Source organism: Streptomyces sp. NPDC058741 (assembly GCF_042746715.1).
Lineage (GTDB): Bacteria > Actinomycetota > Actinomycetes > Streptomycetales > Streptomycetaceae > Streptomyces.
In genome coordinates this window covers 1-56,293 of record NZ_JBHYQH010000007.1, presented here as the reverse complement: position 1 = coordinate 56,293, position 56,293 = coordinate 1, and the positions used below count along the sequence as shown (strand labels likewise).

Here is a 56,293-nt window from a genome sequence, read left to right as displayed (position 1 = left end):
TGCCTCGCCAAGGGATTCAAGCGCCTGGTCATCGACTGCGCGCGCCTGGAGTTCTGCGACTCCACGGGGCTGAACGTGCTCCTCGGGGCGCGGCTCAAGGCGGAGGCCGCCGGTGGCGGCGTCGCGCTCGCCGGCATGCAGCCGGTGGTGGCACGCGTGTTCGAGATCACCGGGGCCGATGCGGTCTTCAGTGTCCATGACACTGTCGAGGCGGCCCTGGCCGACGAGCCGGGCTGACCGGCGTGCGTCGGCGCGCCGTGCCCCGGACGCCCCTCTGTGACCGGCGTCCTACCCCTGTCACGGCTTTCATGGCCAATACAGGGGTGTTCCCCCGGTCCGCCCGGGCAGGAGACATCCTGAGCCCGTCGGCTGCCAGGGTGACGGGGGCGCAGTGAAACCGACGTGCCGCGCGCTGCGTGACAGATGTGTGTATCGGGTTTTCTCATGGTGAAACGGTGAATCGGTGAGGTGAAGCGCTGATGAGCACCACCCGGCCTTACTCGCCGGGCGACCGCGGGCCGGAGCCCAGCGGCGCTTCCGGGGCGTCCGGGGACGGCGTGCCGGCGGCCGGCCCGCCCGGCGAGGGTGTGGTCGCGTCGTCCGGGGCCACGGCGCCTCCGGGGGGCCGGCAGGTGCGCCGGCTGAGCTTCGAGGACGAGAGCGGGGTCGTCCCGCTCGCGCGCGACTTCACCCGCCAGGCGCTGTACGCGTGGGGCTGGCTGCCCGCGGACTCCGCCGACCGGCGGGCCGCGGCGGAGGACGTGCTGCTGGTCGTCTCCGAACTGGTCACCAACGCCTGCCTGCACGCCGAGGGGCCTGAGCAGCTGAACATCACCTGCGACAACAAGGTGATCCGGATCGAGGTCTCCGACCGCGGCACGGGCCAGCCCGCACCGCGCACGCCCCACCGGGCGGGCCGTCCGGGCGGCCACGGCATGTTCATCGTCCAGCGCCTGTGCCTGGACTGGGGTGTCGTACGCAGCCCCGGGGTCTCGGGCAAGACGGTCTGGGCCGAACTCGGGGCACCGGCCTGACGCGCACCCGCCGGGCGGGTGCGCGTGTGCGTGTGTGACGTCGGACGGGCCGCCGTGACCGCCCGGCACCGCCGGCCGCTGTACGCCGCCCGGCCGTGCACGCCGTCCGTCCAGGTCTCCCTGCCGCCGGGTCCGCGCGCCGCGCTGTCCTGAGCGCACCCGTCCGACCTTCCGTCCTGCGGCTTGACGAAGCGACCGCCGGTACGCCCGAACGGGTGGCGCCACGCGCTCAGATGCATCGCCCGTGCCCTCCCTCCGGCGACCCGGGCCCCGTCCCTCGCCCCGGCCCCCACGGCGCCGGACGGAGGTGGCACGACCCGCTCCGCGTGAACCCGCGGCACAGGCTCCGGTGCGGGCTCCCGCCCCCGGCGCCGAACCCCCGCACAGCGGCGGCCCCGAACCTGCGGGCATCGCCCTCGATCCGGGACCGGCACGGTCGCGTCACCCGCCCGAACCCGACGACGCTCAGGTCGCGCGGCTCCTTCAGGGCGACGCTCCGCCGCCCTCCGGCGTCTCGTCCAGCGCGCGGACGCGGTGGGCGCGTTGCGGCTGACACGACGTCACCCCTGGTGCTCGCGCGAGCCGCTGAGGGCCGTTCCGCGCCGTATCCGCCCGCTCCCGCCCCGCCGGGCTCCGCCCCGACCGGAAGGGGCGGGGAGGGGAAAGGGCCGCCGCACCCACGGGTGCGGCAACCCTCACCGGTGACGGCCGGCGTCAGCGGACGTCGCCCATCATCGCCCTGACCTTCTTGCGGTACACGAACACCGCGAACCCGGCGACCACGGCCAGCGCCGCCTCCAGCGCCACGAAGCCCGTCCGGTCGAGGTTCACCCCGCCGACCGCCGGGTTGGACAGCAGCGCGGTGACGGAGTCGCCCGCGGTGACCGCGAGGAACCAGACGCCCATCATCCGGGAGGCGTACTTCGCCGGTGCCATCTTCGTCGTCACGGACAGGCCCACCGGCGACAGCGTCAGCTCACCGACGGTCTGCACGAAGTAGATCGCGACCAGCCACATCGCGGCGGCCTTGTGACCGCCCTCCGCGATCGACAGCGGAGCGAGGAACAGGAAGAAGGACGCACCCACCAGCACCAGGCCGGAGGCGAACTTCACGATCGTGCTCGGCTCCTGGCCGCGCCGGTTCAGCCACAGCCACAGCCAGGCGAAGACGGGCGCCAGCGCCATGATCAGGACCGGGTTGACCGACTGGTACCAGGAGACCGGGAACTCCCAGCCGAAGACCGTGTTGTCGGCGCTCTTCTCGGCGAACAGCGACAGGGTCGAGCCGCCCTGGTCGTAGATCATCCAGAAGACGGCGGCCGCGACGAAGAACCAGATGTACGCCGAGACCTTCGCGCGCTCGCCGGAGTCCAGGTCCTTGTCGCGCAGGATGCTGGTGATGACCAGGATCGGCACGATCAGGCCGAGCAGCGTGAGGGGGATCAGCGCCCAGTTCAGGGTGAAGTGGCCGGTGCCGCCGACCAGGCCGTAGAAGACCACGGCGACGGCCAGCCAGATCAGGCCCTTGCGCAGGGTGCGGGCCTTCTCGGCGGGCGTCAGCGGGGTCGGGACCTCGCTGCTGCGGGCGCTCAGGTGGCGGCCGCCGAGCAGGAACTGCACCAGGCCCAGCGCCATGCCGACCGCGGCCAGCGCGAAGCCCAGGTGCCAGTTGACGTTCTCACCGACGGTGCCGATCACCAGCGGGGCCACGAAGGCGCCGAGGTTGATGCCGATGTAGAAGACGGTGAAGCCGCCGTCGCGGCGCGGGTCGTCCGGTCCGTCGTAGAGGTGGCCGACCATCGTGGAGATGTTGGCCTTCAGCAGGCCGGAGCCGATGGCGACCAGTCCCAGGCCGGCGTAGAAGCTCGCGGCGGCGGGCAGCGCTAGGCACAGGTGGCCGAGCATGATGACGACGCCGGCGGCGGCGACCGTCTTGCGGGGGCCGAGCACGCGGTCGGCGAACCAGCCGCCGGGCAGCGTGAGCAGGTACACCAGCGACAGGTACACGGCGTAGATGGCCGTGGCGGTGCCCGCGCTCAGGTGCAGGCCACCCGGGGCCACCAGGTACAGCGGGAGCAGGGCCCTCATGCCGTAGTAGGAGAAACGCTCCCACATCTCGGTCATGAACAAAGTGGCCAAGCCGCGGGGGTGGCCGAAGAAGGTCTTCTCGGAACCGGGGGTGCCCGGGCGGGCCGAGTCCTTCGTCAGGCTGGACGCCATGGTCGTTCCTTGCTGCTCGGGACGCGCCCCCGCGACAGCGGTGGTGCGCCCGGTGGGGGGCTGCCGGCACCGGTGGGTGCCCGGCCGCCCGCCCGACGCCTACGGGGGTCCGCTCCGGATCACGAAGCGGTGGTCGCTCGCCACCGGGATCCACGCCTCTACGCGCGTCGCCGCACGAGGAGGCCCGGCCACAGGTCGTTTCACGGTCGGGGCCGGCGGGGGACCGGCCCGCACACAAAGAAGACCTTCAGGGCACACCGCCTCCGAAGGTCGCCGTGGTGCAACAGGCGTTGTTTCACCATACGGCAGGACACCGTCGCATATGGAAGGACTTGAGACACGGATCACAGGTGTCGGGGGAACCGCACGCCCTCTTTCCAAGGTCCCTACCAGGATCCCACCCCACAGGCAGAGGTCCGTCAGGATGCCCCACAGGCGTAGGACACGGGTGTGCCCCCGATGAGAAGCCGTGCTTCCGGTCACACCCCGGCTCGGGGCCGTGCAGGTCTACCATCACCTCATGACCCGAGTACTGCTCGCCGAGGACGACGCGTCCATCTCGGAGCCGCTGGCCCGTGCCCTGCGCCGGGAAGGCTACGAGGTGGAGGTGCGCGAGGACGGCCCCACCGCTCTCGACGCCGGAATGCAGGGCGGCGTCGACCTGGTCGTGCTCGACCTGGGTCTGCCCGGCATGGACGGTCTGGAGGTGGCCCGCCGCCTGCGTGGCGAAGGCCACACCATCCCGATCCTGATCCTCACCGCGCGCGCGGACGAGGTCGACACGGTCGTCGGGCTGGACGCGGGCGCCGACGACTACGTCACCAAGCCGTTCCGGCTGGCCGAGCTGCTCGCCCGGGTCCGGGCCCTGCTCCGGCGCGGTGTCGCCGAGCCGCAGCAGCCGCCCGCCACCCACGGCGTGCGCATCGACGTCGAGTCGCACCGCGCCTGGATGGGCGAGGAGGAGCTCCAGCTCACCGCCAAGGAGTTCGACCTGCTGCGGGTGCTGGTGCGCGACGCGGGCCGGGTCGTCACCCGCGACCAGCTGATGCGCGAGGTCTGGGACACCACCTGGTGGTCCTCGACCAAGACCCTCGACATGCACATCTCCTGGCTGCGCAAGAAGCTCGGGGACGACGCCGCCAATCCCCGCTACATCGCCACCGTGCGCGGTGTCGGGTTCCGTTTCGAGAAGAGCTGAGCCGATTGGGCAGGTTCGGGTAACAGGACATGCGCCGCCGACTGATCCAGTCCACGCTCGCCGTGGTGCTCGTGGTGATCGCCGTCTTCGGCGTCTCCCTCGTCATCGTCGAGACCCGCACGATCAGCAACAGCGCCCAGGAGCGGGTGGAGTCGGAGGCGGTGCGGCTGGCCAGCATCGTCGACAGCCGGCTCTTCGGCTCCCAGCAGGTCGACGCCGGGGTGCTGCGCGAGCAGGTCACCCAGGACCACTACTACGCCGTCATCCGGATCCCCGGTAAGGCGCCCATCGAGGTCGGCGACCAGCCGGACGGCGACGTCATCAGCGCCACCGCCCCCGGCGAGGAGGGCGAGACGGTCACCGTCCAGGAGCCGCGCTCCTCGGTGACCCGGGAGGTCGGCCGCACCCTGCTGATCATCGCGCTGGTCGCCCTGCTCGCGGTCGTGGCCGCGGTCCTGCTCGCGGTCCGCCAGGCCAACCGGCTGGCCTCGCCGCTGACCGACCTCGCGGAGACGGCCGAGCGGCTCGGCTCCGGCGACCCCCGCCCCCGCCACAAGCGCTACGGCGTCCCCGAGCTCGACCGCGTCGCCGACGTGCTGGACAGCTCCGCCGAGCGCATCGCCCGGATGCTCACCGCCGAGCGGCGCCTGGCCGCCGACGCCTCCCACCAGCTGCGGACGCCCCTGACGGCCCTGTCCATGCGGCTCGAGGAGATCACCCTGACCGACGACCCGGACACGGTGAAGGAGGAGGCGACCATCGCCCTCACCCAGGTCGAGCGGCTCACCGACGTCGTGGAACGGCTGCTGACCAACTCCCGCGACCCGCGCACCGGCTCCGCCGTCTCCTTCGAGCTCGACGAGGTCATCCAGCAGCAGCTCGCCGAGTGGCGGCCGGCCTACCGCAGCGCTGGCCGGGCGATCGTCAGCTCCGGCAAGCGGCATCTGCGGGCGGTGGGCACGCCCGGCGCGGTCGCGCAGGTCCTGGCCGCGCTGATCGAGAACTCCCTCATGCACGGCGGCGGCACCGTCGCGCTGCGCACCCGCGTCACCGGCAACCAGGCCGTCATCGAGGTCACGGACGAGGGCCCAGGCGTCCCCGCCGACCTGGGCGCCCGCATCTTCGAGCGCACCATCAGCGGCCGCAACTCCACGGGCATCGGCCTGGCCGTCGCCCGCGACCTGGCGGAGGCCGACGGAGGCCGTCTGGAGATGCTCCAGACCAAGCCGCCCGTCTTCGCCCTGTTCCTGTCCCGCACGGCCCTGCAGAAGCCGGGCGACGGTGAGGACGCGCCGACGATCCGCTGACCGGCTACGGCACCCGCTGCCCGGCCGGCGCCTGCCGCTCCCGGAGCTCCGCCTGCGCCGCCGCGTCCCGGGCGGGCAGCGCGCGGAACACCCACGAGCGGTACGACCAGAAGCGGAAGAGGGTGGCCACGCCGATGCCGATGAACTTGAAGACGTTGTTCTGCAGCGGGGTGTTCCAGCCGAAGCCGTAGGTCGCCGCGTAGAGCACGCCGTTCTCGATGACCAGTCCCGCCGCGCTGAACAGCAGGAACAGGGTCATCTCACGCCCGCGGCCGGTCTTGTCGCGGTCGCGGTAGGTGAAGTAGCGGAAGCCGACGTAGTTGAAGACGATCGCGACGACGGTCGCGATGACGCCCGCGCGCACCACCTGCAGGTCGGTGACGTGCCGCACCAGGTTGAACACGAGGAGGTTGACCAGCACGCCGGCGCCGCCCACCGCGCCGAACTTGGCGGCTTCGTGGACGAGCCGTCTCAGCCGCGAGGCACCATGTCCCATGGTCGTACAGGCCCCCGTCCGTCGGCGTCAACCCAGCCATGCTAACCACCCTCCCGCGCGATCTTCCTGTCCATGCCGGTGGGGAGCCGGAGAGGGGCCGGGCGGGGCCCGGGAGGGGCAGGAATCCGGCCACCGCGGCGCGGCCGATACCCTGGGGGCGTGACGTTCCCGGTAGTCGGCATGGTCGGCGGTGGCCAGCTCGCTCGTATGACACACGAGGCGGGCATCCCGCTCGGCATCAGGTTCAAGCTTCTCAGTGACACCCCGCAGGACTCCGCTGCGCAGGTCGTGAGCGATGTCGTCGTCGGCGACTATCGCGATCTGGACACGCTGCGCGAGTTCGCGCGCGGGTGCGATGTGATCACCTTCGATCACGAACACGTACCCACCGAGCACCTCAGGGCCCTGGAGGCGGACGGCATCCCCGTGCGCCCCGGCCCGGACGCGCTGCAGCACGCCCAGGACAAGGGTGTGATGCGGGCGAAGCTCGAGGCGATCGGCGTGCCCTGCCCCCGGCACCGGATCGTCTCCGATCCCGAGGACGTGGCCGCCTTCGCGGCCGAGCTCGAGAGGGGCGGGCCCGAAGGGTCCTCCGGCAAGGGCGGTGGTGGGCGACGGGCGGGCGGCTTCCCCGTCGTCCTCAAGACCGTCCGCGGCGGATACGACGGCAAGGGCGTGTGGGTCGTCGGCTCCGCCGAGGAGGCCGCCGAGCCGTTCAAGGCGGGGGTCGCCGTCCTCGCCGAGGAGAAGGTCGACTTCGTCCGCGAGCTGGCCGCCAACGTCGTCCGCTCGCCGCACGGCCAGGCCGTCGCCTACCCGGTCGTGGAGTCGCGGCAGGTCGACGGCGTCTGCGACACGGTCATCGCGCCCGCCCCCGGCCTCGACGAGGAGCTGGCGCTGCGGGCCGAGGAGATGGCCCTGAATATCGCGAAGGAGCTGGGCGTCGTCGGGCACCTCGCCGTCGAGCTGTTCCAGACCCGCGACGGCCGCATCCTCGTCAACGAGCTGGCGATGCGCCCGCACAACTCCGGCCACTGGTCGATGGACGGCGCCGTCACCAGCCAGTTCGCCAACCACGTCCGCGCGGTGCTGGACCTGCCCCTGGGCGACCCGCGCCCGCGTGCGCAGTGGACCGTCATGGTCAACATCCTGGGCGGGGACTACCCGGACATGTACTCCGCGTACCTGCACTGCATGGCCCGCGACCCCCAGCTCAAGATCCACATGTACGGCAAGGACGTGAAGCCCGGCCGCAAGGTCGGTCACGTCAACACCTACGGCGACGACCTGGACGACGTGCTGGAGCGCGCCCGTCACGCTGCCGGCTACCTGAGAGGCACCATCACCGAATGAGCCCTGTTGTTGGCATCGTCATGGGGTCGGACTCCGACTGGCCCGTCATGGAGGCCGCCGCCAAGGCCCTCGACGAGTTCGAGATCCCGTACGAGGTGGACGTCGTCTCCGCCCACCGCATGCCGCGCGAGATGGTCGCCTACGGCGAGCAGGCCGACGGCCGCGGGCTCAAGGTGATCATCGCCGGGGCGGGCGGCGCCGCCCACCTGCCCGGCATGCTCGCCTCCGTGACCCCGCTGCCGGTCATCGGCGTCCCCGTGCCGCTGAAGTACCTCGACGGCATGGACAGCCTGCTGTCGATCGTGCAGATGCCGGCCGGCGTCCCGGTCGCCACGGTCTCGGTCGCCGGTGCCCGCAACGCAGGTCTGCTGGCCGCCCGCGTCCTCGCCGCGCACGACGAGGAACTGCGCGGCCGGATGCGCGAGTTCCAGCAGGAGCTCAACGACCAGGCCACGGAGAAGGGCAAGCGTCTGCGCTCCAAGGTCGAGGGCTCGGTCGGCGGCTTCGGCTTCGGGAAGTGACCCCGTGACGTACCTCGACGACGCCCGCGCGCTCCTCGCCGAGTTCCCCGTCGTCGACGGGCACAACGACCTGCCCTGGGCGCTGCGCGAGCAGGTGCGCTACGACCTCGACGCGCGGGACGTCGGCGTGGACCAGAGCGCCCATCTGCACACCGACATCCCGCGGCTGCGGGCCGGCGGGGTCGGTGCGCAGTACTGGTCGGTGTACGTCCGCACGGACGCGCCCGACCCGGTCGCGGCGACGCTCGAGCAGATCGACTGCGTCCGGCAGCTGCTGGAGCGCCACCCGCGGGACCTGCGCCCCGCGCTCACCGCGGCCGACGTGGAGGCCGCGCGCGAGGAGGGCCGGATCGCGTCGCTGATGGGCGCCGAGGGCGGGCACTCCATCGCCAACTCCCTGGGCACCCTGCGCGGCTTGTACGGGCTGGGCGTGCGCTACCTGACGCTCACCCACAACGACAACGTCGACTGGGCGGACTCCGCGACCGACGTGCCGAAGGCCGGCGGCCTGACCGCGTTCGGTCGCGAGGTCGTCCGGGAGATGAACCGCCTCGGCATGCTCGTCGACCTCTCCCACGTGGCGGCGACCACCATGCGGGACGCGCTCGACACGAGCTCCGCCCCGGTGATCTTCTCCCACTCCTCCGCCCGGGCCGTCTGCGACCACCCGCGCAACATCCCCGACGACGTCCTGGAGCGGCTGCCCGCCAACGGCGGCATGGCGATGGTGACGTTCGTGCCGAAGTTCGTCCTCCAGGCGGCCGTCGACTGGACCGCCGCCGCCGACGAGCACCTGCGTGCCCACGGCCTGCACCACCTCGACACCACCCCCGAGGCCATGAAGGTGCACCGCGCCTTCGAGGAGCGCCACCCGCGCCCGGTCGCCACGGTCGCCACGGTCGCCGACCACCTCGACCACATGCGCGAGGCGGCCGGCGTCGACCACCTCGGCATCGGCGGCGACTACGACGGCACGGCCTTCACCCCCGACGGCCTGAACGACGTCTCCGGCTACCCGAACCTCGTCGCGGAACTCCTGGACCGCGGCTGGTCGAGGGCCGACCTGGCCAAGCTGACCTGGAAGAACGCGGTACGGGTGCTGGACGCGGCACAAGAGGTGGCACGCGGGCTGCGCACGACGCGGCCGCCGTCGAACGCCACGATCGCATCGCTGGACGCGCCCGCCGGCTGAGCCCCGCGCGCGGGACGGCCGGCCACCCCCTTCCGCGACCGGCAGGGCCCTCGGCCACCCCCGTCCGCGACCGGCCGGACGGGGGGCCGCCCCGGCCGGCTCCCGGCCTCCCGCGGACCGTGTGGGCGAGGCCGCCCGGCGGTCCCGGGGGAGCACCCCGCGGCAGGCCGTCCCGGGTACTCCGAACGCCCCGCCCATCAGGAACCGCCCCGCGCCCCGTGGGACGGTGGCCGTACTGCACGACGACGTACGGAGCCGCCATGGCAGACCTCCAGGACGAGCTGCGTTCCACCACCGAGGCCGGCGAGTTCGACGATCTGGCCGACCCGTACCCCGAGGGGGCCGTCGTCCCGGCGGAGTCCTACGAGCCCGTCTCCGACCCCGACGACGAACCGCTGACCCGGGCGCACGCCATCCTCGCCGCGCACCCCGTCGCCGACGGCTACAACGGACTGCCCTGGGCGCTCAAGCGCCTGTCCTACTACGACCTGGAACTCGGGGAGAGCACCGTCGCCACCGACGTGCCCCGGCTGCGCGCCGGCCATGTGGGCGCCCTGTTCTGGTCGCTGCACCTGCCGGAGGGCCTCGACGGCGACCGGGCCGTCAGCGCCACCCTGGAGCAGCTGGACCTGGCCGAGACGGTCGTGAGGTCGTGCGGCGAGGGACTCCGCCCGGCCTCCACGGCGGGGCAGGTGGCGGACGCCCGCAACTGCGGCCGGGTCGCGGTGCTCCTCGGACCCGCCGGGGCGTCGGCCCTCGGCGACTCGCTCGGCATCCTGCGCCGGATGCACGTGCTCGGCCTGCGCGTGCTGACCCTCGCGGGGGTGTCCTGGGCGAGCGAGGCGGGACTCACCCGCTTCGGTGAGGAGGTCCTGCGCGAGATGAACCGGCTCGGCGTGATCCCGGACCTCTCCGGCACCTCGCCACAGACCCTGCGCCGCGCCCTGGGCCTGTCCCGGGCGCCCGTGCTGTGCAGCCGCTCCGCCGCCCGGGCCGTCCGCCCGCACCCCGTGAACCTCCCCGACGACCTGCTGGCCGAGCTGGGCGCCGCCGAGGGCCTGTGCATGGTGCCGCTCAGTGCCGAGCAGACCGGCTCGACCGTCCGCGACGTCGCCGACCACCTCGACCACATCCGTGCCGTGGCCGGGGCCCGGTGCGTCGGGCTGTCCGGTACGTACGACACCGGAGCCGCCCACCCGCAGGAGCTCGGCGACAGCTCCTGCTATCCGCGCGTGGTCGCCGAACTGCTGCGCCGCGGCTGGGAGGAGGCCGACGTGGCCATGCTGACCTGGGGCAACGTCCAGCGCGTGCTGCGCGGCGCCGACTTCACGGCCCGCGCCGCCCAGCAGCGGCGCGAGCCGTCCACCGCGACGATCTCGGAGCTGGACGGCTGATCCGGCCGGGCCCGCCCCACCCCGCGAGCGGGACGGGCCCCGCGCTCACCCGTGCTTCAGCCGGCAGAGGCAGAACGGGTGCCCCACCGGGTCGGCGTACACCCGGAAGCCCTTCTTCTCGTCGTCCTCCCGGTCCAGCACCCGCGCGCCCGGCTCAAGCACCCGCTGCTCCGCCGCGTCGATCCCCTCCCAGGTCGGCCCGCCGTCGACGTCGGGGTGGAACTGCTGGGCGTTGCGGTCGGCCCGCGGCCGCTCCGGCGCGGTGTGGCCGGGGGAGCGCTGGAAGGCCGGCCGGGGCCCGCCGGGGACGCGCAGCACCACCCGGTCGGGGTCGTCGTCCTCCGGTGTGCCACCGACGACCTGCGCGTGGAAGCGGGCCAGTTCGCGCGGGTCGGGACAGTCGAGGACCGCGGAACGGAAACGTGCGGCAGCGGCGATGAGGTCTCCCGGTGTCAGCAGGCGCAGAGGCAGAACGGGTGCCCGGCCGGATCGGCGTAGACCCGGAAGCTCCGCTCGCGGTCCTCGGCGTCCAGCACGGTGGCGCCGAGCGCCAGCACGCCCTGCTCGGCCGCGTCCAGGTCCTCCACCTCCAGGTCGAGGTGGAACTGCTGCGAGTGCTCGGGGGACGGCCACCGCGGCGGCACGTATCCGGGGGCGGCCTGGAAGGCGAGCGGTGTGCCGCCCGGCACCTTCAGGTCGACCCACTCGTCCTCCCCGTCGTTCTGCACCGTGGGCGTGCCGCCCAGCACCCCGGCGTAGAACGCGGCCAGCGCGCGCGGATCGTGGCAGTCCAGAACGACGACACCCGGCTTGGCGAGAGCCATGACTTCCTCCTCGAAGTCGCTGTGACCTTGTCACTGGTTACGGGCCACTGGTTACCGCCAAAGTCGGGTAACCAGTAACTGTTACTGCATGCTGCCCCATAGGCGGTAACCTCGCAAGGGAAATGGCGAGAGGTACGGTCCAGCCATGACGGAGAGATCGCCCGCGCCCGGCGGCCTGGCCCTGGTCGAGGCCCTGGTGAACACGCTGGACCTGGAATCGGGCGCCGACGCGCTGGACACGCCCCAGGGCCGCGAGCGCTTCGGGATCACCGGCGACCACGAGGCCGAGCGGGCCCGCGCCCTGCGCGAGTCCCTGCGCGTGGTGCTGCTCGCCCACGCCGGCCACCCGCCGCACCGCGACGCACCCTCGCTGGAGGACCTTCTGGCCTCGGCGCCGCTGCGCGTCACGGTCGACCCGGCCGACGGCTCGGCCGCCCTCGCCCCCGCCGGCGACCGGACCCTGCACGCGCGCGTGGCCGCCGCCGTCGCCGAGTCCCTGGTCGCCGGCACCTGGAGCCGCCTCAAGGCGTGCGAGGCCGCCGACTGCCACTGGGCCTACTACGACCGCAGCCCGGCCGGCCGCGGCCGCTGGTGCTCGATGCAGGTGTGCGGGGCCCGGGCGAAGATGCGCCGCTACCGGGCCAAGGGCGGATAGGCACCCCGAGCCACGGCCCGGTGGTGCAGAATGCACGAAGACGCCGGTTCGGCCGACTGAGCCTCGGCCGAACCGGCGTCACCCGTCAGTCCGTTCTCAGGCGCGGGGCCGTCCCATCGCCCGGTACGTCCAGCCGGCCTTGCGCCAGCGCTCCGGGTCCAGGGCGTTGCGGCCGTCCAGGACGACCTTCGCCGCCGCCACCTCGCCGAGCGCCTCCGCGTCCAGCTCCCGGAACTCCCGCCACTCCGTCAGGTGCAGCACGATGTCGGCGCCCCGCACCGCCTCCAGCGCCGAGTCGGCGTAGCCCAGGGTCGGGAAGACCCGGCGGGCGTTGTCCATGCCCTTGGGGTCGTAGACCGTGACCTGGCCGCCCTGGAGGTGGATCTGCCCGGCGACGTTCAGCGCGGGGGAGTCGCGCACGTCGTCCGAGTCGGGCTTGAAGGTCGCGCCCAGCACCGCCACCCGCTTGCCGAGGAACGGCCCGCCGCCCAGCGCCTGCCGGGCCAGCTCCACCATCTGCCCGCGCTGGCGCATGTTGATCGAGTCGATCTCCCGCAGGAACGTCAGCGCCTGGTCCGCGCCCAGTTCACCGGCGCGCGCCATGAACGCCCGGATGTCCTTCGGCAGGCAGCCGCCGCCGAAGCCGATCCCGGCCCGCAGGAACTTCCGGCCGATGCGGTCGTCGTGGCCGATGGCCTCCGCCAGCTTCGCCACGTCACCGCCCGCGGCCTCGCACACCTCCGCCATCGCGTTGATGAAGGAGATCTTCGTCGCGAGGAAGGAGTTCGCGGACGTCTTCACCAGCTCGGCGGTCGGGAAGTCCGTCACCACGAACGGCGAACCCTCGGCGATCGGCGTCGCGTACACCTCCCGCAGCAGCCTCTCGGCCCGCTCGCTGCGCACGCCCACCACGATCCGGTCGGGGTGCAGCGTGTCGTCCACGGCGAAACCCTCGCGCAGGAACTCGGGGTTCCAGGCCAGCTCGGCCTCCTGCCCGGCGGGCGCGTGAGCGGCCAGATAGGCCGCGAGGCGGTCCGCGGACCCCACCGGCACCGTCGACTTGCCCACGACCAGGGCGGGTCCGTGCAGGTGCGGGGCGAGGGAGGCGATCGCGGAGTCGACGTACGACATGTCGCAGGCGTACTCGCCGTGCCGCTGCGGGGTGTTCACACAGACGAAGTGCACATCGCCGAACGCGCCGATCTCGGCCCAGTCCCGAGTGAAGCGCAGCCGGCCGCTGGAGCCCTCGATGCCCGCGACGTGCTGCCGCAGCAACTCGTCCAGGCCCGGCTCGTACATGGGGGCCTCGGCGCGCTCCAGCTTCTCGATCTTCTCGGGCACGACGTCGAGCGCGAGCACCTCGAAGCCCAGCTGGGCCATGGCCGCCGCGTGTGTCGCGCCCAGATAACCGGTGCCGATCACGGTGATCTTCAGGGCCATGGATGCTCCAGGGGTCTACGGCATGCGGTGCGCGCCCGAGCATATCCGGGGCATGGCGGCGCGCTTCACCGGGCAACTTCTCCGCTGTCGCCTAGCTCACGTACCCCTCCGCCGGGCGACGCCATAAACTTTTGATTACTTAACGGTAGTTAGCGTCACCATCGCAGCGTTTTGGAGCGTGAGAGACCTTGGCCGGATCGGCTGACTTCGACCTGTACCGCCCGTCCGAGGAGCACGACATGCTCCGTGACGCCGTCCGCTCGCTGGCCGAGGCGAAGATCGCGCCGTACGCCGCCGCGGTGGACGAGGAGGCCCGCTTCCCGCGCGAGGCCCTCCAGGCACTGGTCGCCAACGACCTGCACGCCGTGCACGTACCCGAGGAGTACGGCGGCGCCGGCGCGGACGCGCTCGCGACCGTCATAGTCATCGAGGAGGTCGCCCGCGTCTGCGGCTCCTCCTCCCTGATCCCGGCCGTGAACAAGCTCGGCTCCCTGCCGGTGATCCTCTCCGGCTCCGAGGACCTGAAGAAGCGGTACATGACCCCGCTCGCCAAGGGCGAGGGCATGTTCTCCTACTGCCTCTCCGAGCCGGACGCCGGCTCGGACGCCGCCGGCATGAAGACCAAGGCCGTCCGCGACGGCGACCACTACGTGCTCAACGGCGTCAAGCGCTGGATCACCAACGCCGGCGAGTCCGAGTTCTACACGGTGATGGCCGTCACCGACCCGGAGAAGCGCTCCAAGGGCATCTCCGCCTTCGTGGTGGAGAAGTCCGACGAGGGCGTCTCCTTCGGCGCCCCCGAGAAGAAGCTCGGCATCAAGGGCTCCCCGACCCGCGAGGTCTACCTCGACAACGTCCGCATCCCCGCCGAGCGGATGATCGGCGAGGAGGGCACCGGCTTCGCCACGGCGATGAAGACGCTCGACCACACCCGCATCACCATCGCCGCCCAGGCCCTCGGCATCGCCCAGGGCGCCCTCGACTACGCCAAGGGCTACGTCAAGGAGCGCAAGCAGTTCGGCAAGCCGATCGCCGACTTCCAGGGCATCCAGTTCATGCTCGCGGACATGTCCATGAAGATCTCGGCCGCCCGCGCCCTGACCTACCAGGCCGCCGCCGCCTCCCAGCGCGTCGACGCCGACCTCACCTACCTGGGCGCCGCCGCCAAGTGCTTCGCCTCGGACGTGGCGATGGAGGTCACCACGGACGCCGTCCAGCTCCTGGGCGGCTACGGCTACACCCGCGACTACCCGGTGGAGCGCATGATGCGCGACGCCAAGATCACCCAGATCTACGAGGGCACCAACCAGGTCCAGCGCATCGTCATCGCGCGCAACCTGCCGTAGTCCCGCCTTCACGTGACATGCCTCGGCCCCGGCGATCGCCGGGGCCGAGGCATGTCGGAGGATCCCGGGCGCCCTCTCACAGGAAGCGCCGGATCGGCGTCACCGCGGCCTCGGCCAGCCGCGCGGGAAGGGGCCGCCGCCGCCAGCGCGCGGCGTCGATCGGCTCGCTCAGCTTCCGGTCGGCGTCGAAGTCGGCGTCGAGCGCCGCCGTGAAGTCCTCGTCGAGGACGGCCAGGACGACCTCCTCGTCGTGCTCCATGGACCGGCGGTTGAAGTTCGTCGAACCGATCAGCGAGCAGACCCCGTCCACGGTCAGGATCTTCGTGTGGAGCATCGTCTGCTGGTACTCCCGCACCTCCACCCCGGCGTCCACGAGGGTCTGGTAGTGCTGCCGCCCGGCCAGCAGGCACGCCCGCTGGTCGGTGTGCGGCCCCGGCAGCAGGATCTCGACCCGCACCCCGCGCCGGGCCGCGGCGGCCAGCAGGTCGATGAAGTAGGTGTCGGGGGCGAAGTAGGCCGTGGCCAGCCGCAACCGCTCCTGCGCCGAGGTGATCAGCACCCGCAGGACCGTCTGCATGTCCTGCCAGCCGAAGGAGGCCGAACCCCGCACGACCTGGACCGTGGACCGGCCCGGCTGGGGCTGCGGAGTGAAGCGGTCCTCGTCGTCGTAGAGGTCGTCGTGGCACTCGGCCCAGTTCTGGGCGAAGGCCGCGGCGATGCCGTCCACGGCGGGGCCGCGCACCTGGACGTGGGTGTCGCGCCACTCGTCCGGGTTCCGGGCGTCACCGCACCACTCCTCGGCGATGCCGACGCCCCCGGTGAACGCGGTGTGCTCGTCGGTGACCAGCACCTTGCGGTGGCAGCGGTGGTTCTGCCGCATCGGCGACAGCCGCGTGGGCTTGCGGAACCAGGCCACCTGCACCCCGGCCTCGTCCATGGCGTCCAGCAGGTCCCGCTCGATCTCCTTGGCGCCGAAGCCGTCCAGCAGCAGCCGCACCCGGACGCCCGCGCGGGCCCGCTCGGCCAGGGCGTCGGCGAACTCGTGCGCGATGTCGCCGCGCCAGTACACGAACGTCATCATGTCGACCGTGTGCTCGGCGGCCCGGATGGCGGCCAGCATCGCGGGGAAGATCTCGTCGCCGTTGCGCAGCGGCACCAGCTCGTTGCCCTCGGTCGCGGCGATTCCGATCAGGCGCTCAAGACGCCTGCGCAGCCGCTGCTTCTGCGCCTCGGATCTGCTGTGTCCCGGCTCCGGTTGGGGTTCCGGTGCCGTCCGTTCGTCGTAGGTCTGCTGTGTCATGGGTGGGTCTCCCCCTCGCCGCGGAACTGCCCTGCCGGTGCCTTCACGACGCCGCCCCCCGGGGCGTCTGCATCCCCTCCTTGCCGCTGTCGGCCGTTTCACGCAGCCCCGGCTGAGTCGTGCCTCACAGGCGGCGAGAAGCGGAACGCGTGCGGTCCGCCCTGTGGTGCTCATGGGGCGGGAGGCGTAGGACGAGAGGAGGCGGGCGCCGAGCCGCGGCTCCCGCCGGCCCCGGGAGGAAGCCATGACCCAGCAGCCCACCACCGCCACCCCGCTCAGCAAGGAGATGCAGGACTGCGTCCAGGCCTGCATGACCTGTCACGGCGTCTGCGAGGAGACCATGAGCTCCTGCCTGCAGACGGGCGGCCAGACCCAGATGCAGATCATGCGCGCCGTCATCGACTGCGCCGAGACGACGCGGCTGTGCGCCGACATGATGATGCGGCGCTCGCCGCTGTCGGCCGAGATGTGCGCGATGTGCGCCCGCGCCTGTGACATGTGCGCGGAGGCGTGTATGGCCATGCCGGAGGACGCACAGATGACGCGGTGCGCCGAGGCGTGCCGCACCTGCGCCGAGATGTGCCGCTCGATGTCGGCCCACATGAGGTGAGCACCACCGGACGGCGAAGGGGGGCGCCCCGCCGGGCGCCGCCCTTTTTTCCACCGCGGAGCTCGCGCCGCCGTCCGCTCAGTTGCCGGAGACGGTGACCTTCTCGTCGTTCTTGAGCTCCTCCACCAGCTTCTTCACCTTCGCGGTGTCCCACTGGAGGTTGCCGTTGGCGGAGTTGCCCGCGATGGGCATGTTCATCGACGTGCCCTCGCCGCCGCTGACGCCCTTCATCGCCCAGAACATCGACGCCAGGTCGAACAGGCCCATGTCCTCGTCGACCACGAGCGAGTCCAGGCCCGCGCCCATGGTGGGGTACAGCTTGAACGGGTTGAGCACCGTGCTCGGAGTGGCGACCTGGTTGGCCAGCGCGGAGAGGAACTTCTGCTGGTTCTTCGTACGGTCCAGGTCGGAGCCCGCGAGCGCGTAGCGGGTGCGGACGAAGGCGAGGGCCTGCTCGCCGTTGAGGGTCTGCCGGCCCTTCTTCAGGTCCGCGCCGGACTTGGTGTCCTTGATGTCCTGCGGGATGTCCATCTCGACGCCGCCGACCGCGTCCACGATGTTCGCGAAGCCGCCGAAGCCGATCTCCACGTAGTGGTCGATGTGCAGGCCCGTGTTGGCCTCGACGGTACGGACCAGCAGCTCCGGGCCGTCCTCCGCGTACGCGGCGTTCAGCTTCGTCTGCCGGCCCCGGGCGGGGTAGAGCTTGCCGGAGTCGGAGCCCTTGTACGAGGGGATGGTGACGTTCGAGTCACGCGGCAGCGAGATCAGCGTCGGGCCGTTGCCGCCGGTGTGCAGGATCATCATCGAGTCCGTGCGCTTGCCCTCGGCGGAGCCGGTGTGCAGCTTCTTCTTGTCCTCGGCGGACATGCCCGCGCGGCTGTCGGAGCCGACGATCAGGTAGTTGGTGCCCTCGCCCGCCTCCGGCCGGTCGATGACCTTCGACAGGTCGACCTCGCGGTTGAGCTTGGAGTCGGCCCAGAAGTAGGTGGCGACGCTCGTCACCACCAGCACCGTCACCACCGTGACGGCCGTCACCTTGATGCGGCGGCGCCAGTCCGGCGCGGGCCGCGGCCCGTACACGCCGTCGTCCGGTCCGCCGGGGCCGCGGCCACCGGGGGAGCCGTAGACCTGGCCGGTGTTGTAGCCGCTGTCGTAACCGGGCGGCTCGCCGTAGCCCTGGCCGTCCACGTAGGACGGCTGCTGCGGGACGCCGCCGGCGTACTGCGGGGCGCCGTGGGCGCCCTGGCCGGGCGATGCCGCCGGACCACGGCGGACCTGGCGCATGACACGGGCGCTCTCGGGCTGCGCGCTCGAGCTGCCACGTCCGAACCGGCTGCCGCGGTCGCCGCCGGACCATCCCTGGGGCCAATCATTCATGGGCCCCAGTGTGCAGGTCCACGCGGTACGCCATACAAGAGTCGTCGGAAAATCAGAGCACGGCTGTGGCGAAGCTGACACAAAACCCCTCATGCGCGGTCGGCATAAGGTGGGGGCCGTGACAGACCAGGCCCCAGCTGCGGATTCCGGCACTGCGGATATCCCGGGCAAGCCGACTGCGGCGTCCCGCACCACCCTCAGCCACATCATGACCCACAACGACACGAACCTTCTGGGGACCGTGCACGGCGGGGTGATCATGAAGCTGGTCGACGACGCCGCGGGGGCTGTGGCCGGGCGGCACTCCGGCGGGCCGGCGGTGACCGCGTCGATGGACGAGATGGTGTTCCTGGAGCCCGTCCGCGTCGGTGACCTGGTGCACGTCAAGGCCCAGGTGAACTGGACCGGCCGGACGTCCATGGAGGTCGGCGTCCGGGTCCTGGCCGAGCGCTGGAACGAGTCGACGCCGCCCACGCAGGTCGGCTCCGCCTACCTCGTCTTCGCCGCCGTCGACGCCGACGGCACACCCCGCCGGGTCCCGCAGGTCCTGCCCGAGACGGAACGCGACAAGCGCCGCTACCAGGAGGCCCAGATCCGCCGCACCCACCGCCTGGCCCGCCGCCGCGCGATCATGGAACTGCGGGAGAAGCGGGCCGCGGAGGGCTTCGAGGACTGAGCCGGGCCTGCTACGAGCACGCCACCTCGTCGCCCCGCACCACCCCGAACTCGCCCTGCCCCGGGTCCTCGGCCCGCACCTTCCGCACACGCTCGAAGTCCGCTCCCGCGATCACCTTCAGGGTCGCGCCCAAGCCCTTGACGGGGCGGAGTTCGCTGCCCGGGAGGGCGGTCGAGAGGGACTTGGCCGAGCGGTCCCAGCGCGGGTCGTACGCGACGACCGTGCGCCTGACGTCCCGGGTGCGGGAGTTCACCGGGGCCTTGGTCGTGCGGAAGCCCGTGGAGGACAGGGCCGCGTCCACCCGGCGGCCGAGACCGGGCGTGCGCGTGCCGTTCTCCACCTGCACGCGGATCTGCTGAGGGGCGACCGCGACGATCCTGGCGACGCCGCGCGACCGGTGCACCGACAGCGGCTGGTCCTGGCGCAGGGCCTGGAAGAGGCGCTCGGACTTCACGGGGTCCCACTTCAGCGTCGAGCCCACGCCCTTGACGGCGTATCCCGTCTTCCCGATGGGCACGGTCGTGAACTCGGAGGAGGAGGGGGAGAAGTTCCGCATGGCCCGGCCGAGGTCCAGCATCTCCTCCGTGCCGAATCCCTTGTCGGCCCGCACCGAGCCGAGCACGGCCCGGGTCACGTCCCGCAACTTCATCGGGTTGAGGAGGATCCCGGAGGACGTGAGGCGTTCCACGAGCGCCGCCATGAAGCGCTGCTGCCGCTTCATGCGGCCCAGGTCGGAGGCCCCGTCGATGTGCCGGGCGCGCACGTACTGCAGCGCCTGCCCGCCGGCGAGCGTGTGCCGGCCGGGCGGCAGGTTCAGGCCGGTGTAACTGTCCTTCAGCGGCTCCGTCGTGCAGATCCGCACACCGCCGACCACGTCCACGGTCTTCATGAAGCTGGTGAAGTCGACCTCCAGGTAGTGGTCGATCTTCACCTTGGTCATGCTCTCGACCGTGCGCACGGTCAGCTGCGGCCCGCCCTCGGCGTAGGCGGCGTTCAGTTTGAGGGGGTGCCCGTGGTGGCGTTCGCCCGAGGTGCGGTCGCGGTGCGCGGGGGTCATCGCGTAGGAGTCCCGCGGCAGGCTCACCACGCTCGCCCGCTGCCGGTCCTCCGAGATGTGCACGATCATCATCGTGTCCGTGCAGTGGCAGGGCGCCCCGCCCAGACGGTACTTGCGCCGCTCCTCCTTGCTGATCCTCTCGCGGCCGTCGGTGCCGACCAGCAGGACGTTCATGCCGTGGCCGGACCGGGGGCGGTTCTTCATGTCCTTGAAGGCGTCGACCCGCGTGATGTCGGCGTCGAGGCCGGTCACCACGGCGTGCCCGATGCCGGCCGAGGCGAGGACCACCACCGAGAACGTGGTGACCACCCGCATCCCCCAGCGCGGCCTGCGGCGCCGCGCGGGCGGCGCGGGACGGCGCGGGGCCTTGCGGCGGGAGGGCGGCTGCGGGCGGCGCTGCGGGCCGGCGGTGGACCGGGAGGATCGCGGCGGCGTGGGCATGGGGACACCTCCGGACGACGGCCGTACGTGGGATCCGTGAAACCGTAGGCCGATACGATCTGCTGCCCGCGTTTGTGCCCCGGCGGCGCGCACCGCTGTCCCCCGTTCGCGGTAACGTGAGGCTCCTATGAACGCCAATCCCGACGTGCGGCTCCCCGCCGTTTCCGTGATCATGCCCGTCCTCAACGAGGAGCGGCACCTGCGGGGAGCAGTCCAAGCGATCCTCGCGCAGGAGTACGCCGGCGAGATGGAGGTCGTGATCGCCCTCGGTCCGTCCACGGACCGCACGGACGAGATCGCCGCCGAGCTCGTGGCCGAAGACCCGCGCGTGCACACCGTCCCGAACCCCACCGGCCGTACGCCCGCCGCGCTGAACGCCGCGATCAACGCCTCCCGGCACCCGATCGTGGTGCGGGTCGACGGGCACGGCATGCTCTCCCCGGACTACATCGCCACCGCCGTGCGGCTGCTGGAGGAGACCGGCGCGCAGAACGTCGGCGGCATCATGCACGCCGAGGGCGAGAACGACTGGGAGCACGCCGTCGCCGCGGCGATGACCTCGAAGATCGGGGTGGGCAACGCCGCCTTCCACACCGGTGGTCAGGCGGGTCCGGCCGAGACGGTCTACCTGGGCGTCTTCCGGCGCGAGGCGCTGGAGCGGCAGGGCGGCTACAACGTGGAGTTCATCCGCGCCCAGGACTGGGAGCTGAACTTCCGCATCCGTGAGGCCGGCGGGCTGATCTGGTTCTCGCCGGAGCTGAAGGTCTCGTACCGGCCGCGGCCGAGCGTGAAGGCCCTCGCCAAGCAGTACAAGGACTACGGCCGTTGGCGGCACGTCGTCGCCCGCTTCCACGAGGGCTCCATCAACCTGCGCTACCTCGCCCCGCCGACCGCCGTGTGCGCGATCGCGGCCGGTCTCGTGGTGGGCGCGCTGCTGACGCCGTGGGGGCTCGTGGTGCCCGGCGGCTATCTCGCGGCGATCGTGCTCGGCTCGGTCCCGGCGGGCAAGGGGCTGCCGCTGAAGGCCCGGCTGCGGATCCCCGTGGCGCTCGCCACGATGCACATGTCGTGGGGCTGGGGCTTCCTGACGAGCCCTCGCTCCCTGGCGAGGAAGGTGATCGCCTCCCGCCGCCCGCCGGTCCGGGCGGACGCGACCACGAGCTGACCGCTCACGCACGCGGGCCCCTTCCCGGTCGTTGGGTTCGAGCGGTCCTCGCAGCACCCGCGATCCGTGGGAGTTGCGAGGACCGTGGTCGTTGGACGGGAGGGGGCCCCGCGTGTGCCTGGGTTACGGGCGCGAGGCCGAGCGGCCGGCGCCACCCGTTCTCCAGGGCAGGGGGCCGCCGCGCGCGCCCAGCCGTCCCCCGGCGTGCGAAGGGTTCCCGGCCGTGCTCACCACCGGTAGGGCGCGTACACGTCCATGCACTCCTTCTCGTCCGCGGTCAGCGCGTCCGCGCTCTCGGGCAGGTCGCCCGCCTCGGGGGCCTTCTGCTCGGGGTAGGCCGTGCCCTCCCGCCAGTCGCTGCCGACGGTCAGGGTCGTCGTGACGGTGTCCGCGGCCCGCACCCGGCTGCTCGGCACACCGACCGCCTCGGCCACCGCCAGCGCGTTGGCGCGGCCCTGCTCCCCGGTGCTCTCCGGGTACGTCACCTGGGTCCGCGCCTGCGGTTCCTGCACGCCGCCGGCGACGGCCCGGGTGAACCCCTCCTGCTGCAGCGCGGCGGCGATCGCCGCGGCCCGGTGCGGAACGGCGGCCCGTTCCTCGCTCGCCGTGCCGTTGACGACCGTGACCGACAGCCCGGCGGCCGGAGCGGCGGCGGGCAGGGCGGACTTCTCCGGCGACGGCGACGGCGACGAGGACGGGGCCGTGGCCGTGGCCGCGCGGCTCTCGCCGTTCTTGTCGAAGGAGACGTCGTCGCGGAGCATCGCCCACATCCTGTCCGCGTCCCCCGGCTTGGGCAGCAGGTGGTTGCGGTCCAGGTTGTCCTCGATCCACGGCATCGTCGTCATGGTGATGCGGCTCGTCGGGACCGACTTCAGCTGCATGCCGAGGTTGTACAACTCCTTGACCGTGCCGATCTCCTCGGACACCTTCAGCGCCTTCGTGCCGGCCTCGGCCAGGCCCATCAGCCGGCCCGTGTCCGTGAAGACGTTCTGCTCCTTCAGCGTGCGGATCATCGCGTTCATGTACATGTGCTGCGCCTTGGCGCGCAGCGGGTCACTGCCCCAGGCGTGCCGGGTGCGCAGCCACTGCAGCGCCTGCTTGCCCTGCACCTTGTGCGTGCCGGCCTTCAGCTTGAGCCCGGAGCCGCCGCGCTGGCCGGACAGCGGCCGGTCCCACACGTTCTGGTTGACGCAGACCGGGACACCACCGACGGCGTCCGCCATGTCGACCACACCGGCGAAGTCGACCATCATCCAGTGGTCGATGTACACACCGGTGAGGTTCTGCCAGGTCGCCAGTGTGCAGCCCGGTCCGCCGCGCTGGAGCGACTCGTTGATGATGGTGTTCTTCGCCGGGTAGGTCTCGCCGGTGTCGGGGTCGGTGCACTCGGGGATGTCCACCCGGGTGTCGCGCGGGATGCTCACCACGGACGCGCTCTCGCGGTCCGCCGAGACGTGCAGCAGCATCTGGACGTCGGCCAGGGGCTTGCTGCCGACGTTGTCCCGGCTGCCGCCGAGTTTGACGTTCTCCGCGGAGTTCCGGCTGTCGGAGCCGATCAGCAGGATGTTGAGGGGGCTCTGGCCGGCCGAGTTGGGCTCGGTCTTGCGGACGTCGGAGTCGCCGCTGTTGCGCTTGCCCTTGTCGAGGTTGCCGTTGAGGTGGCGGTAGTAGAGGTAACCGGCGGCGGCCGTCCCGAGTATCAGCACCGACAGCACGAGGGCGAACCAGCGCAGTATCCGGCGCCCCCCGCCAGGCCGCCCGCCCCGGCCGCTCCCGTCGCCGTCGCCCGTGGCGGACGAACCCGTGCCCGGACGCTCCTGCTGGACCAGGCCGCCCGCCGCACGCCGAGCGCTGCCTGAGCGCACGTCACTCTGCGCCATACCCTGCCTCCCCACCCCTACGGCCGACCCACGGGTCGCCCCGCGTCGTGTTCGGATCCCCAGCGACCCGCGTCCGTCCGGACACGGATGCCCCGCTTCCCGCCGGGCACGGTCGTCCCCGTCACTGTTTGGACACCTGACACGCCCGGTCGGATGTACACCCGGTCAACTGTCCGAAATCTCCGTCCGCCGGTAAGACGCAGACCGGGACGGTCAGGTCACTTCGCGCACCGCACCTTGTCGGCGGTGGACTTCTGCACGTCCTCCGGTGCCTTGGTCGGCGTGGTGAGCGGAACGCCCGCGCCCTTGTAGTCCCTGCCCAGGGTCAGCGTCATCGCGGGCTGCCCCTGGGAGTTGGTCACGCTCTCGCCCGGCTTCATCGCTGCCCCGGACAGGCCCAGGACGGCGGCGAGCCGGCGTGCCTGGTCCGCCTGCCCGGGCGCGTACTCCAGCGTCGTCCTCGCCAGCTGCTCCCCGGCGTTGCCCGCGTTCTCGGACTTGGTGACGCCCTCCTCGACCTGCAGCCAGCTGAGGGTCTCCTGGGCGCTGCCGGCGACGGCGCCGCCGTTGAGGATGCGCACGCGCACCTCGGAGGCCGGGGCCTTGGTGCCCTTCAGCCGGGCGGCCTCCGCGGCCTTCTCCTGCTTCTTCTTCTGCTTCACCTCGGTCAGCGACACGTCGTCCCGGACCATCGCGAAGAGCTGCTGGGCCTGGGGCTGCTTCAGCACCACCGTGGCCTTGACCGCCTCCTCGGGGTTGTCGTCGACCGGCACGGTGGCGAACGTGAGGTTCCTGGTGTCGAACTTGCCCAGCTCGGCGCCGAGGTCGGCCAGCTTCTTGATCGTGCTGATCTGGGAGTCGACGGTGAGGGCCTTGGTGCCCGCCTCCGCCAGCTTGATCATCTTGGACGGGCTGGTGAGGGTGTCGTTGGACTTCAGCTTGCGCATCAGCGAGCCCAGGAACTGCTGTTGCAGCTCGATCCGGCTCAGGTCGCCGCCGAAGCCCACGGAGTGCCGGGTGCGCACGAACGCCAGCGCGTCCTCGCCCTCGATCGTGTGCTCGCCCTTGGGCAGGTCGAGCTTGGAGTCCTTGTCCTTGATGTCCTTGGCCAGGCACACGTCGACGCCGCCGACCGCGCTGGTCAGCGTCTTGACCGCGTTGAAGTCGGCCACCATGAAGTGGTCCATCGTCAGCCCGGTGAGCTCGGTGACCGTGCGCATGGTGCAGCTCGGCGTCCGGTCCTCCTGGCCGAGACTCTGGTTGAAGCGGGTGTTCGGCGTGCCCGGGATGATCTTCTCCGAGCCGTCCTCCTGCGTCGTCGGGCAGTCCGGGATGTCGGTGACCAGGTCGCGCGGGATGCTCAGCACCGTGGCGTTCGTGCGGTCCTTGGAGACGTGCAGCACCAGCGTGGTGTCCGCGTGCCCGGAGCTGCCCTTGTCGCCGTAGCCCTCGTTGCCCTCGCCGGTGCGCTTGTCGGTGCCGATGAGCAGGATGTTGATGGCGCGGTCCTTGCTGAACCCGCCGGTGCCCGCGCCGTCGTCCGACACGGAGGTGATGTTGTCGTTGAGGTGCTCGTAGTACAGGTACGCGGCCGCGCTCGTGGCCAGGAGCACGAAGGCCAGCGTGCCTCCGGTCCACAGCAGGGCCTTCCCGCCCTTGGGCTTCTGCGCCGGACGGCGCCCGCGCCGGCCAGCCGCCGCTTCGGCGGGGGCGGCGCCGCGTCGGCGCCCGGCCGGGGCCTCGTCGCCGGAGGCCGCCGCGCCGGACCGCCGCGCGGGGGCACCCTCGGCCGGACGGCGGGGGGCGGCTGTGCGGGGACGTGCCGAGCCACCCGCCCTGGAAGGGCCGCGTGCGCCGGAACGGGGCCCGGGGACCGGTGACTGCGGTGCGGAAGCGGGCGGTCGCAGTTCGTATTCGCCGGTGTCCGGGTTGAGTACCCACTGGTCTGCGGGGTCGATGTCGTCCGCCCGCCCACGGCTTTGCGCGTCCACGGTTGCCTGATTCCTCCGTCGAGCCACGCGGCGCCCTCCCCCGGAAGGCGCACGGCGCTGGTCAAGCAGCACCCACCCCCAGGACGGACCTCGTGGGGGAGAGCTCTCGATCGCACACCCTATCCGCACACTTCGGCGTCAAGCGACGTGGGTGACGAACCCCCCGCTCTGACAACTGGGCAATCCGACGCAATTGTTTGCCGGACGTCAGGCGAGCACCCGCCCACAGCAAGCTACTTGGCGCACTCCACCTTGTCGGCGGTGGACTTCTGCACGTCGTCCGGGGCCTGCGTCGGCGTGCTGAGGGGAACGCCCGCGCCCTTGTAGTCCTTGCCGAGCGTCAGGGTCATCGCGGGCTGCCCCTGGGAGTTGGTCACGCTCTCGCCCGGCTTCATCGCCGAGCCGGACAACCCCATCAGGTCGGCGAGCCGGCGGGCCTGGTCGGCCTGGTCGGGGGAGTACTCCAGGGTCGTCTTCGCCAGCTCGGCGGGCGCGTTGCCGGCGTTCTCCGACTTGGTGACGCCCTCCTCGTTCTGCAGCCAGTTCAACGTCTCCTGGGCGCTGCCGGCGACGGCGCCGCCGTTGAGGACGCGCACCCGCACCTCGGAGGCCGGGGCCTTGGCGCCCTTCAGCCGGGCGGCCTCGGCGGCCTTCTCCTTCTTCTTCTGCTGCTTCACCGCGGTGAAGGACACGTCGTCCCGGATCATCCGGAAGACCCGCTGGGCCGACGACTCGTTGAGCACGACCGTCGACCTGACCTTCTCCGCCGGGTTGTCGATCACCGGTGTGGTGGTGAACGTCAGGTTCTTGGTGTCGAGCTTGCCCAGCTCCAGTCCCAGGTCCTTGAGCTTGCCGATGCTGTCCAGCTGCGAGTCGACGGTCAGCGCCTTGGTGCCCGCCTCCGCGAGGTCGAGCATCTTGGAGGGGCTGGTGAGGGTGTCGTTGGACTTCAGCTTGCGCATCAGCGCGCTCAGGAACTGCTGCTGGAGCCCGATGCGGCTCAGGTCGCCGCCGAAGCCGACGGCGTGCCGGGTGCGGACGAACGCCAGCGCCTGCTCGCCCTCGATGGTGTGCGTGCCCTTGGACAGCTTCAGGTGCGAGTCCGGGTCGTCGATGTCCTTGCCCAGGCAGACCTCGACGCCGCCGACCGCGCTGGTCAGCGTCTTGACGGCGTTGAAGTCGGCGACCATGAAGTTGTCGGGTTTGATCCCGGTCAGCTCGGTCACGGTCCGCATGGTGCAGCTGGGGGTGCGGCCGTCCTGGCCGAGGCTGGTGTTGAAGCGGGCCTGCCGGGTGCCGGGGATGACCTTCTGCGTCCCGTCCTCCTGCGTGGTCGGGCAGTCCGGCACGTCCACGAGCAGGTCGCGCGGGATGCTCAGCGCGGTCGCGTTCGAACGGTCCTTGGAGACGTGCAGCAGGATCGTGGTGTCGGCGTGCCCCACGCTGCCGGCGTCGCCGTAGCTCTCGTTGCCCTTGCCGGTGCGCTTGTCGGTGCCGATCAGCAGGATGTTGATCGCCTTGTCCTTCTGGAAGCCGCCGGTGCTGGCACCGTCGTCGGAGACGGAGGCGATGTTGTCGTTCAGGTGCTCGATGTAGAGGTACGCGGCTCCCGCCCCCGCGAGCACCACGAACGCCATCGTCCCGCCGGTCCACATCAGGGCCTTCTTGCCCTTGGAGGTCTTCCTGACCGGCCGCCGCCCGCGCCGCCCCGGCAGCGGCTCCTCCGGTGCCCCGCGGCGCCGGCGCGGCGGCGGCACCGCGCGGCCGGGTGTCTCGGGCTGTGCGCGGCCGGACGTCTCGGGCTGCGAGCGGCCCGGTGCCCGGGTGCGGCCGCGCGCCGCCCGGCCGGTCGCGGAGGAGGGCGGCCAGCGCGGTGAGGGAACGCCCGGCTGCGGTGCGGAAGCGGGCGGTCGCAGTTCGTATTCGCCGGTGTCCGGGTTGAGCACCCACTGGTCTGCGGGGTCGATGTCGTCCGCCCGCCCACGGCTTTGCGCGTCCACGGTTGCCTGATTCCTCCGTCGGGGCACGCGGCGCCCTCCCCCTCCAGGGCGCCCGGAACTCGGTCACACAGTGCGCGACCTCAGGACGGGCCTCAGAGCCGGTCGCACCGGATCGCTCACATTAACCGCCCCGTTGTGTCCGGGGCGACGGCGGTGACGCATTCCACGTCCCTACACCTGGGCAATTCGCCCCTTTTCCGGGCGGTGGTCCATCGCCTTGGAGGTGCCTTGGTTCCCGCTTTACTCACAGGTGTCCTCGGCCGCCGTGTTCCCTCGGAACGTCGGTGGGGGAGAAACCGCGACGGAGGGCGGCGCGAAGGGCCCCGCATGCGCGTCCCCGGCCGGCCCGCGCTGGGCCGAATCGCGCGGCGCACCCTTGGCGACCACCACCGGCGCGTCCGTCCGCAGCCGCTGGAACAGCCGGTCCGCCTCCGGCTCCACGAGTTGGTCGCGATTGGAGTCGTGCGCGTACGACTCCCGGGGAACGGTCAGGAATTGCACCTTTTCTATGGGAATGTCGCGCAGCCCGCGCACGAGTTCGTACAGACCGCGCAGACTCGCCAGATCCGGGTCGGTGGTGAGAGAGGACGTGGCGGCGTCCAGCACCGGATACAGCTTCGCGGGATTCAGCAGGACGTCGTTGCTGCGCACCTTGTTGACGAGCGCCCCGAGGAACCGCTGCTGCCGCTCCATGCGTTCGGTGTCGCTGCCGTCGCCCAGGGACTTGCGCACCCGCACGTAGCCGAGGGCCTGCTCCCCGTCGAGCGTCACGCGCCCGGCGGGCAGCCGCAGCTTGGCGGCCCGGTCGTCGATCGGCTCGCGCAGGCACACCTCGACGCCGTCGATGGCGTCGACCATCTCCTTGAAGCCGTGGAAGTCGACCACGACGTGGTGGTCCACACGGATGCCGGTGAGCTTCTCGACGGTCCGGATGGTGCAGGCCGACCCGCCCACCTGGAACGCCTGGTTGAACATGGCCGTCCGCGGCGCGCTGCGGGAGCCGTCCGGCCGCCGGCAGCCCGGCAGGCTCACCATCAGGTCCCGGGGCAGGGAGACGGCGGTGGCGCTCTTCCGCCCCGCCGACAGGTGCAGCAGGATCGTCGTGTCCGACCGCTCGGTGCCCGAGTCGCGCCCGTAGCGGGCGTTGTCCTCGCCCCGGCGCGAGTCGGAGCCGATCAGCAGGATGTTGCGGGCGCCCCTGACCAGCGAGGTGGGCCGCTCCTTCTCGTACCGCCTGAGCTCGGCCGCGGCCGCCTCGTCGGGGGTGATGTTCCCGCTGAGCTTCGCGTACACGGCCCAGCCGGCCCCCACCCCGACCACGAGCAGACCGGCCGCGCCGAACCCCGTGATCCGCGCCCAGCGCCGCCGGCGCCGCCGCACCAGCCCCCGCCCACTGGCCGAGGCACCGACTGCAGGACCGACCCTGTCGCCCACGGCAGCAACCACCCCTCGTGACGGACACACCCGCGCGCACTGCTCCTTCGACCATGGCGCGCATGACGGGCGGGGGCGGGGTGGGGATGGGCCGAACGGGTGAGCCGGTCCACGGGCCCGGCGGCACCGGGCCCGAGCCCGTCCTACCGGGCGATCACCGTGACCCTCTCGCTCTCCACCCTCTTGTCCACCGCCCCGTCCCCGGCCTGCTCCAGGTGCCGGCACAGCACCACGGAGCCGCCGGTCGCCAGGGGCCCGTACAGCCCCGCGTTCAGCCCCTCCCAGGTGTCGTACGGCAGCCCCGACAGGATCCGGGAGCCCGGTCCGGTCAGGCCCAGCGCCGTCGCCTCGGCCCGGGCCCGCTCGACGACCTCGGCCCCGGTGAACTCCCGCCCGGCCACGACCAGCGCGGGCGCGTCCGGGTCCACCGGCGCGTACGGCACGAAGCGGTCGCCCTGGCCGGGCACCTCCACCGCGTAGTCGGCGAACCCCGCGGGCGGCTGCGGGAACCGTCCGCCGAGCGGCCGCAGCGCCATCGCGATCCGCGCCCCGGAGCAGGCCCGCGCCGCCTCCAGCGCGTCCGGCCCGCTCACCACCACGTCGGCGGTGCGCGGATCCCCGGCCACCTCGGCGACGACACCGACCGACGCGCAGGCCAGCAGCCACACCGCCGTCTGCCAGTGCGCCGGCAGCAGCAGTGCCACCCGGTCCCCGGGCTCCACGGACAGCTCGTCCTGCAGCAGATTCGAGGTCTTGGCCACCCAGTTGGTGAAGGTGGCCACGGACAGTTCGACCCGTTCCCCCGTGGCGTCGTCGTAGAAGGTCACCAGGGGGCGGCCCGGATCCGCGGCGAGCGTGGAACCCAGCAGGTCGGCAGGGGTGCGATCGGTGGCGTTCACCCGCGCAAGCGTACGCGGCGCGCCACCACGCGCCCAACGGCCCGGCCACCTCCCCGCCCCGGATCACCCACCGGTTCGGCCGAACCGCGACCGACGACCCGTCAACTCCCAAATAGACAGACTTGTACGACTATGTCCAAGATCAGGGGCATGCGTGGATTCCTTGCCTCCTCGATCGGTGTCACCTGTGCGGCCGCTCTGGCCCTCCCCCTCACCCCGCCCGCCGTCGCGGCGACCGCGAGACCGGCGGCGGCGACGGAAGCCGCCACGGCGGCCGGATGGTCGCGTCACGCGGAGACGCCGGCCACCGTCGGGACCCTCCGGCGCGCGGCCGGGCCGTCCGTGGCCGGCAGCACCCAGTCGCTGCCCCTCGAACCCCTCACCCGCAACCGCGCCACCCCCTCCGCCCCCGCCACCGAACAGGGTCTGTCCCCCCGGGCGGTCCGCCACTTCTCCCTCCTCGGCGTCGTCTGGGACGACCCCGACGCCGAACTCCACGGCCGCGTCCAGGTCCGCACCCGCGCCGCCGCCACCGGCGCCTGGTCGGGCTGGCAGGACGTCGAGACGCACAACGCCGACCACGCCGCCGACCCGGACACCGCCGAGCGCGCCTCGGGCCGGGTACGCGGCGCCACCGCCCCGCTGTGGGTGGGGGAATCCGACGGCGTCGAACTGCGCGTCCGCTCGGCGACGGAGACGGAGGCCGCGGCCGGGCACCACCACCGCACGACCGCCCGCGGCCTGCCCCTGCCCGCCGGGCTCCGCCTCGAACTCGTCGACCCGGGCGAGGACGACGCCCCGCCCCACCCCCTCACGGCCGGCGCCGCCCGCACCGGCGCCGTCACCGCGGAGAGCTCCGCGGCCACCGAGGTGACCGCCGCCGAGGCCTCAGCCGCCGACGCCGGCCTCGCGCCCCTCGGAGCCACCGAGATCGCGGCCCTCGGCCGCACGGAGACCGAGCGGGAGCTCCTCACCCTGCGCGGCGCCGAGGTGGCGGCGCAGCAGAAGGCGGGGCCCTACGTCGGCCCGCGCCCCGCCATCGTCACGCGCCGTGGCTGGGGCGCGAACGAGAGCCTGCGCGAGAGCGGCTTCCGGTACACGAAGAAGGTCAAGGCGGCCTTCGTGCACCACACCGCCAGCGGCAACAACTACAGCTGCTCGCAGGCGCCGTCACTCATCCGCAGTATCTACCGCTACCACGTCAGGAGCATGGGCTGGCGGGACATCGGCTACAACTTCCTCGTCGACAAGTGCGGAAGGATCTACGAGGGCAGGGCCGGAGGCGTGGCGAAGCCCGTCCTCGGCGCGCACACCCTCGGTTTCAACAGCAACAGCATGGGGATCGCCGTCATCGGGTCCTACGGGGTCACGAAGCCCTCGAAGCGCGCGGTCAAGGCCGTCGCGCGGCTGACGGCGTGGAAGCTCGGGCTGTACGGCATGAACCCGAAGGGAAAGACGTACCTGACGTCGGCCGGCAGCAATCTCCACGCCAAGGGCAAAAAGGTTCGACTGAACGTGATCTCGGGGCACAAGGACGGCTTCGTGACGGAGTGTCCCGGCCGCAAGCTCTACGGCAAGCTCGGCTCGGCCCGCTCCACGGCGGCCCGCTACCAGGGCCGCTGAGCACACGTTCACCGCGGCCGGGGGGCATGCGGGGGCACGGAGGTGGAATGCCGCACGGCCAGCGAAGGCGCCACGGAACGGTCTGCATACACTGACCGGCCGAAAGACAGTTCGGCCGGTCCCGGCAGGAAGCAGAGACGACACGTGACAGAAGCGATCCTCCTGGTCGGCGGCAAGGGCACCCGGCTGCGCCCGCTCACGGTGCACACGCCCAAGCCCATGGTCCCGGCGGCCGGGGTGCCCTTCCTCACGCACCAGCTCGCGCGAGCGAGAGCGGCGGGCGTCGAGCACATCGTCCTGGCGACGTCCTACCTGGCCGAGGTCTTCGAGCCGTACTTCGGCGACGGATCCGCGCTCGGCCTCCACCTGGAGTACGTGACGGAGGAGGAGCCCCTCGGCACGGGCGGCGCCATCCGCAACGTGGCGTCCCGGCTGCACTCGGGCCCCGACGAACCGGTCCTCGTCTTCAACGGCGACATCCTGACGGGGCTGGACATCCGGGCCCTGGTCGACACCCACGAGACGACGGGCGCGGACGTCTCCCTGCACCTGACCAAGGTCACGGACCCGCGCGCCTACGGCCTGGTCCCCACGGACGACACCGGCAGGGTGCTGGCGTTCCTGGAGAAGCCGCAGACACCCGAGGAGATCGTCACCGACCAGATCAACGCGGGCGCGTACGTCTTCCGCCGTTCGGTCATCGACACGATCCCCCTCGGCAGGCCGGTGTCGGTGGAGCGGGAGACCTTCCCCGGCCTGCTGTCCGCCGGCGCCCACCTCCAGGGCATGGTCGACTCCACCTACTGGCTGGACCTGGGCACCCCGGCGGCCTTCGTGCGCGGCTCGGCCGACCTGGTGCTGGGCCGGGCCCCGTCACCCGCCGTCCCGGGCCGCTGCGGCGACCGCCTGGTCCTGCCGACGGCCCGGGTCGCCCCGGACGCGAAGCTGTCGGGCGGCACGGTGGTGGGCGAGGGCGCGTTCGTCGCCGAGGGCGCGCGGGTCTCCGGCAGTACGATCCTGCCCGGCGCGGTGATCGAACCGCGCGCGGTGATCACCGACTCCCTCATCGGCACCCGGGCCCGCGTCGGCGAACGCTCGGTCCTCACGGGCACGGTCATCGGCGACGGCGCGGTCATAGGCGCCGACAACGAACTCCTTCAGGGCGCCCGCATCTGGTGCGACGCCCGCATCCCGGCGAGAGCGGTGCGCTTCTCATCGGACCAGTAGGTTCCGACGGCCGCAGAGCTGCGGCCGGCCACGCCGCCCAGCTGCGGGCACTCGCCCCGCCCAGCTGCGGGCAGTCGTGCCGCAGGGGCGGCACGGGTGGGCGCAGCGGCACCCCGCTCCGCTGGGCTGCGCAACGCCCGGCCCCGGCTCCTGCGCCGAGCCCTGTCCGACGGCCGGCGCCGGAGAGCTACCGGCTCCTGCGCCGAGCCCCGGCCGAGGGGCGGGGCCGCAGAGCTACGGGCTCCGGCTCCGGCGCCGAGCCCCCTCCGACGGCCGGCGCCGGAGAGCCACTCGCCCTCGACGCCGAGCCGCGGCCGACCGGCCGACCGGCAGCGCCTCAGAGCCGCCCGATGTCCCACCGCGGCATCTTCGGCATCCTGCGCGCCGGCACCCTCCCGCTCAGCAGGATCAGCCGGACAGCCCGGTGTCGCTGCCCCGCGTACGGCTCCAGCAGCTCCAGCATCGCGGAGTCGTCCGCGTCCCGGTCCGCGGCGAGCGCCCACCCCACCATCCCCGGCAGGTGCAGATCCCCCACCGTGACCTCGTCCGCCGCCCCGTGACTGCGCTGTACCGTCTCCGCGGAGGTCCACGGCCCGATCCCCGGCACGACCTCCAGCCGCGCCCGGGCCGCCCCCGGCTCCATCCGCCCGGTCTCCTCCAGCCGCGCGGCGACCCGCACGGCGCGCAGGATCGTAGACGCCCGCTTGTCGTCGACCCCGGCCCGGTGCCACTCCCAGGACGGGATCAGCGCCCAGGTACGGGGCGCCGGCATTACGTACATCCGTTCGGGCGCGGGCCCCGGCGCCGGCTCCCCGAACCTGCGCACCAGCAGCCGCCACGCCCGGTACGCCTCGACGGTCGTGACCTTCTGCTCGAGGATCGACGGGATCAGCGACTCCAGCACCAGCCCGCTGCGCGTCAGCCGCAACCCCGGACGCCGGTGCCGCGTCATCGCCAGCAGCCGGTGCCGCGGGACGAACGCCGCCGGGTCGTCGGCGGCGCCTAGCAGCTCGGGCAGTCCCTGGAGCAGCCACTCCGCCCCGGGCCCCCAGGCCTGCCCCCGCACCCGGTCACCGTGCGTGGACACCCGCAGCGTCCCGGGCCCGGCCGGCGTCAGGCAGGCCCGCCAGACGGACCCGTCCGGCGTCGCACGGAAGGTCGGATCGCCCGCCCCGCGCCGCAGCGGCCCGAGCACCAGCCCCAGATCCAGCGGCCCGTCCGGCACCCACTCCCGCACCCGTCCCGGGCCCGCCGCCTGCCGCGGCACGGCCCCGGGCACGGCGGCATGGCCACCGCGCACCGCCGTCCGCGAGGGCCGCGGAGCGAATCGACCTGCCATGAGTGACGTCCTTGTGTGAAGCGTGCGAGGTGTGCGAGGTGTGTGGAGGAGACCCGCCCCACGGTGCTGCGGAAGAGACCCGCCCTATGAGGGTAGGCCCCGCCCGGCGCACGTCACCGCACCTCGATGAACGCCCCCGCGTCCCGCTCGGGCCGCGGCCGGGGCTCCCCGGCCGGATGCCCGACCGCCACCGCGCCCATCGGGTCCCAGTCCGCCGGCAGGTCCAGCACCTCGCGCACCACGTCCCGGCAGAACATCGTCGAGGACACCCACGCCGATCCCAGCCGCTCCCCGGCCAGCGTGACCAGGAAGTTCTGCACACCGGCACCGGCGGCGACGACGAACATCTCCCGCTCGGCGCCGTCCCGCCGCGCGTCCCCGTAGCTGTGCGAGCCGTCCATGACCAGGCAGGGGACGACGAGGCAGGGCGCGTCGCGCAGCACGTCCCCGCGGCGTACGCGCCGGGCGATGGACTCCTCCGTCTTCCCGTCCCGCCGCAGGTCCGCGATCCACGCGTCGCGCATCGCGTCGAGCAGCCGCGTCCGCGACCCCTCCGACTCCAGCAGCACGAACCGCCACGGCGTGGTGTGGTGCGGGGCCGGCGCGGTCACGGCCGCGGCCACGGCCCGCCGTACCGCCCCGGGGTCGACGGGCTCGTCCGTGAAGGAACGGACCGTGCGCCGCTGGGTCACCGCCAGCCGCACCGCCTCCGAGGTGCCGAGGCGGAACATGTCGTCGCGGGCGCCGCGCACCATGGCCCGCGCCCCCTCTTCGTCGTCGGCCGCCACCAGGTGGGGCAGCCCGCGCACCACGGCGACGGGCAGTCCTGCGGCCTTGCCCTTGGCCAGGTCGCCCGCGGCGGCGAGTTCGTCGGCCGTGGCGACGACGGTCGCGGTGAGCGGGTTGCCGTGGGCGTCCGTGCCGCCGCGCAGGTCGTCGAGCACGCGCACTCCGGCGGCGCCGATCGCTACGTCCGTGAGCCCGGCGCGCCAGGGCCGCCCGGAGGTGTCCGTGACGACGACGCCGACGTCGACGCCGAGGGCGTCCCGCAGCCCGGCGCGTATGGCGCGGGCGGACGCGTCCGGGTCCTCGGGCAGCAGCAGCACCGTGCCGGACGGGGTGTTGGACGCGTCGACACCGGCCGCGGCCATGACGAGGCCCTGCCGGTTCTCCACGATGCGCAGGCCGCCACGCCGGGCGACCACCCGGACCGTCTCCGCGTCGATCGCGGCCTCCCGGTCGGCGGCCCCGACCACCCGCCCCTCCGCCTTGGACACGATCTTGGACGTGACGAGCAGCACGTCACCGTCGGCCAGACCGGGCTCGGCGGCCGCGATCAGCTTGGCCAGGTCGTCCCCGGCCGTGACCTCGGGCAGCCCGGCCGGGGCCCACACCCGGTACCCGGCGCCACCCCGCTCCCCGCCGCTCACGCGCCGCGCACCTCCTCGGCCAGGGCCAGCGCCTCCCGGGCCATCCGCGTGGTCGCGTCGGCGTCGGTCATCATCAGCGGCACGGCCCGGCAGCGGATCCCGGCGGCCTCGACCCGCTCCACCGCGGCCGCGTCCACCGCGTCCACGAGCCAGCCGTCCAGCAGCCCCGAGCCGTAGTGCTCGGCCACCGCCGCCGCGGTCGACTCGACGCCGACGGCGGCGAGCACCTTGTCGGCCATGCCCCGCACGGGCGCGTCACCGACGATGGGGGAGAGCCCGACGACCGGTACCCCGGCGTCGGCGATCGCCTCGCGGATGCCGGGCACGGCGAGGATCGTGCCGATCGAGACGACCGGGTTGGACGGCGGGAAGAGGATCACGTCCGCCTCGGAGAGGGCCTCCAGGACGCCCGGCGCGGGCTTCGCCTGCTCGGCGCCCACGGGCACGATCGCCTGCGCGGGCACCGAGGCGCGCAGCCGCACCCAGTACTCCTGGAAGTGGACCGCCTTGCGCTCGCCGTCGATCTCGACGGCCACGTGCGTCTCGACCCGGTCGTCGGACATCGGGATCAGCCGCACGCCGGGGTTCCACCGGTCGCACAGCGCCTGCGTCACCGCGCTCAGCGGGTACCCGGCGCCGATCATCTGCGTCCGCACGATGTGCGTGGCGAAGTCCCGGTCACCCAGGCCGAACCACTCGGGCCCGACGCCGTAGGCGGCGAGCTCCTCCTTCAGGTGGAAGGTCTCGTCGTCCCGGCCCCAGCCCTGCTCCTCGTTGACGCCGCCGCCGAGCGTGTACATCACCGTGTCGAGATCGGGGCACACCTTCAGCCCGAAGAGGTGGATGTCGTCCCCGGTGTTGCCGATGACCGTGATGTCCGCGTCCGGCACGGCCCGCTTCAGACCACGCAGGAAACGGGCACCGCCGATGCCGCCTGCCAGAACCACAATGCGCATGAAGCCAGTCTCGCAGGCGGCCCCGGCGACCGGCCGTCGGCCACGGCGATCGCTTCCGCCGGAACGCGGCGGCCGGTCAGGCGGTGAGGGCGCCCGGCTCCGGGAGGGTCTCGCAGTGCGGGGCCGTGTGCATCGGCATCTCGGTCAGGCCCGGGTGGTAGACGTGCAGGCTCACCGCGGGCTCCAGCGCGTCGTTCACCACCTCGTGCACGTATCCGGGCGCGAACACGCGCTGCGCGCCCGCCCGCAGGGCGCGTGTGCCCCGTTCCGTGCGCTCGGTGAGCGTGCCCTCCAGGACGGTCAGCACCCCGGAGGAGCGGCCGTGGTCGTGCAGCCCGCTGCCCTGGCCGGGGACCCAGGACAGCAGCCACACCTCGTAGCCCGGCCCGGTGCGCAGCCGGTGGTACCAGCGGCTGGTCGCGTCGTAGCGCACGAGGTGCCGCCACTGGGAGCGGTCGGCGCCGAGGGAGCGGGCGAGGCCGACGAACTCGGCGACGGTGGCCGGGTGCTCGCGGGGGGCCTGGAGCAGGTGCGGGACTTCGAGGATGTCGCCGGCGATCTGGAGGTCGCTGTCGCTGTTCATGGGTGGGGTGGTTCCTCAGTGAAAGAAGGTCAGAGGGAACGGAGGCCGCGAAGGGGTGGTTCGGCCTTCAGCTGGAGCGGGTGGGGCTCAACAGCCGGAACAGCGACAGCTACAGCGAGCGCGGGCAGCACCGTGGGACCCGGCGGTGCGGGTCGAGGTGGGCGCCGAGCTCGCGAGCATGCCCCCAAGGACACCGGTTCACCCCTCCACTGTCAACTCGGCACCCGGTATGTGGGACGAGGTTCACCTCTTCCGGTCGATGGCTCAGATGAAAGGTTTGTGCATGCCCCTCCCGGGACACATGGCGTCCACCGGGAGCACCATCCCCGTTGCGCACTCGTGATCCGACTGTGATCCGGTTCGCTTCGAGGTGCGTGTCGGAACGAGATCGCACCTCTGGTCGTCCTTCTGCGTACGGGTGGGTGAGAGGTCCGGCGGACGGTGTGGGCCCTCACGGGCCTCGTCGGTGTGTCAGGGTTTAAGGTGATTTGAACACTTTCCGCATGGGCTTGGTTCCGCAGAGTGAATCAGGGGCCTAATAGCAGATCTCGGCTTGACTCGCCCGGAGCCGCACACTTGTAATTTCACTCGTGTCGTTCAGCCGGAATCGGTAACGGCTAGATCACGGGGACGCGAAAGACGGACGAGGGGCGCACATGACCGAGACGGTGCAGCAACTGCTGGTCGACGACGCGGACGAGGAGCTCGGCTGGCAGGAGCGCGCCCTGTGCGCCCAGACCGACCCCGAGTCCTTCTTCCCCGAGAAGGGCGGCTCGACCCGGGAGGCCAAGAAGGTCTGCCTGGCGTGCGAGGTCCGCTCCGAATGCCTCGATTACGCCCTCGCCAACGACGAGCGCTTCGGCATCTGGGGCGGTCTGTCCGAGCGGGAGCGCCGCCGGCTGAAGAAGGCGGCCGTCTGACCCACCCCTTTTCGTGAACGGCCCGTCGTCCGTGGGTTATCCACAGGCGGCGGGCCGCCCTGTTGCGCAGCCGATAGTGTGGGCGCTCGTCCGAGACGCCCCGCTGCCCCCACCGGTCGCGGGCGTCCACCGCAGTCCACCGAACCGGGGCCCGTACCTCGATGTCCGTGCACAGCCACCCGGCAGCTCCTCACGACCCCGCTGCCCCAGCCGCGTTCGACCCGGCTCTCCGAGCTGCGTCCGACCCGACCCGCCCCCCTGAGTTCCCGCGTCATGTGGTGACCGCGGTCCTCGTCTCCCACGACGGCGCCCGCTGGCTGCCCGACGCCCTCGCCGGGCTGCTCGGCCAGGAGCGCCCCGTCCAGTACGCGATGGGAGCGGACACCGGCAGCGCGGACGCCTCCGCCCAGCTGGTCGCCGACGCCCTCGGTGACGACCGCGTGCTCCACCTGGCCCGCCGCACCGGCTTCGGCCAGGCCGTCGAGGAGTGCGACCGCACGGCGCCCGTGCTCACCCCGCAGGAGCTGCCGTACCTGAAGCGGCCCAGCGGCTGGGACCCGGTCACGCGCTCGTGGCGCGACGACGCCTACGACCTGCCCGAGCTCCCGCACGGCGAACCGGTCCAGTGGCTGTGGCTGCTGCACGACGACTGCGCCCCGGAGCCGGACGCCCTGGCGCAGCTCCTGCGCGTCGTCGACACCGAGTACGAACTGGGCCGCGAGGACGTGGCCGTCGTCGGCCCCAAGCTGCGCGGCTGGTACGACCGCCGCCAGCTGCTGGAGGTCGGCGTCAGCATCGCCCACTCCGGCCGCCGCTGGACCGGCCTGGACCGCCGCGAGCAGGACCAGGGCCAGCACGACCACGTCCGGCCGGTGCTGTCCGTCTCCACGGCCGGCATGCTCGTCCGCCGCGACGTCTTCGAGCAGCTCGGCGGCTTCGACCGGCACCTGCCCCTGATGCGCGACGACGTCGACCTGTGCTGGCGCGCGCACGCGGCCGGCTACCGCGTCCTGATCGCCCCCGAGGCGGTCGTCCGGCACGCCGAGGCCGCCTCCCGCGAGCGCCGCACGGTCGACTGCGTGGGCCGCACGGCCGCCTCCCCGCACAAGGTGGACAAGGCCGGCGCCGTCTACACCCTGCTCGTCAACTCGCGCACGGCCGTGCTCCCCTGGGTGCTGCTGCGGGTCGTCCTCGGCACGCTGCTGCGTACCCTCGCCTACCTCGTCGGCAAGGTCCCCGGCCAGGCCGTCGACGAGATCCGCGGCCTGATGGGCACGCTGCTGCGGCCCGAGCGGATCCTCGCCGGGCGCCGGCGCAGAGGCACGCCCCAGGCCGACAAGGGCGAGCTGCGGCCCCTGTTCCCGCCGCCCGGCGCGACCGTCCGCGTCACCGTCGAACAGGTCGCGAGCAGCCTCGGCGGCCGCTCCGACCCCGAAGTCGCCTCCGGCGCCGGCCGGCACGGCGGAGCCGTCGAGTCCGGCCCCGGCGGCGACGACGCCGACTTCCTGGAGATCGAGCAGTTCGCCCGGCTCAAGCGCATCGCCCGCAAGCCCGGACCGGTCCTCTTCCTGGTGCTGCTGCTCGTCTCCCTGGCCGCCTGCCGCGCCCTCCTCGGCGGCGGCGCGCTCGTGGGCGGCGCCCTGCTGCCCGCCCCGGCCGACTCCTCCGAGCTGTGGGCGCGTTACCTCGACGCCTGGCACCCGGTCGGTGCCGGCGGCAACCCCACCGCCCCGCCGTACCTCGCGTTCGTCGCGATGCTGGCGTCCCTGCTGCTCGGCTCGGCCGGACTCGCCGTCACGCTCCTGCTCGTCTGCTCGGTGCCGCTGGCCGGCGTCACGGCGTACGTCGCCTCCCGCCCGCTGGTCGAGTCCCGGCTGCTGCGCGCCTGGGCGGCCGTCGTCTACGCCTTCCTGCCCGCCGCCACCGGCGCCCTCGCCGGCGGCCGCCTCGGCACGGCCGTGCTGGCCGTCCTGCTGCCGCTCGTGGCCCGCGCGGGCATCGCCGCGAGCGGACTGGCGAACCCCGGCGGCGCGCGCGGCAGTTGGCGCGCCACGTGGGCGTACGCGCTGCTGCTGACCGTCACCACCGCGTTCACGCCCGTCGTGTGGTCCGTGGCGCTGGTCCTCGGCGTCGCCGTGGCGGCCCTGCGCCGGTCCGACATCACCGCCTACGGCCTGCGGTTCCTCGCCCAGCTCGGCACGCCCCTGCTGCTCCTCGCACCCTGGTCGCTGACGCTTCTCCCGTTCGGCTTCTTCCGGGAAGCAGGCCTGGAGTTCGGCCCCTCGGCCGCCTCCCCCCTCGACCTGCTCGGCGCCAGCCCGGGCGGCCCCGGCACCGTCAGCGGCCTGATGCTCATCGGCATCGTGCTGGCCGCGCTCGCCGCCCTGCTGCGCTCGGAACGCCAGGCGGGCATCCGGACGGCCTGGGGCGTCGCCCTGACCGGCTTCGTCTTCGCGGTCCTGTCCAACCACTCCGCCTGGGCCGGCCCGGCCACGCTCGTCTACGGCATCGCCCTCCTGGCCGCCGCCGCGCTCGGCGCGGACGGGGCACGCGCGCGCGTGGCCGAGCAGAGCTTCGGCTGGCGCCAGCCGGTCGCCGTGCTGATCGCCTTCGCCTCGGCCGCGGGACCCCTGCTGATCGCCGCCGGCTGGATCATCCGCGGCGCCGACGGCCCCCTGGAGCGGCGCGACCCCACCCAGGTGCCCGCGTTCGTCGCCGAGGAGAGCGGCACCCGCGACCAGGCCCGCACCCTCGTCCTCGACAGCGACTCGACCGCCTACGTCCGCTACATGCTGGTCCGCGGATCCGGCGCCCGCCTCGGCGACGGGGAGATCGCCGCGGCCGACGGCGAGAACCCCCGGCTCGACAAGGTCGTCGCCCACCTCGTCGCCGGCTCCGGCGCCGACCAGGCCGACCAGCTCGGCGCCTTCGCCGTGCGCTACGTCCTGGTCCACCAGGGCGCGCCCCGCGAGGTCACCCGCGTCCTCGACGCCACGCCCGGTCTGAGCCGGCTCAGCCAGCAGGACGGCGGCGCGCTGTGGCGGATCAACCGTCAGGTCGCCCGCGCCACCATCGTCCCGGCCTCCGGCACGCCGCAGCCCGTCGCCGCCGGACCCGTCGAGATCCACACCACGATCCCCACCGGCGCCGACGGCCGCGTGCTGCGTCTCGCCGACACCGCCGCCGACGGCTGGACCGCCACCCTCGACGGCAAGCCCCTCACCCGCACCACGGTCGACGGCTGGGCCCAGGGCTTCGAACTCCCCGCCACCGGCGGCAAGCTGGACGTCACCTACGACGCCCCGGTCGGCCACACCGTCTGGCTGTGGGCCCAGGGCCTGCTCGGTCTCGTCCTGGTGGTGCTCGCCCTGCCGGGCCGGCGCCGCGACATCGACGACGACATGCCGGACGACGAACCCGCCGTCCCCGCCCAGGCCGTCACCGGCGAGGGCCGCCGCGCCCGCCGCCTGCGCGCCCAGGCGGAAGCCGAGGCCGAAGGGACCGCCGCGCCCGAGGAGTTGCCGTCCCCGCCACCCGGGCAACCCCCGGCGGCCGTGCCACAGCAGCAGAACGGCCGGTGGGACACGGCGGCCTACACGGGAGACGAGTACGTCGCCTATGGCGCCGACCAGTACCAGAACGCCCCGTATCCGGCGGACGCCTACGGGCAGCAGTACCAGCCGGACCCCTACCAGGGCGGCCAGTACGACCCGTACGCGTACGGCGGCCAGGCCCCGGCCCCGTCGTACGACCGGCAGGAGTACGACCAGGCGTACGGCCAGGACTACGGCACGCCCTACGACCCGGCGCAGCAGCACCACCCCCACGGCACGGGCAGTGAGCGTCCCGACGGGAGCCAGCAGTGAACCGCACCACCCTGTCCCTCATCGCCGGCACGACCGCGCTCGCCGCCGTCACCGGATTCGCCGCCCTGTCCGCCCCGGACGCCCCGGGCCCGGACGGCGCCGGCACGGCGGCCGCCCACCTGCCCGTGGAGCGCACGAGCCTGCTGTGCCCGGCGCCGAGCAGCTCGGAGATCGCCGAGACGTCGTACACGTCCTTCACGCCCGTCACCCGGGGCACCGGAAGCGGCGGCAAGGCCGAACTCCGCGCGGCGGCCGAGCAGTCGCCGCAGGACCCGGACGCCGAACAGGGGGAGGACGACGCGAAGGCCGGCCAGGACAAGACGCGGAAGCCGGTGCTGACGCCCCGGGAGCCCGGCAGACCCGCCACCGGCGACACCTCCGACTCCGACACGCCCGCGCTGGTGGGAACCGCGGACGGCAGGTTCGCCCCCGGCTGGACCGTCCAGGAGACGACGCGGGTCGCCGCCGGGACCGGCCGCGGCCTGCTGGGCGTCACCTGCGCGGCCCCGGACACCGACTTCTGGTTCCCCGGCGCCAGCACGGCGGCCGACCGCACCGACTACGTCCACCTGACCAACCCGGACGACTCGCCCGCCGTCGTCGACATCGAGCTGTACGGCAAGGACGGCGCCCTGAAGACCGCGGTGGGGGAGGGCATCACCGTCCAGCCGCACGCCAGCGAGCCGGTCCTGCTGTCCACCCTCGTCGACGAGGAGCAGACGAACCTCACCGTGCACGTCAACGTCCGCAGCGGACGCGTGGGCGCCGCCGTGCAGGCCCTGGACGACAAGATCGGCGGCGACTGGCTGGCCGCGTCCACGGACCCGTCGGGCAGCCTGGTCCTGCCCGGCATCCCCAAGGACGCCACCGCCGTGCGCCTGGTCGCCTTCACACCGGGCGACACCGACGCGGACCTGAAGGTGCGCCTGGCCTCCCCGACCGGTCTGATAACGCCCGCCGGGAACGAGACGGTGCACGTCAAGGGCGGTATGACGACCGCCGTCGACCTGGGCGACGTCACCCGCGGCGAGGCCGGCTCCCTGGTGCTGACGCCGACGGACCGGTCCGTGCCGGTCGTGGCGGCCCTGCGGGTCGTCCGCGGCAAGGGCGACCAGCAGGAGACGGCGTTCATCCCGGCCACCCGTCCCGTCGGCACGCGCGCGACATCGGTGGACAACAGCGCCGAGGGCAGCACGCTCTCCCTGACGGCCCCCGGCCGCGCCGCCACGGTCAAGGTCACGGCCTCGGCGGGCAGCGAGGGCGGCACGGCGGTGTCGAGGACGTACACGATCAAGGCGGGGACGACCCAGGACGTCGACGCCCCGGTCCCCAGCGGCCTCAAGGGCACCTACGCGCTCACGGTCGAGCCCGTCTCCGGCGGCCCGGTCCACGGCGCCCGCACCCTGGCGGCGAGCGAGGACGGCGTCCCCGGGTTCACCGTCCAGACGCTCCCGGACGACCGGGGGACGGTGGCGGTACCGGAGGCGGACGAGGATCTGTCGGTGCTGCAGAAGTAGGGCGGACGTTACGGCTGGTCAGCCCTGGTCCTCGCCGTACCGCGGGTCCACCGTCTCCGGCGTCAGGCCCAGCAGTTCGGCGACCTGCTCGACGACGACCTCGTGCACCAGCGCGGCACGCTCGTCACGTCCCTTGGTGCGGATCTCCACCGGCCGCCGGTAGATCACCACGCGCGCGGCGCGCCCCTCGCGCGCGCCGATCGTGCCGCCGAGCGGGACCGCCTCGTCGTTCCAGGCCTGGCCGGGCCCGTCGAGCCGCGGCACCTCAAGGACGAGGAAATCGATGTCGGCGAGCTGCGGCCAGCGCCGCTCCAGGCGCTCCACGGAGTCCTGCACCAGATCGGCGAACGCGTCGGCACGGCTCGCGGCGAGCGGCACCTGCGGAGGTGCGATCGGGCCGCGCATGCCCCGGCCGTGTCGGTCACGGCGGCGGGGCCCGGGAGCGGCGGCGCGGGGCGTTACGGGCTTGTCCATCACTGGTGAAGGGTAGTCCCCGGCGGGCCCGGGTGCCCGGCACCGCACGGCGGCACGGCCGGCTTCCGGCCGCCCTCGTCGGGCATGTCGTTACATGACTGTTCAAGCCAAGGTTCGGCTCGATTCCGTAACCCCACGAGAGCGGTGAACCCACGGCAATTGAGCACTTCGTCATGACTTCTGACCGCTTGCGTGCGCGTTCGGCTCCTCGGACGACGGTGTCCCGCCAGGTCGTCAAGGTGGGGCCAAAAGGGCGTGTGGGACGATTCACGCCACGACACGGTGGAGTGACCTGGTCGAGAGTCGTCGCGGCCCGCTCAAGAGTGCGGTACCGTCCAACGTCGTGAGCCCTGTACGTCGCTGTTCGCGCACCGCCTGCGGCCGTCCCGCCGTTGCGACGCTGACGTACGTCTACGCCGACTCGACCGCGGTCCTCGGCCCGCTCGCCACCTACGCCGAACCCCACTGCTACGACCTGTGCGCCGAGCACTCCGAGCGCCTCACCGCCCCGCGCGGCTGGGAGGTCGTCCGGCTTCTCGACGGCTCGGCCCCGGCGCGCCCCAGCGGTGACGACCTGGAAGCGCTTGCGAACGCCGTGCGCGAGGCGGCCCGCCCCCAGGAGCGCGCGGCCGAGGCCGGTGGCGGCGGCCGGACGGCCGACCCGCGGGAGGTCGCGCGGCGCGGCCATCTGCGCGTCCTGCGCTCGCCCGACAACTGAGCCGTCCCCGCCGAATCCAGCGGACCGTTTCTTCACACGCGCGCCCAGGGACGCGGCCTGGCCGCGGCACGACCCCTCCGTCCGTTCCGGGGGCGTGAGAGATCGCTTGGGCGTCGACGACGATCACCAGGCCGGGGAAGAGGCCGAGGACGGCGCCCCCGGCGGCCATCGGCGCCGCCCCGGCGGCGCGGGCGCCGTGGTCGTCCTCCCGCACACGCGCGTGACCTGAGATCGCCCCCGGTGAGCCGGACGCTGCGCACGACGTCCTCCCGCACACGCGCGTGACCTGACCTGACGCCCGAAGTCCGCAGGCCGTCCGCCCGGCGCGCCGTCAGCCCGCGGAGGTAGCTTGGGGCGAACCGACGGTACTTTTCCAGGAAGGTTGGCCGTGGCTGCTGATCTGTCGCAGGTCGTGAAGGCGTACGACGTACGCGGGGTCGTCCCGGACCAGTGGGACGAGTCCCTGGCCGAGCTCTTCGGAGCCGCCTTCGTACGGGTCACCGGCGCGAGCGCCATCGCCACCGGTCATGACATGCGGCCGTCCTCGCCCGGCCTGTCCCGGGCCTTCGCGCGCGGGGCCGCCGCCCAGGGCGCCGACGTGACCGAGATCGGCCTCTGCTCCACGGACCAGCTCTACTACGCCTCCGGCGCGCTGAACCTGCCGGGCGCCATGTTCACCGCCTCGCACAACCCGGCGCAGTACAACGGCATCAAGATGTGCCGCACGGGCGCCGCCCCGGTCGGCCAGGACACCGGTCTGGCCGAGATCCGCGAACTGGTGGAGACCTGGAGCGAGTCGGGCGCACCGGAGCCGGCCGAGAGGACGGGCACGATCAGCGGCCGGGACACACTGCCCGACTACGCGGCCCACCTGCGCTCCCTGGTCGACCTGACCTCCATCCGCCCCCTGAAGGTCGTCGTCGACGCCGGCAACGGCATGGGCGGGCACACGGTCCCGCAGGTCTTCGCCGGCCTGCCCCTGACGCTCGTCCCGATGTACTTCGAGCTCGACGGCACCTTCCCCCACCACGAGGCCAACCCCCTGGACCCGGCCAACCTCGTCGACCTGCAGAAGCGGGTCCGCGAGGAGGGCGCCGACCTGGGCCTCGCCTTCGACGGCGACGCCGACCGCTGCTTCGTCGTCGACGAGCACGGCGAGCCGGTCTCCCCGTCCGCCGTCACCGCCCTGGTCGCCACCCGCGAGCTGGCCCGGCACGGCGGCAAGGGCGTGATCATCCACAACCTGATCACCTCCTGGTCCGTCCCCGAGATCGTGAAGGAGCACGGCGGCACCCCGGTCCGCACCCGCGTAGGCCACTCCTTCATCAAGGCCGAGATGGCCCGCACGGGCGCGATCTTCGGCGGCGAGCACTCCGCGCACTACTACTTCCGCGACTTCTGGAACGCCGACACGGGCATGCTGGCCGCCCTCCACGCCCTCGCGGCCCTGGGCGGCCAGCCGGGCCCGCTGTCCGAGCTCGTCGCCGAGTACGTCCGCTACACCGGCTCCGGCGAGATCAACTCCACGGTCGCCGACCAGCGGGCCAGTCTCGCCGCGATCCGCTCCGTCTACGAGGGCCGCGAGGGCATCACCCTGGACGACCTCGACGGCCTCACCGTCTCCGCCGCCGACTGGTGGTTCAACGTCCGCCCCTCCAACACCGAGCCGCTGCTCCGCCTGAACGCCGAGGCCAGGGACACGGCGACGATGGAGAGGGTGCGCGACGAGGTGCTGGGGCTCATCCGGGCCTGACCTCCGGCGGTAATCTGACCAGGCGCAACCGCACAAGCCCCAGCCCACACACGAAGGAACCGCACCATGCCCCTCGAAGCCGGCCTCCTCGAGATCCTGGCCTGCCCGGCCTGCCACGCCCCGCTCAAGGAGCAGGACGCGGAACTGGTCTGCACGTCCGCCGACTGCGGCCTGGCCTACCCCGTCCGCGACGGCATCCCCGTCCTCCTCGTCGACGAGGCCCGCCGCCCCCTGTGACCGGCGGCGGCACCCGTACGTCCCACGGGAGCGCATGCCCCCGGCGTGACGGGCGCCGAACCAGGACGACACCCCTTGACGGACCCCGGCGACCGGAGGCTGCCGCCCATGCTCGACGAATCGCTGCTGGACTCCCCGGAGGGCCTCGCCGAGGCCGACCACCGCGGCCTGCTCCGCGGTGCCGCAGAAGCCGGCGCCCGCGTCCGCACGGCCGCCCGCCACGCCGCCGAGGCCGGCATCAACGACCTCAGGCCCGACGGCCGCCCCCGCGCCGTCCTCATCGCGGGGCCGGGCGCCGCCGCCACGCACGCGGCCGACCTTCTCGGCACGCTCGCCGGCGCCGGCAGCCCCGTCACCCGCCTCGCCCCCACCGGCGTCGCCTCCGCCGCGGGCGCCCTGCGCTGGGAACTGCCCGGCTGGGTCGGATCGGTCGACCTCCTCCTCATCACCACCCCGGACGGCACCGAACCGGGACTGTCCGTCCTCGCCGAGCAGGCCTACCGCCGGGGCTGCGCCGTCGTCGCGGTGGCGCCCGGCCGGTCCCCGCTCGCCGACGCCGTGGGCGGCTCGCACGGCCTCTTCGTCCCCATGGCGACCGCCCCGTACGACCAGGACGAGCCCCTGGCCGCGTCCGCCCCCGGCGTCCTGTGGGCCCTGCTCACCCCGCTGCTCGCCCTGCTGGACCGCACCGGCGTGCTCGCCGCACCGCCGGACGCCCTCGGCAAGGTCGCCGACCGCCTCGACCGCATCGCCGAGCGCTGCGGCCCCGCCATCGCCACGTACAGCAACCCCGCCAAGACCCTCGCCGCCGAACTGGCCGACGCGCTCCCCATCGTCTGGACCGAGGGCACCTCCGCCGGCCCGGCCGGCCGCCGCTTCGCGGCCGCCCTCGCCGAGCTGTCCGGCACCCCCGCGGTCGTCGCCGAGCTGCCCGAGGCCCTCGCCGCGCACAGCGCCCTGCTCGCCGGCCCGCTGGCCGCCAGCGCCGACCCCGACGACTTCTTCCGCGACCGGGTCGAGGAACCGCCCGCCCTGCACGCGCGCGTGGTGCTCCTGCGCGACCGCCCCATCGGCGGCCTCACCGCCGCCCCCGGCGCCCGCGACATCGCCCTCAGCCACGACACCCCGATCAGCGAACTGGAACCGGAGGCGGGCGACGAGCTGGAGACGCTCGCGGAACTGATCGCCATCACGGATTTCGCCGCGGTTTACCTGGCGCTCGCTTCGAGGGCCTGATCTTGCCCGGGACACCCTGACGCGCCCGCCCGCCGGACGACCCGCGCGGGCCGGCCCGGGTGCGCCACCGCCGTCCCCGCCCAACAACTTACGGAAGACCCCATGGACCGCCTCGCCAACACGATCCGCCCCTACGCCTGGGGTTCCCCGACCGCGATCCCGCGGCTGCTCGGTGTCGAACCGACCGGCGAGCCGCAGGCGGAGATGTGGATGGGCGCCCACCCCGGCGCGCCCTCGCGGACCGGCCGGGGCACGCTCGCCGAGGTCATCGACGCCGACCCCGAGAAGGAACTCGGCCCGGCCGCCCTCGCCCGGTTCGGCCCCCGCCTGCCCTTCCTCCTCAAGCTCCTCGCCGCCGGAGCACCGCTCTCCCTCCAGGTCCACCCCGACCTCGCGCAGGCCGCGCAGGGCTACGCGGACGAGGAGCGCCGCGGCATCCCCGCCGACGCCGCCCACCGCAACTACAAGGACGCCAACCACAAGCCCGAACTGATCTGCGCCCTCACCGAGTTCGACGGCCTGTGCGGCTTCCGCGACCCGCTGGAGAGCGCCGCCCTCCTCGACGGCCTCGGCGTCGACTCCCTCAAGCCCTACGTCGACCTGCTGCACGCCCGCCCCGAGGACGCCGCCCTGCGCGAGGTCCTCACGGCGATCCTCACGGCCGACCCGGAGGAGATGTCCCGCACGGTGGAGCGGACGGCCACCGCCTGCACCCGCCTCGGCGGCGCCTACGCCCCCTACGCCGACATCGCCCACCATTACCCGGGCGACCCCGGCGTCATCGCCGCACTGCTGCTCAACCACGTCAGACTGCAGCCCGGCGAGGCCCTCTACCTCGGAGCCGGCGTCCCGCACGCCTACCTCAGCGGGCTCGGCGTCGAGATCATGGCCAACTCCGACAACGTCCTGCGCTGCGGCCTCACCCCCAAGCACGTCGACGTCCCCGAGCTCCTGCGCATCGTCCGCTTCCACGCCGCCGCCCCCGGAGTCCTGCGCCCCGAGGCCTCCCCGGACGGCGAGGAGGTCTACGCGACGCCGATCGACGAGTTCCGCCTCTCCCGCTACGTCCTCTCCGAGGGGGGCGCCGACCACGACCTCACCCGCCCCACCCCGCAGATCCTGCTCTGCGCGGCCGGCACCGTCCGTGCGGGCGAGCACGAGCTGACCCCGGGCGGATCCGTCTTCGTCCCGGCCGGGGAGAAGGCCGAAGTGTCCGGAACGGGCACGCTTTTCCGGGCCACCGTCGTCGCCTGACCGTTTCGACGGCCCCGTGCCGGTGACCTGAGACACCGCGGCCCCGACGGGCTGCAACAATGGCCCACCGTCAAGCACGGGCAAAGTCAAGGGCGGCGCGTCGTCGCGCCGCCCCGCCCCTCGAACGGCCTACGAAGGGACAACGCGAACACATGAGCGCGTCAGGCGGCACCAAGGCGATCGTGGCGGCATTGGGCGCCAACCTCGCGATCGCGGTAGCGAAGTTCGTGGCGTTCCTCTTCAGCGGCTCGTCGTCGATGCTCGCCGAGTCCGTGCACTCGGTCGCCGACTCCGGCAACCAGGCGCTGCTCCTGCTCGGCGGCAAGAAGGCCAAGCGCGAGGCCACCCCCGAGCACCCCTTCGGCTACGGCCGCGAGCGCTACATCTACGCCTTCCTCGTCTCCATCGTCCTGTTCTCGGTCGGCGGCATGTTCGCCGTCTACGAGGGCTACGAGAAGATCAAGCACCCGCACGAGCTGGAGCACTGGTACTGGCCGGTCGGCGTCCTGGTCTTCGCGATCATCGCCGAGGCGTTCTCCTTCCGCACCGCCATCAAGGAGTCCAACCCCCAGCGCGCGGGCCGCTCCTGGAAGGAGTTCGTCCGCCGCGCCAAGGCCCCCGAGCTCCCCGTCGTCCTCCTGGAGGACCTCGGCGCCCTCGTCGGCCTGATCCTCGCCCTCGGCGGCGTCGGCCTCGCCCTGCTGACCGGCGACAGCGTCTGGGACGGCATCGGCACCCTCTGCATCGGCATCCTGCTCATCCTGATCGCCCTGGTCCTCGCCGCCGAGACCAAGTCGCTGCTGCTCGGCGAGTCCGCCGGCCTCGAGGAGACCCGGAAGATCGAGGCGGCCGTCGTCGACGGCGACACGGTCACCGGCATCATCCACATGCGCACGCTCCACCTCGGCCCCGAGGAGCTCCTCGTCGCCGCCAAGATCGCCGTCCGGCACGACGACACCGCCTCCGAGATCGCCGTCGCCATCGACGCCGCCGAGTCCCGCATCCGCGAAGCCGTGCCGATCGCCCGCGTCATCTACCTCGAACCGGACATCTACAGCGAGGCCGAGGCCGCCAAGGGCCCCGACCCCGAGGCCTCGCCCGGCGGTCCCTCGCCGACCGACGCCGCGCACTGACCGCGGGCGGCGACACCGCCCAGCACGGCCGTGGGGCCCGCCGAACCGACTCGGCGGGCCCCACGGCCTTTCGCACGACCTGCCCGCGGCCACAAGCCCGGACCTCTCCGCGGCCACAAACCCAGACCTGCACGGTCAGGACGGGGGAGGGTGCTCGGACCTGCACGGCCGGGGCCGGGGGCGAGGATAGACCTGCGCGGGCCACGGCGGGCGGAGGCGGCGCCATCGCGGCCTTAGCCCGCCTCCGCACCGCCAGCGCGGCGATCCCCGGACCGACTCCCGTCGGCACGAGCAGCGCACCGAGCTCCATCGCGGTCCCGAGCAGCACCGGCACGGTGGAGTCCTCGATGACCCGCCCCCGGATCACTGACCGCGGGAGCGTCCCGTCCTGACCGTCGAGGAACGCCCGCGCGTCACGGGCGGCCGCGCGATGATCCTTCAGCAGGAACAGCCGTCCTTCGGGAACCCGCACGTCATACGGCTGCGCGGCCGGCCCACGGCTCGCCTCCGGGTCCTTCCCGTACGGCTCCTTCAGCGGCTGCCCGTTCACGGGGACGCGGGTGTCCGCGTCCGTCCCCGTGCAGCACGTCACATGGTCACCGCCCACGCCGTCGACCCGCTCCATCACCAGTTCGCCGAAGCCGTACCGGTCGGGCGCCGAGAACAGCACGATGTCCCCGCGTCGCACGTCCCTCCCGTCGACCCGCTCGTAGACGACCCGGTCACCCGGGCCCTACGTCGGCGTCGTGCTCTCGCCCGACACGACCGAGCCGCCGAGGGCCGTCCGCGCGGAGACGAGTCCGCCGATCCCCGACAGCAACCCCACCAGCCCCACCACGACGGCCGCGCTCCCCAGCCCCCGCCCCTTGCCCGCCATCACGTTCCCTCCCTTGCGGCCCGTCCGCGGCGGCAGGGCCTGGCCGCAGCCGGTACCGGGTCCGGAGGGGGCCCACCGTGCCCAGCGGCGCTCACCCCCTCGACGAACTTTTCGCCGACTTCCCGCTTCCGCTCCCGCCCTCCATCGCCCTTTCCCTGCCCTCCTGACCTGCGTTCCCCTCCCGCCGGCGCCCCCCGTGGGACCCGCACCCGCCCCGGCCGCCCGTCCCCGATGGCCCGATCTGTTCGCAGGCGGACTGGGGGCGCCCCGGTCTCCCGGTGTAGCTTGGGACGGAGCCAGACGTCGCTGCTGATGGCGGTCGGGCGGTCCCACCGCGGACCGGCCGAGGGAGAGAGGGCCTCCGACGGACTGCGCTGCGCGTACGCGGGCATGCCTGTGTCCTCCTCAGGGCACCCAGGTGTCCGCCGCCGCGCAGACCAGCCGTACCCACCTCGACCCGAACCCCGAGGAGCAGCTCGCAATGACGACTGTCGCGAACCGACAGGACTTCAAGGTCGCCGACCTCTCCCTGGCCGACTTCGGCCGCAAGGAGATCACCCTCGCCGAGCACGAGATGCCCGGCCTCATGGCGATCCGCAAGGAGTACGCCGAGGCGCAGCCCCTGGCCGGCGCCCGTGTCACCGGCTCCCTGCACATGACCGTGCAGACCGCCGTGCTCATCGAGACCCTGGTCGCCCTCGGCGCGCAGGTCCGCTGGGCCTCCTGCAACATCTTCTCCACCCAGGACCACGCCGCCGCGGCCATCGCCGTGGGCCCCGACGGCACCGTGGACAACCCCAAGGGCGTCCCGGTCTTCGCCTGGAAGGGCGAGACCCTGGAGGAGTACTGGTGGTGCACCGAGCAGGCGCTGACCTGGCCGGACAGCCCCACCGGCGGCCCCAACATGATCCTGGACGACGGCGGTGACGCCACCCTCCTCGTCCACAAGGGCGTCGAGTACGAGAAGGACGGCAAGGTCCCCTCGCCCGACACCGCCGAGTCCGACGAGCACCGCGTCATCCTCGAGCTGCTGACCCGCACCCTGGGTGAGAACCCCCAGAAGTGGACCCGGCTGTCGTCGGAGATCCGTGGTGTCACCGAGGAGACCACGACCGGTGTCCACCGCCTGTACGAGATGCAGCGAGACGGCATCCTGCTGTTCCCGGCGATCAACGTGAACGACGCCGTGACCAAGTCGAAGTTCGACAACAAGTACGGCTGCCGCCACTCGCTGATCGACGGGATCAACCGCGCCACCGACGTCCTGATCGGCGGCAAGACCGCGGTCGTGTGCGGGTACGGCGACGTGGGCAAGGGCTGCGCGGAGTCCCTGCGCGGACAGGGCGCCCGCGTGATCGTCACCGAGATCGACCCCATCTGCGCCCTCCAGGCCGCGATGGACGGCTACCAGGTCACGACCCTGGACGAGGTCGTCGACGAGGCCGACATCTTCATCACCACGACCGGCAACAAGGACATCATCATGGCCTCGGACATGGCCAGGATGAAGCACCAGGCCATCGTCGGGAACATCGGCCACTTCGACAACGAGATCGACATGGCCGGCCTCGCCAGGGTCCCGGGCATCGTCAAGGACGAGGTCAAGCCCCAGGTCCACACCTGGACGTTCCCCGACGGCAAGGTGATCATCGTGCTGTCCGAGGGCCGCCTGCTGAACCTGGGCAACGCCACCGGCCACCCGTCGTTCGTGATGTCCAACTCCTTCGCGGACCAGACCCTGGCCCAGATCGAGCTGTTCACCAAGCCCGACGCGTACCCGACCGGCGTCTACGTGCTGCCCAAGCACCTCGACGAGAAGGTCGCCCGGCTCCACCTCGACGCGCTCGGCGTGAAACTGACCACGCTCCGTCCCGAGCAGGCCGAGTACATCGGTGTGCAGGTCGAGGGCCCGTTCAAGCCGGACCACTACCGCTACTGAGCGACTGAGCCCAGCAGCACCACCGCCGGTAGTCCAGCCGCCGGTCAGATCTCCGAGGCAGGCCCCCGCACCCCCGTGCCGGGGGCCTGCCCCGTTCCGACCGGCCGGCGACCGGCCCAGCCCGTCAGGACCCAGGACCCCCATGCCCCGCGGCCGCTATTCGCTCCACGATCCGCACGATCACACCTCCCTCGCGGAAGAACACTTCCAGTGCGCCGTCGGCTCCTCCGGCTGGCGCTACGTCTCCCAGCTGACCACCCCCTCGGGCGATCACCACGGCTCCGTCGACCTCACCCTCGACGAACTCGGCCGACCCCTCCGCCTCGAACTGCACGCCGCCGCCTGGCAGGTCCGCGGCGCCGCCCTCGACGGCGTCACCTGGGTCCGTACCGACCCCACCGGAACCGACGCCGCCGAAGGCAATGTGCGCGCCCACGCCTTCACCGGCACCTCCCCGGCGTTCCTCGTCGCCACCGCCCGTCTCCTGCGCCTCACCCCCTCCGCGGCCACCCGCGTACGCCTCGTCGCCTTCACGGACCCGGTCCTCGCCCCCCGCACCGTGGACCAGTCGTGGACCTTGCTGAGAAGCGAAGCACACGCCACTGACAACGGCCCCCTGAGCGTGGACGAATACCAGGTCACAGCCCTGGACACGGGCGAGCGGCACACCGTGCACCTCGCCGGGGACGTGGTCCTCGCGGCCCCCGGCATCGAGCTGGAGGACCTCGAATCACCACCGTCGGTGTTCACCTGAGCCCGACGGCCCACCCACCTTCACGCGGGCGGTACGAACCCGGTCCCGGGACGCTCGCCGGCCGGCGCGTGAGGCGACGCCGCGGGCGACGGTCCCTCACCCGAAGGCCGCGCCGGGGCCTCGGGCCGCCCCGCCGGAGGAACCACCGGAGCAGCTGCCGGAGGAACCACCGACGGCGCCTCGGCAGCCGAAGCCGAAGCCGAACTCGAAGCCGGATCCGAGGAGGAAGCCGGGAACGAGGAGGAAGCCGGGAACGAGGAGGAAGCCGGGAACGAGGGCAGAGCGTAAGCCGAAGCGCCTGTCATGCCCGAACCCGACGGCGAAGCCGCATCCGAGGCCACCGCCGAACCGCTCCGGGAAGCCCGCCGGGCCTCACGCGCCTGCCGCTCCTGCAGGACCGCCGCCAGATAGGCCGCCGGCGGAACCCCCTGCGGCACCGGAGCCCCCGTGCGCTCGGCGAGATCCGACGCCAGCCGCGCCGCCATGGACCAGCCCACCTGGGGGTCCAGCTGCTGCATACGCGTCAGGTACTGACGCACGGCGAGCCACAGCCCGTCGGGCACCGCGGACAGGTCGAGCTTCGAGAAACGCCCCGCGAGCCAGGGCGGCGGAGGCGGGACGAACCCGGTCCGCGTGACCGGAATCCGCTCCCGTACGACGAGGGTCCCCGCGAACACATCCCCGAGCCGACGCCCACGCGCCGACACGAACGAGGCGGTGCACGCGACGACCCCGAACGTCATGAGGAGCTCGACCACCCCGATCAGACCCCTCACCAGCGCATGCCGGAAGCGAATCGGCCCACCGTCGTCCCGCACCACCCGCAGTCCGCACGCCAGCTTCCCGAGCGACCGCCCATGGCTGAGCGTCTCCACCGCGATCGGCCCACCCACCAGCACGAGGACGAACGTCGCGATCGACAGCGCCGTCTGCGCCGCCTCGTCCAGCGACGCCGTCGACACCACCAGCGCGATGGTCACCGCGACATAGACGGCCATCGCCGCCACCAGATCCAGCAGCACGGCCAGCGCCCTGCTGGGCAGCCTCGCCGGGCGCAGCTCCAATGCCACGGCCTCGCCCGTCACCAGCTCACTCACGCCCGCCGTCCTTCCCCTGCCCTGCCCACGACAAGGCCAGTCTGCCAAGCTGAGGGCGCATCGCATCGCAGTACGACAAGCTGATCCCGTACGAGAGCCTACGAGCCGCCGCCGACGAACAGCCGAGGAGCAGGCACACCCATGGACCTCGACGTCTTCGTCTCCGCCCACCGAGCGGAGTGGGACCGCCTCGAAGCCCTGCTCCGCCGCCGGCGCCGGCTCAACGGCGCCGAGGCCGACGAACTCGTCACGCTCTACCAGCGTGCCGCCACACACCTGTCCCTGATTCAGTCGAGCGCCCCCGACCCCCAGCTGACGGGCCGGCTCAGCCAGCTCGTGGCACGCGCGCGCAGCGCGATCACCGGAACCCGGCGGGCCTCATGGCGCGACGTCACCCGCTTCCTCGCCCATGGGTTCCCGGCGGCCGTCTACACATCCCGCCACTGGTGGGTACCGACCGCGCTCCTGTCGACGGCCGTCGCCGCCCTCCTCGGCTGGTGGATCGGCACCCATCCCGAAGTGCAGGCCTCAATCGCGGCACCGAGCGAACTGCGCGAGCTGACCCGCCCCGGCGGCCAGTACGAGACGTACTACTCCAGCCACCCGGCCGCGAGCTTCGCGGCCCAGGTCTGGACGAACAACGCCTGGGCCGCCACCCTGTGCCTGATCCTGGGCGTCTTCCTGGGGCTCCCGGTCATCTGGATCCTTTTCCAGAACATGCTCAACCTGGGGATCGGCATCGGCCTGATGTCCTCGGCGGGCCGTCTCGACACCTTCCTGGGCCTGGTCCTCCCGCACGGCCTTCTCGAACTGACCGCGGTGTTCGTGGCCGCCGGCACCGGGCTGCGCCTGGGCTGGACGCTCATCGACCCGGGTCCGCGCACCCGCCGCACGGCGCTCGCGGAGGAGGGACGAGCCGCCATCGGCATGGCCATCGGCCTGGCCCTGGTGCTGTTCGTCTCCGGCGCCGTCGAGGGCTTCGTCACCCCCTCCGGCCTCCCCACCTGGGCCCGCATCACCATCGGGGTACTCGCGGAACTGGCCTTCCTCGCCTACGTCTACGTCCTCGGCGGCCGGGCGGCCCGTGCGGGAGAGACCGGCGACGTCGAGGCGGCGGAGCGCAGCGCGAAGGTCCCCACAGCGGCGTGATCGCTCCCACGACCACCGGATGTGCGACCACCTCCGTTCAGCTGCTAGTCTCCTCTTCGCCCCACGGGATCCGTTGACACGGCGAGTGTGGGGAGGTAGATTCGAACAGTTGCCTGGAGATGGGCCCTAGCCCCAAAAGGCGGCAGTGAACATCTACCTGCTTCTTGAAACGCTGATTTCATTGAAGCCACTCCCGATAAATCGGAAATGAGCGGCCGGTCAGTTCGGCCCGAAACCTCTGATAAAGTCGGAACCGCCGGAAAGGGAAACGCGGAAGCGAAGACCTGGAAAGCGCCGAGGAAATCGGATCGGAAAGATCTGATAGAGTCGGAGACGCAAGACCGAAGGGAAGCGCCCGGAGGAAAGCCCGAGAGGGTGAGTACAAAGGAAGCGACCGTTCC

General features: G+C 72.7%; 50 protein-coding genes (1 of these 50 cut by a window edge). 29 read left to right on the top strand and 21 right to left on the bottom strand.

All coding sequences use genetic code 11. The features are described from left to right. The 3 genes from ACFW6P_RS08045 to ACFW6P_RS08035 all read left to right on the top strand — a co-directional run. On the top strand, positions 1 to 237 hold the 3' portion of the coding sequence (locus ACFW6P_RS08045; RefSeq protein WP_386346649.1) for an STAS domain-containing protein. It extends 141 nt beyond the left edge of the window; the window shows 237 of its 378 coding nt (coding positions 142–378); the start codon falls outside the window, past its left edge; it ends in the stop codon at positions 235 to 237. A 242-nt stretch (positions 238 to 479) separates the two neighbouring features. Then, positions 480 to 1,034, top strand: a complete 555-nt coding sequence (locus ACFW6P_RS08040; RefSeq protein WP_386346647.1) for an ATP-binding protein — start codon at positions 480 to 482, stop codon at positions 1,032 to 1,034. 30 nt (positions 1,035 to 1,064) lie between these two features. Next, positions 1,065 to 1,187, top strand: coding sequence for a hypothetical protein (locus ACFW6P_RS08035; protein ID WP_386346645.1), 123 nt, complete (start codon positions 1,065 to 1,067; stop codon positions 1,185 to 1,187). A 561-nt stretch (positions 1,188 to 1,748) separates the two neighbouring features. Here the strand turns inward: ACFW6P_RS08035 and ACFW6P_RS08030 are convergent. Further along, positions 1,749 to 3,254 (bottom strand): peptide MFS transporter, encoded by a 1,506-nt coding sequence (locus tag ACFW6P_RS08030; protein WP_386346643.1) that lies wholly within the window; start codon positions 3,252 to 3,254, stop codon positions 1,749 to 1,751. A 520-nt stretch (positions 3,255 to 3,774) separates the two neighbouring features. On the opposite strand from ACFW6P_RS08030, the gene ACFW6P_RS08025 reads away from it, so the two are divergent. Together ACFW6P_RS08025 and ACFW6P_RS08020 are read left to right on the top strand one after the other, a co-directional pair. Next, a complete protein-coding gene (locus ACFW6P_RS08025) occupies positions 3,775 to 4,452 on the top strand; it encodes a response regulator transcription factor (RefSeq protein WP_386346641.1) in 678 nt (225 codons plus the stop codon). Positions 4,453 to 4,481: 29 nt separating this feature from the next. Then, positions 4,482 to 5,759, top strand: coding sequence for an ATP-binding protein (locus tag ACFW6P_RS08020; protein ID WP_386346639.1), 1,278 nt, complete (start codon positions 4,482 to 4,484; stop codon positions 5,757 to 5,759). Positions 5,760 to 5,763: 4 nt separating this feature from the next. Here the strand turns inward: ACFW6P_RS08020 and ACFW6P_RS08015 are convergent, their stop codons facing one another. Continuing rightward, entirely contained in the window at positions 5,764 to 6,255 is a 492-nt protein-coding gene (locus tag ACFW6P_RS08015) for a GtrA family protein (protein WP_386346637.1), read from the bottom strand. A 159-nt stretch (positions 6,256 to 6,414) separates the two neighbouring features. Here ACFW6P_RS08015 and ACFW6P_RS08010 point away from each other — a divergent pair, with 159 nt between their 5' ends. The 4 genes from ACFW6P_RS08010 to ACFW6P_RS07995 all read left to right on the top strand — a co-directional run bounded on the left by ACFW6P_RS08010 (position 6,415) and on the right by ACFW6P_RS07995 (position 10,715). Then, positions 6,415 to 7,608, top strand: a complete 1,194-nt coding sequence (locus ACFW6P_RS08010) for a 5-(carboxyamino)imidazole ribonucleotide synthase (protein ID WP_386346635.1) — start codon at positions 6,415 to 6,417, stop codon at positions 7,606 to 7,608. Beyond that, on the top strand, positions 7,605 to 8,129 hold the full coding sequence (gene purE, locus ACFW6P_RS08005) for a 5-(carboxyamino)imidazole ribonucleotide mutase (RefSeq protein WP_386346633.1): 525 nt from the start codon (positions 7,605 to 7,607) through the stop codon (positions 8,127 to 8,129). The genes ACFW6P_RS08010 and purE overlap by 4 nt, the downstream gene beginning before the upstream one ends. A gap of 4 nt (positions 8,130 to 8,133) precedes the next feature. Continuing rightward, entirely contained in the window at positions 8,134 to 9,321 is a 1,188-nt protein-coding gene (locus tag ACFW6P_RS08000; protein ID WP_386346631.1) for a dipeptidase, read from the top strand. 260 nt (positions 9,322 to 9,581) lie between these two features. Next, positions 9,582 to 10,715: a dipeptidase gene (locus tag ACFW6P_RS07995; RefSeq protein WP_386346629.1), complete on the top strand. Its 1,134-nt coding sequence runs from the start codon at positions 9,582 to 9,584 to the stop codon at positions 10,713 to 10,715. 45 nt (positions 10,716 to 10,760) lie between these two features. Here ACFW6P_RS07995 and ACFW6P_RS07990 read toward each other — a convergent pair whose 3' ends face one another. Further along, a complete protein-coding gene (locus tag ACFW6P_RS07990; RefSeq protein WP_386347421.1) occupies positions 10,761 to 11,153 on the bottom strand; it encodes a VOC family protein in 393 nt (130 codons plus the stop codon). Between the two features lie 14 nt (positions 11,154 to 11,167). Beyond that, a complete protein-coding gene (locus ACFW6P_RS07985; RefSeq protein ID WP_386423182.1) occupies positions 11,168 to 11,539 on the bottom strand; it encodes a VOC family protein in 372 nt (123 codons plus the stop codon). A 145-nt stretch (positions 11,540 to 11,684) separates the two neighbouring features. On the opposite strand from ACFW6P_RS07985, the gene ACFW6P_RS07980 reads away from it, so the two are divergent. Next, positions 11,685 to 12,194: a CGNR zinc finger domain-containing protein gene (locus ACFW6P_RS07980; RefSeq protein ID WP_386346625.1), complete on the top strand. Its 510-nt coding sequence runs from the start codon at positions 11,685 to 11,687 to the stop codon at positions 12,192 to 12,194. Positions 12,195 to 12,290: 96 nt separating this feature from the next. Here the strand turns inward: ACFW6P_RS07980 and ACFW6P_RS07975 are convergent, their stop codons facing one another. After that, complete coding sequence (locus ACFW6P_RS07975) at positions 12,291 to 13,634, bottom strand: UDP-glucose dehydrogenase family protein (RefSeq protein ID WP_386346623.1); 1,344 nt, start codon at positions 13,632 to 13,634, stop codon at positions 12,291 to 12,293. A gap of 188 nt (positions 13,635 to 13,822) precedes the next feature. On the opposite strand from ACFW6P_RS07975, the gene ACFW6P_RS07970 reads away from it, so the two are divergent. Then, a complete protein-coding gene (locus ACFW6P_RS07970) occupies positions 13,823 to 14,980 on the top strand; it encodes an acyl-CoA dehydrogenase (protein WP_386346621.1) in 1,158 nt (385 codons plus the stop codon). A 76-nt stretch (positions 14,981 to 15,056) separates the two neighbouring features. Here the strand turns inward: ACFW6P_RS07970 and ACFW6P_RS07965 are convergent, their stop codons facing one another. Beyond that, the gene (locus ACFW6P_RS07965) at positions 15,057 to 16,280 is read right to left on the bottom strand and encodes a phosphatidylserine/phosphatidylglycerophosphate/cardiolipin synthase family protein (RefSeq protein ID WP_386346619.1); all 1,224 of its coding nucleotides are present in this window, start codon (positions 16,278 to 16,280) and stop codon (positions 15,057 to 15,059) included. Positions 16,281 to 16,524: 244 nt separating this feature from the next. On the opposite strand from ACFW6P_RS07965, the gene ACFW6P_RS07960 reads away from it, so the two are divergent. Then, on the top strand, positions 16,525 to 16,890 hold the full coding sequence (locus ACFW6P_RS07960) for a four-helix bundle copper-binding protein (RefSeq protein WP_386346617.1): 366 nt from the start codon (positions 16,525 to 16,527) through the stop codon (positions 16,888 to 16,890). A 78-nt stretch (positions 16,891 to 16,968) separates the two neighbouring features. On the opposite strand, the gene ACFW6P_RS07955 is transcribed toward ACFW6P_RS07960, so the two are convergent. Beyond that, a complete protein-coding gene (locus ACFW6P_RS07955) occupies positions 16,969 to 18,267 on the bottom strand; it encodes an LCP family protein (RefSeq protein ID WP_386346615.1) in 1,299 nt (432 codons plus the stop codon). A gap of 91 nt (positions 18,268 to 18,358) precedes the next feature. On the opposite strand from ACFW6P_RS07955, the gene ACFW6P_RS07950 reads away from it, so the two are divergent. After that, on the top strand, positions 18,359 to 18,943 hold the full coding sequence (locus ACFW6P_RS07950) for an acyl-CoA thioesterase (RefSeq protein WP_386346613.1): 585 nt from the start codon (positions 18,359 to 18,361) through the stop codon (positions 18,941 to 18,943). A 10-nt stretch (positions 18,944 to 18,953) separates the two neighbouring features. Here the strand turns inward: ACFW6P_RS07950 and ACFW6P_RS07945 are convergent, their stop codons facing one another. Continuing rightward, positions 18,954 to 20,441: an LCP family protein gene (locus ACFW6P_RS07945; RefSeq protein WP_386346611.1), complete on the bottom strand. Its 1,488-nt coding sequence runs from the start codon at positions 20,439 to 20,441 to the stop codon at positions 18,954 to 18,956. Between the two features lie 127 nt (positions 20,442 to 20,568). Here ACFW6P_RS07945 and ACFW6P_RS07940 point away from each other — a divergent pair, with 127 nt between their 5' ends. Further along, entirely contained in the window at positions 20,569 to 21,606 is a 1,038-nt protein-coding gene (locus ACFW6P_RS07940) for a glycosyltransferase family 2 protein (protein WP_386346609.1), read from the top strand. A gap of 227 nt (positions 21,607 to 21,833) precedes the next feature. Here ACFW6P_RS07940 and ACFW6P_RS07935 read toward each other — a convergent pair whose 3' ends face one another. From ACFW6P_RS07935 to ACFW6P_RS07915, 5 genes are all read right to left on the bottom strand, one after another. Further along, entirely contained in the window at positions 21,834 to 23,486 is a 1,653-nt protein-coding gene (locus ACFW6P_RS07935; RefSeq protein ID WP_386423180.1) for an LCP family protein, read from the bottom strand. Positions 23,487 to 23,704: 218 nt separating this feature from the next. Then, on the bottom strand, positions 23,705 to 25,477 hold the full coding sequence (locus tag ACFW6P_RS07930; protein ID WP_386346605.1) for an LCP family protein: 1,773 nt from the start codon (positions 25,475 to 25,477) through the stop codon (positions 23,705 to 23,707). Between the two features lie 233 nt (positions 25,478 to 25,710). Continuing rightward, entirely contained in the window at positions 25,711 to 27,477 is a 1,767-nt protein-coding gene (locus ACFW6P_RS07925; protein ID WP_386346603.1) for an LCP family protein, read from the bottom strand. A gap of 240 nt (positions 27,478 to 27,717) precedes the next feature. Beyond that, positions 27,718 to 28,911 (bottom strand): LCP family protein, encoded by a 1,194-nt coding sequence (locus ACFW6P_RS07920; RefSeq protein WP_386423178.1) that lies wholly within the window; start codon positions 28,909 to 28,911, stop codon positions 27,718 to 27,720. Between the two features lie 143 nt (positions 28,912 to 29,054). Continuing rightward, positions 29,055 to 29,810 carry a TIGR03089 family protein gene (locus tag ACFW6P_RS07915; protein ID WP_386423177.1) on the bottom strand — a complete coding sequence of 252 codons (756 nt, stop codon included), beginning with the start codon at positions 29,808 to 29,810 and terminating at the stop codon, positions 29,055 to 29,057. A 150-nt stretch (positions 29,811 to 29,960) separates the two neighbouring features. On the opposite strand from ACFW6P_RS07915, the gene ACFW6P_RS07910 reads away from it, so the two are divergent. After that, positions 29,961 to 31,433: a peptidoglycan recognition protein gene (locus ACFW6P_RS07910; protein WP_386346597.1), complete on the top strand. Its 1,473-nt coding sequence runs from the start codon at positions 29,961 to 29,963 to the stop codon at positions 31,431 to 31,433. A 144-nt stretch (positions 31,434 to 31,577) separates the two neighbouring features. Beyond that, positions 31,578 to 32,660 (top strand): sugar phosphate nucleotidyltransferase, encoded by a 1,083-nt coding sequence (locus ACFW6P_RS07905; protein ID WP_386423175.1) that lies wholly within the window; start codon positions 31,578 to 31,580, stop codon positions 32,658 to 32,660. A 337-nt stretch (positions 32,661 to 32,997) separates the two neighbouring features. Here the strand turns inward: ACFW6P_RS07905 and ACFW6P_RS07900 are convergent, their stop codons facing one another. From ACFW6P_RS07900 to ACFW6P_RS07885, 4 genes are all read right to left on the bottom strand, one after another. Then, positions 32,998 to 33,999: a DNA-3-methyladenine glycosylase family protein gene (locus ACFW6P_RS07900; RefSeq protein ID WP_386346593.1), complete on the bottom strand. Its 1,002-nt coding sequence runs from the start codon at positions 33,997 to 33,999 to the stop codon at positions 32,998 to 33,000. Between the two features lie 113 nt (positions 34,000 to 34,112). After that, complete coding sequence (locus ACFW6P_RS07895) at positions 34,113 to 35,429, bottom strand: coenzyme F420-0:L-glutamate ligase (protein WP_386423173.1); 1,317 nt, start codon at positions 35,427 to 35,429, stop codon at positions 34,113 to 34,115. Beyond that, complete coding sequence (cofD, locus tag ACFW6P_RS07890; protein WP_386346589.1) at positions 35,426 to 36,385, bottom strand: 2-phospho-L-lactate transferase; 960 nt, start codon at positions 36,383 to 36,385, stop codon at positions 35,426 to 35,428. Before cofD ends, ACFW6P_RS07895 begins: the two co-directional genes overlap by 4 nt. A gap of 76 nt (positions 36,386 to 36,461) precedes the next feature. Further along, entirely contained in the window at positions 36,462 to 36,968 is a 507-nt protein-coding gene (locus ACFW6P_RS07885; RefSeq protein WP_386346587.1) for a cysteine dioxygenase, read from the bottom strand. Positions 36,969 to 37,624: 656 nt separating this feature from the next. On the opposite strand from ACFW6P_RS07885, the gene ACFW6P_RS07880 reads away from it, so the two are divergent. The 3 genes from ACFW6P_RS07880 (at position 37,625) to ACFW6P_RS07870 (ending at position 43,271) form a co-directional block, all read left to right on the top strand. Next, positions 37,625 to 37,888, top strand: coding sequence for a WhiB family transcriptional regulator (locus ACFW6P_RS07880; RefSeq protein ID WP_386346585.1), 264 nt, complete (start codon positions 37,625 to 37,627; stop codon positions 37,886 to 37,888). Between the two features lie 161 nt (positions 37,889 to 38,049). After that, a complete protein-coding gene (locus tag ACFW6P_RS07875; protein ID WP_386346583.1) occupies positions 38,050 to 41,754 on the top strand; it encodes a glycosyltransferase in 3,705 nt (1,234 codons plus the stop codon). Continuing rightward, positions 41,751 to 43,271: a DUF5719 family protein gene (locus ACFW6P_RS07870; protein WP_386346581.1), complete on the top strand. Its 1,521-nt coding sequence runs from the start codon at positions 41,751 to 41,753 to the stop codon at positions 43,269 to 43,271. The genes ACFW6P_RS07875 and ACFW6P_RS07870 overlap by 4 nt, the downstream gene beginning before the upstream one ends. A gap of 18 nt (positions 43,272 to 43,289) precedes the next feature. Here the strand turns inward: ACFW6P_RS07870 and ACFW6P_RS07865 are convergent, their stop codons facing one another. Beyond that, a complete protein-coding gene (locus tag ACFW6P_RS07865; protein ID WP_386346579.1) occupies positions 43,290 to 43,745 on the bottom strand; it encodes a metallopeptidase family protein in 456 nt (151 codons plus the stop codon). Between the two features lie 343 nt (positions 43,746 to 44,088). Between ACFW6P_RS07865 and ACFW6P_RS07860 the strand changes: the two genes are divergently transcribed. The 7 genes from ACFW6P_RS07860 to ACFW6P_RS07830 all read left to right on the top strand — a co-directional run bounded on the left by ACFW6P_RS07860 (position 44,089) and on the right by ACFW6P_RS07830 (position 50,076). After that, positions 44,089 to 44,463, top strand: a complete 375-nt coding sequence (locus ACFW6P_RS07860; protein WP_386346577.1) for a DUF3499 domain-containing protein — start codon at positions 44,089 to 44,091, stop codon at positions 44,461 to 44,463. Between the two features lie 94 nt (positions 44,464 to 44,557). Continuing rightward, positions 44,558 to 44,692: a hypothetical protein gene (locus ACFW6P_RS07855; protein ID WP_386346575.1), complete on the top strand. Its 135-nt coding sequence runs from the start codon at positions 44,558 to 44,560 to the stop codon at positions 44,690 to 44,692. A gap of 159 nt (positions 44,693 to 44,851) precedes the next feature. After that, positions 44,852 to 46,216 (top strand): phosphomannomutase/phosphoglucomutase, encoded by a 1,365-nt coding sequence (locus ACFW6P_RS07850; protein WP_386346573.1) that lies wholly within the window; start codon positions 44,852 to 44,854, stop codon positions 46,214 to 46,216. A gap of 66 nt (positions 46,217 to 46,282) precedes the next feature. After that, entirely contained in the window at positions 46,283 to 46,453 is a 171-nt protein-coding gene (locus ACFW6P_RS07845) for a Trm112 family protein (protein WP_386346571.1), read from the top strand. Positions 46,454 to 46,561: 108 nt separating this feature from the next. After that, positions 46,562 to 47,689 carry an SIS domain-containing protein gene (locus ACFW6P_RS07840; protein ID WP_386346569.1) on the top strand — a complete coding sequence of 376 codons (1,128 nt, stop codon included), beginning with the start codon at positions 46,562 to 46,564 and terminating at the stop codon, positions 47,687 to 47,689. A gap of 102 nt (positions 47,690 to 47,791) precedes the next feature. Then, the gene (gene manA, locus ACFW6P_RS07835) at positions 47,792 to 48,943 is read left to right on the top strand and encodes a mannose-6-phosphate isomerase, class I (protein ID WP_386423171.1); all 1,152 of its coding nucleotides are present in this window, start codon (positions 47,792 to 47,794) and stop codon (positions 48,941 to 48,943) included. Positions 48,944 to 49,095: 152 nt separating this feature from the next. After that, positions 49,096 to 50,076 (top strand): cation diffusion facilitator family transporter, encoded by a 981-nt coding sequence (locus ACFW6P_RS07830; protein WP_386346565.1) that lies wholly within the window; start codon positions 49,096 to 49,098, stop codon positions 50,074 to 50,076. On the opposite strand, the gene ACFW6P_RS07825 is transcribed toward ACFW6P_RS07830, so the two are convergent. Next, positions 49,973 to 50,746, bottom strand: a complete 774-nt coding sequence (locus tag ACFW6P_RS07825) for a S26 family signal peptidase (protein ID WP_386347418.1) — start codon at positions 50,744 to 50,746, stop codon at positions 49,973 to 49,975. The two genes, ACFW6P_RS07830 and ACFW6P_RS07825, sit on opposite strands and share 104 nt — an antisense overlap. 63 nt (positions 50,747 to 50,809) lie before the next feature. Next, positions 50,810 to 50,953 (bottom strand): hypothetical protein, encoded by a 144-nt coding sequence (locus tag ACFW6P_RS07820; RefSeq protein WP_386346563.1) that lies wholly within the window; start codon positions 50,951 to 50,953, stop codon positions 50,810 to 50,812. Positions 50,954 to 51,434: 481 nt separating this feature from the next. On the opposite strand from ACFW6P_RS07820, the gene ahcY reads away from it, so the two are divergent. Beyond that, positions 51,435 to 52,892 carry an adenosylhomocysteinase gene (ahcY, locus tag ACFW6P_RS07815; RefSeq protein ID WP_386346561.1) on the top strand — a complete coding sequence of 486 codons (1,458 nt, stop codon included), beginning with the start codon at positions 51,435 to 51,437 and terminating at the stop codon, positions 52,890 to 52,892. Between the two features lie 142 nt (positions 52,893 to 53,034). Continuing rightward, positions 53,035 to 53,646 (top strand): hypothetical protein, encoded by a 612-nt coding sequence (locus ACFW6P_RS07810; RefSeq protein WP_386346559.1) that lies wholly within the window; start codon positions 53,035 to 53,037, stop codon positions 53,644 to 53,646. A 20-nt stretch (positions 53,647 to 53,666) separates the two neighbouring features. On the opposite strand, the gene ACFW6P_RS07805 is transcribed toward ACFW6P_RS07810, so the two are convergent. Next, positions 53,667 to 54,743, bottom strand: a complete 1,077-nt coding sequence (locus ACFW6P_RS07805) for an RDD family protein (protein ID WP_386347415.1) — start codon at positions 54,741 to 54,743, stop codon at positions 53,667 to 53,669. 141 nt (positions 54,744 to 54,884) lie between these two features. Here ACFW6P_RS07805 and ACFW6P_RS07800 point away from each other — a divergent pair, with 141 nt between their 5' ends. Beyond that, entirely contained in the window at positions 54,885 to 55,892 is a 1,008-nt protein-coding gene (locus ACFW6P_RS07800) for a stage II sporulation protein M (RefSeq protein WP_386346557.1), read from the top strand. Positions 55,893 to 56,293: the final 401 nt, after the last annotated feature.

Excerpts from the sequence above, each read along its gene's own strand:
- ACFW6P_RS07975 (WP_386346623.1), bottom strand. The coding sequence starts at position 13,634 with ATGGCCCTGAAGATCACCGTGATCGGCACCGGTTATCTGGGCGCGACA.
- ahcY (WP_386346561.1), top strand. The coding sequence starts at position 51,435 with ATGACGACTGTCGCGAACCGACAGGACTTCAAGGTCGCCGACCTCTCC.
- ACFW6P_RS08025 (WP_386346641.1), top strand. The coding sequence starts at position 3,775 with ATGACCCGAGTACTGCTCGCCGAGGACGACGCGTCCATCTCGGAGCCG.
- purE (WP_386346633.1), top strand. The coding sequence starts at position 7,605 with ATGAGCCCTGTTGTTGGCATCGTCATGGGGTCGGACTCCGACTGGCCC.
- ACFW6P_RS07830 (WP_386346565.1), top strand. The coding sequence starts at position 49,096 with ATGAGCGCGTCAGGCGGCACCAAGGCGATCGTGGCGGCATTGGGCGCC.
- ACFW6P_RS07935 (WP_386423180.1), bottom strand. The coding sequence starts at position 23,486 with ATGGCGCAGAGTGACGTGCGCTCAGGCAGCGCTCGGCGTGCGGCGGGC.
- ACFW6P_RS07810 (WP_386346559.1), top strand. The coding sequence starts at position 53,035 with ATGCCCCGCGGCCGCTATTCGCTCCACGATCCGCACGATCACACCTCC.
- ACFW6P_RS08030 (WP_386346643.1), bottom strand. The coding sequence starts at position 3,254 with ATGGCGTCCAGCCTGACGAAGGACTCGGCCCGCCCGGGCACCCCCGGT.
- ACFW6P_RS07875 (WP_386346583.1), top strand. The coding sequence starts at position 38,050 with ATGTCCGTGCACAGCCACCCGGCAGCTCCTCACGACCCCGCTGCCCCA.
- ACFW6P_RS08015 (WP_386346637.1), bottom strand. The coding sequence starts at position 6,255 with ATGGGACATGGTGCCTCGCGGCTGAGACGGCTCGTCCACGAAGCCGCC.
- ACFW6P_RS07900 (WP_386346593.1), bottom strand. The coding sequence starts at position 33,999 with ATGGCAGGTCGATTCGCTCCGCGGCCCTCGCGGACGGCGGTGCGCGGT.
- ACFW6P_RS07950 (WP_386346613.1), top strand. The coding sequence starts at position 18,359 with ATGCGCGGTCGGCATAAGGTGGGGGCCGTGACAGACCAGGCCCCAGCT.
- ACFW6P_RS07995 (WP_386346629.1), top strand. The coding sequence starts at position 9,582 with ATGGCAGACCTCCAGGACGAGCTGCGTTCCACCACCGAGGCCGGCGAG.
- ACFW6P_RS07965 (WP_386346619.1), bottom strand. The coding sequence starts at position 16,280 with ATGACACAGCAGACCTACGACGAACGGACGGCACCGGAACCCCAACCG.
- ACFW6P_RS07910 (WP_386346597.1), top strand. The coding sequence starts at position 29,961 with ATGCGTGGATTCCTTGCCTCCTCGATCGGTGTCACCTGTGCGGCCGCT.
- ACFW6P_RS07840 (WP_386346569.1), top strand. The coding sequence starts at position 46,562 with ATGCTCGACGAATCGCTGCTGGACTCCCCGGAGGGCCTCGCCGAGGCC.
- ACFW6P_RS07800 (WP_386346557.1), top strand. The coding sequence starts at position 54,885 with ATGGACCTCGACGTCTTCGTCTCCGCCCACCGAGCGGAGTGGGACCGC.
- ACFW6P_RS07940 (WP_386346609.1), top strand. The coding sequence starts at position 20,569 with ATGAACGCCAATCCCGACGTGCGGCTCCCCGCCGTTTCCGTGATCATG.
- ACFW6P_RS07885 (WP_386346587.1), bottom strand. The coding sequence starts at position 36,968 with ATGAACAGCGACAGCGACCTCCAGATCGCCGGCGACATCCTCGAAGTC.
- manA (WP_386423171.1), top strand. The coding sequence starts at position 47,792 with ATGGACCGCCTCGCCAACACGATCCGCCCCTACGCCTGGGGTTCCCCG.
- ACFW6P_RS07865 (WP_386346579.1), bottom strand. The coding sequence starts at position 43,745 with ATGGACAAGCCCGTAACGCCCCGCGCCGCCGCTCCCGGGCCCCGCCGC.
- ACFW6P_RS07985 (WP_386423182.1), bottom strand. The coding sequence starts at position 11,539 with ATGGCTCTCGCCAAGCCGGGTGTCGTCGTTCTGGACTGCCACGATCCG.
- ACFW6P_RS07960 (WP_386346617.1), top strand. The coding sequence starts at position 16,525 with ATGACCCAGCAGCCCACCACCGCCACCCCGCTCAGCAAGGAGATGCAG.
- ACFW6P_RS08040 (WP_386346647.1), top strand. The coding sequence starts at position 480 with ATGAGCACCACCCGGCCTTACTCGCCGGGCGACCGCGGGCCGGAGCCC.
- ACFW6P_RS07845 (WP_386346571.1), top strand. The coding sequence starts at position 46,283 with ATGCCCCTCGAAGCCGGCCTCCTCGAGATCCTGGCCTGCCCGGCCTGC.
- ACFW6P_RS07820 (WP_386346563.1), bottom strand. The coding sequence starts at position 50,953 with ATGGCGGGCAAGGGGCGGGGGCTGGGGAGCGCGGCCGTCGTGGTGGGG.
- cofD (WP_386346589.1), bottom strand. The coding sequence starts at position 36,385 with ATGCGCATTGTGGTTCTGGCAGGCGGCATCGGCGGTGCCCGTTTCCTG.
- ACFW6P_RS07880 (WP_386346585.1), top strand. The coding sequence starts at position 37,625 with ATGACCGAGACGGTGCAGCAACTGCTGGTCGACGACGCGGACGAGGAG.
- ACFW6P_RS08020 (WP_386346639.1), top strand. The coding sequence starts at position 4,482 with ATGCGCCGCCGACTGATCCAGTCCACGCTCGCCGTGGTGCTCGTGGTG.
- ACFW6P_RS07945 (WP_386346611.1), bottom strand. The coding sequence starts at position 20,441 with ATGCCCACGCCGCCGCGATCCTCCCGGTCCACCGCCGGCCCGCAGCGC.
- ACFW6P_RS07955 (WP_386346615.1), bottom strand. The coding sequence starts at position 18,267 with ATGAATGATTGGCCCCAGGGATGGTCCGGCGGCGACCGCGGCAGCCGG.
- ACFW6P_RS07980 (WP_386346625.1), top strand. The coding sequence starts at position 11,685 with ATGACGGAGAGATCGCCCGCGCCCGGCGGCCTGGCCCTGGTCGAGGCC.